The organism is Rufibacter sp. JT3400010 (assembly GCF_054956755.1).
Window position 1 is genome coordinate 1 of the sequence record NZ_JBUDXA010000029.1, and the last position, 57,671, is coordinate 57,671.

51 protein-coding genes (1 of these 51 running past the window's edge) are annotated in these 57,671 nt (G+C 47.4%); 38 read left to right on the forward strand and 13 right to left on the reverse strand.

The features are described 5' to 3' along the window. Positions 1–444 precede the first annotated feature (444 nt). Together ACY0JR_RS19390 and ACY0JR_RS19395 are read right to left on the reverse strand one after the other, a co-directional pair. Positions 445–2,418 carry a toprim domain-containing protein gene (locus ACY0JR_RS19390; protein WP_462635821.1) on the reverse strand — a complete coding sequence of 658 codons (1,974 nt, stop codon included), beginning with the start codon at positions 2,416–2,418 and terminating at the stop codon, positions 445–447. Between the two features lie 79 nt (positions 2,419–2,497). Beyond that, a complete protein-coding gene (locus ACY0JR_RS19395) occupies positions 2,498–2,881 on the reverse strand; it encodes a hypothetical protein (RefSeq protein WP_462635822.1) in 384 nt (127 codons plus the stop codon). Between the two features lie 293 nt (positions 2,882–3,174). On the opposite strand from ACY0JR_RS19395, the gene ACY0JR_RS19400 reads away from it, so the two are divergent. From ACY0JR_RS19400 to ACY0JR_RS19445, 10 genes are all read left to right on the forward strand, one after another. Beyond that, positions 3,175–3,849 carry a hypothetical protein gene (locus ACY0JR_RS19400; RefSeq protein WP_462635823.1) on the forward strand — a complete coding sequence of 225 codons (675 nt, stop codon included), beginning with the start codon at positions 3,175–3,177 and terminating at the stop codon, positions 3,847–3,849. 286 nt (positions 3,850–4,135) lie between these two features. Continuing rightward, positions 4,136–4,423, forward strand: a complete 288-nt coding sequence (locus tag ACY0JR_RS19405) for a hypothetical protein (protein ID WP_462635824.1) — start codon at positions 4,136–4,138, stop codon at positions 4,421–4,423. 11 nt (positions 4,424–4,434) lie between these two features. Then, entirely contained in the window at positions 4,435–4,764 is a 330-nt protein-coding gene (locus ACY0JR_RS19410; RefSeq protein WP_462635825.1) for a hypothetical protein, read from the forward strand. Further along, positions 4,736–7,330, forward strand: a complete 2,595-nt coding sequence (locus tag ACY0JR_RS19415) for a VirB4 family type IV secretion system protein (protein ID WP_462635826.1) — start codon at positions 4,736–4,738, stop codon at positions 7,328–7,330. Before ACY0JR_RS19410 ends, ACY0JR_RS19415 begins: the two co-directional genes overlap by 29 nt. Before the next feature lies 1 nt (position 7,331). After that, a complete protein-coding gene (locus ACY0JR_RS19420; protein WP_462635827.1) occupies positions 7,332–8,681 on the forward strand; it encodes a hypothetical protein in 1,350 nt (449 codons plus the stop codon). Between the two features lie 70 nt (positions 8,682–8,751). Further along, on the forward strand, positions 8,752–9,477 hold the full coding sequence (locus tag ACY0JR_RS19425) for a conjugal transfer protein TraK (RefSeq protein WP_462635828.1): 726 nt from the start codon (positions 8,752–8,754) through the stop codon (positions 9,475–9,477). A 21-nt stretch (positions 9,478–9,498) separates the two neighbouring features. Next, positions 9,499–10,362: a DUF4138 domain-containing protein gene (locus ACY0JR_RS19430; protein ID WP_462635829.1), complete on the forward strand. Its 864-nt coding sequence runs from the start codon at positions 9,499–9,501 to the stop codon at positions 10,360–10,362. A 13-nt stretch (positions 10,363–10,375) separates the two neighbouring features. Further along, positions 10,376–11,728, forward strand: coding sequence for a conjugative transposon protein TraM (gene traM, locus ACY0JR_RS19435; RefSeq protein ID WP_462635830.1), 1,353 nt, complete (start codon positions 10,376–10,378; stop codon positions 11,726–11,728). 30 nt (positions 11,729–11,758) lie between these two features. Further along, the gene (locus tag ACY0JR_RS19440; protein WP_462635831.1) at positions 11,759–12,643 is read left to right on the forward strand and encodes a hypothetical protein; all 885 of its coding nucleotides are present in this window, start codon (positions 11,759–11,761) and stop codon (positions 12,641–12,643) included. A 3-nt stretch (positions 12,644–12,646) separates the two neighbouring features. Next, a complete protein-coding gene (locus ACY0JR_RS19445) occupies positions 12,647–13,186 on the forward strand; it encodes a hypothetical protein (RefSeq protein WP_462635832.1) in 540 nt (179 codons plus the stop codon). A 66-nt stretch (positions 13,187–13,252) separates the two neighbouring features. On the opposite strand, the gene ACY0JR_RS19450 is transcribed toward ACY0JR_RS19445, so the two are convergent. From ACY0JR_RS19450 to ACY0JR_RS19460, 3 genes are read right to left on the reverse strand one after another with little or no spacing between them, the layout of a single operon-like run. Beyond that, on the reverse strand, positions 13,253–13,459 hold the full coding sequence (locus ACY0JR_RS19450; protein ID WP_462635833.1) for a GDCCVxC domain-containing (seleno)protein: 207 nt from the start codon (positions 13,457–13,459) through the stop codon (positions 13,253–13,255). Next, on the reverse strand, positions 13,459–14,073 hold the full coding sequence (gene merTP, locus ACY0JR_RS19455; RefSeq protein ID WP_462635834.1) for a mercuric transport protein MerTP: 615 nt from the start codon (positions 14,071–14,073) through the stop codon (positions 13,459–13,461). The genes ACY0JR_RS19450 and merTP overlap by 1 nt, the downstream gene beginning before the upstream one ends. Then, a complete protein-coding gene (locus tag ACY0JR_RS19460) occupies positions 14,070–14,444 on the reverse strand; it encodes an ArsR/SmtB family transcription factor (protein ID WP_462635835.1) in 375 nt (124 codons plus the stop codon). The genes merTP and ACY0JR_RS19460 overlap by 4 nt, the downstream gene beginning before the upstream one ends. Before the next feature lie 434 nt (positions 14,445–14,878). Here ACY0JR_RS19460 and ACY0JR_RS19465 point away from each other — a divergent pair, with 434 nt between their 5' ends. The 4 genes from ACY0JR_RS19465 to ACY0JR_RS19480 are packed head-to-tail and all read left to right on the forward strand — an operon-like array spanning position 14,879 to position 16,098. After that, positions 14,879–15,133, forward strand: a complete 255-nt coding sequence (locus tag ACY0JR_RS19465; RefSeq protein ID WP_462635836.1) for a hypothetical protein — start codon at positions 14,879–14,881, stop codon at positions 15,131–15,133. Positions 15,134–15,159: 26 nt separating this feature from the next. Further along, positions 15,160–15,519 (forward strand): EGFR-like transmembrane domain-containing protein, encoded by a 360-nt coding sequence (locus ACY0JR_RS19470; protein WP_462635837.1) that lies wholly within the window; start codon positions 15,160–15,162, stop codon positions 15,517–15,519. 14 nt (positions 15,520–15,533) lie between these two features. Further along, positions 15,534–15,845 (forward strand): hypothetical protein, encoded by a 312-nt coding sequence (locus ACY0JR_RS19475; protein WP_462635838.1) that lies wholly within the window; start codon positions 15,534–15,536, stop codon positions 15,843–15,845. Between the two features lie 4 nt (positions 15,846–15,849). Then, a complete protein-coding gene (locus ACY0JR_RS19480; RefSeq protein WP_462635839.1) occupies positions 15,850–16,098 on the forward strand; it encodes a hypothetical protein in 249 nt (82 codons plus the stop codon). A 58-nt stretch (positions 16,099–16,156) separates the two neighbouring features. On the opposite strand, the gene ACY0JR_RS19485 is transcribed toward ACY0JR_RS19480, so the two are convergent. Beyond that, the gene (locus ACY0JR_RS19485; protein ID WP_462635840.1) at positions 16,157–16,903 is read right to left on the reverse strand and encodes a helix-turn-helix domain-containing protein; all 747 of its coding nucleotides are present in this window, start codon (positions 16,901–16,903) and stop codon (positions 16,157–16,159) included. Positions 16,904–17,208: 305 nt separating this feature from the next. Between ACY0JR_RS19485 and ACY0JR_RS19490 the strand changes: the two genes are divergently transcribed. After that, positions 17,209–17,886 carry a recombinase family protein gene (locus ACY0JR_RS19490; protein ID WP_462635841.1) on the forward strand — a complete coding sequence of 226 codons (678 nt, stop codon included), beginning with the start codon at positions 17,209–17,211 and terminating at the stop codon, positions 17,884–17,886. A gap of 255 nt (positions 17,887–18,141) precedes the next feature. Here the strand turns inward: ACY0JR_RS19490 and ACY0JR_RS19495 are convergent, their stop codons facing one another. After that, positions 18,142–19,635 carry a HEPN domain-containing protein gene (locus tag ACY0JR_RS19495; RefSeq protein ID WP_462635842.1) on the reverse strand — a complete coding sequence of 498 codons (1,494 nt, stop codon included), beginning with the start codon at positions 19,633–19,635 and terminating at the stop codon, positions 18,142–18,144. Positions 19,636–20,065: 430 nt separating this feature from the next. On the opposite strand from ACY0JR_RS19495, the gene ACY0JR_RS19500 reads away from it, so the two are divergent. Beyond that, on the forward strand, positions 20,066–20,932 hold the full coding sequence (locus ACY0JR_RS19500) for a type IV toxin-antitoxin system AbiEi family antitoxin domain-containing protein (RefSeq protein WP_462635843.1): 867 nt from the start codon (positions 20,066–20,068) through the stop codon (positions 20,930–20,932). Here the strand turns inward: ACY0JR_RS19500 and ACY0JR_RS19505 are convergent. Further along, positions 20,919–21,800, reverse strand: coding sequence for a nucleotidyl transferase AbiEii/AbiGii toxin family protein (locus ACY0JR_RS19505; RefSeq protein ID WP_462635844.1), 882 nt, complete (start codon positions 21,798–21,800; stop codon positions 20,919–20,921). The genes ACY0JR_RS19500 and ACY0JR_RS19505 overlap by 14 nt on opposite strands. 393 nt (positions 21,801–22,193) lie before the next feature. On the opposite strand from ACY0JR_RS19505, the gene ACY0JR_RS19510 reads away from it, so the two are divergent. Both ACY0JR_RS19510 and ACY0JR_RS19515 read left to right on the forward strand, forming a co-directional pair. Further along, positions 22,194–24,563: a TonB-dependent siderophore receptor gene (locus ACY0JR_RS19510; protein ID WP_462635845.1), complete on the forward strand. Its 2,370-nt coding sequence runs from the start codon at positions 22,194–22,196 to the stop codon at positions 24,561–24,563. Positions 24,564–24,754: 191 nt separating this feature from the next. Continuing rightward, the gene (locus tag ACY0JR_RS19515) at positions 24,755–25,066 is read left to right on the forward strand and encodes a helix-turn-helix domain-containing protein (RefSeq protein ID WP_462635846.1); all 312 of its coding nucleotides are present in this window, start codon (positions 24,755–24,757) and stop codon (positions 25,064–25,066) included. A 674-nt stretch (positions 25,067–25,740) separates the two neighbouring features. Here ACY0JR_RS19515 and ACY0JR_RS19520 read toward each other — a convergent pair. After that, on the reverse strand, positions 25,741–26,574 hold the full coding sequence (locus ACY0JR_RS19520; RefSeq protein WP_462635847.1) for a phosphatase PAP2 family protein: 834 nt from the start codon (positions 26,572–26,574) through the stop codon (positions 25,741–25,743). Positions 26,575–26,902: 328 nt separating this feature from the next. Between ACY0JR_RS19520 and ACY0JR_RS19525 the strand changes: the two genes are divergently transcribed. Together ACY0JR_RS19525 and ACY0JR_RS19530 are read left to right on the forward strand one after the other, a co-directional pair. After that, a complete protein-coding gene (locus tag ACY0JR_RS19525; RefSeq protein ID WP_462635848.1) occupies positions 26,903–27,754 on the forward strand; it encodes a murein L,D-transpeptidase catalytic domain family protein in 852 nt (283 codons plus the stop codon). Positions 27,755–28,165: 411 nt separating this feature from the next. After that, positions 28,166–28,717, forward strand: coding sequence for a histidine phosphatase family protein (locus ACY0JR_RS19530; RefSeq protein WP_462635849.1), 552 nt, complete (start codon positions 28,166–28,168; stop codon positions 28,715–28,717). A gap of 259 nt (positions 28,718–28,976) precedes the next feature. On the opposite strand, the gene ACY0JR_RS19535 is transcribed toward ACY0JR_RS19530, so the two are convergent. After that, complete coding sequence (locus tag ACY0JR_RS19535; protein ID WP_462635850.1) at positions 28,977–29,579, reverse strand: hypothetical protein; 603 nt, start codon at positions 29,577–29,579, stop codon at positions 28,977–28,979. Between the two features lie 374 nt (positions 29,580–29,953). On the opposite strand from ACY0JR_RS19535, the gene ACY0JR_RS19540 reads away from it, so the two are divergent. The 10 genes from ACY0JR_RS19540 (at position 29,954) to lpcA (ending at position 43,159) form a co-directional block, all read left to right on the forward strand. After that, on the forward strand, positions 29,954–30,637 hold the full coding sequence (locus tag ACY0JR_RS19540; RefSeq protein WP_462635851.1) for a DUF1345 domain-containing protein: 684 nt from the start codon (positions 29,954–29,956) through the stop codon (positions 30,635–30,637). A gap of 650 nt (positions 30,638–31,287) precedes the next feature. Continuing rightward, positions 31,288–31,605 carry a DUF6660 family protein gene (locus ACY0JR_RS19545; RefSeq protein WP_462635852.1) on the forward strand — a complete coding sequence of 106 codons (318 nt, stop codon included), beginning with the start codon at positions 31,288–31,290 and terminating at the stop codon, positions 31,603–31,605. A gap of 119 nt (positions 31,606–31,724) precedes the next feature. Next, complete coding sequence (locus ACY0JR_RS19550; RefSeq protein ID WP_462635853.1) at positions 31,725–36,119, forward strand: CusA/CzcA family heavy metal efflux RND transporter; 4,395 nt, start codon at positions 31,725–31,727, stop codon at positions 36,117–36,119. 196 nt (positions 36,120–36,315) lie between these two features. Next, the gene (locus ACY0JR_RS19555; RefSeq protein WP_462635880.1) at positions 36,316–37,380 is read left to right on the forward strand and encodes an efflux RND transporter periplasmic adaptor subunit; all 1,065 of its coding nucleotides are present in this window, start codon (positions 36,316–36,318) and stop codon (positions 37,378–37,380) included. Positions 37,381–37,549: 169 nt separating this feature from the next. After that, the gene (locus ACY0JR_RS19560) at positions 37,550–38,170 is read left to right on the forward strand and encodes a hypothetical protein (protein ID WP_462635854.1); all 621 of its coding nucleotides are present in this window, start codon (positions 37,550–37,552) and stop codon (positions 38,168–38,170) included. A 20-nt stretch (positions 38,171–38,190) separates the two neighbouring features. Further along, entirely contained in the window at positions 38,191–40,227 is a 2,037-nt protein-coding gene (locus ACY0JR_RS19565; protein WP_462635855.1) for a heavy metal translocating P-type ATPase, read from the forward strand. A 51-nt stretch (positions 40,228–40,278) separates the two neighbouring features. After that, positions 40,279–41,673, forward strand: a complete 1,395-nt coding sequence (gene lpdA, locus ACY0JR_RS19570; protein ID WP_462635856.1) for a dihydrolipoyl dehydrogenase — start codon at positions 40,279–40,281, stop codon at positions 41,671–41,673. Positions 41,674–41,708: 35 nt separating this feature from the next. Beyond that, positions 41,709–42,161: an OsmC family protein gene (locus ACY0JR_RS19575; RefSeq protein ID WP_462635857.1), complete on the forward strand. Its 453-nt coding sequence runs from the start codon at positions 41,709–41,711 to the stop codon at positions 42,159–42,161. 33 nt (positions 42,162–42,194) lie between these two features. Next, a complete protein-coding gene (locus tag ACY0JR_RS19580) occupies positions 42,195–42,518 on the forward strand; it encodes a hypothetical protein (RefSeq protein WP_462635858.1) in 324 nt (107 codons plus the stop codon). Positions 42,519–42,562: 44 nt separating this feature from the next. Next, entirely contained in the window at positions 42,563–43,159 is a 597-nt protein-coding gene (gene lpcA / locus ACY0JR_RS19585) for a D-sedoheptulose 7-phosphate isomerase (RefSeq protein ID WP_462635859.1), read from the forward strand. 71 nt (positions 43,160–43,230) lie between these two features. On the opposite strand, the gene ACY0JR_RS19590 is transcribed toward lpcA, so the two are convergent. Together ACY0JR_RS19590 and ACY0JR_RS19595 are read right to left on the reverse strand one after the other, a co-directional pair. After that, entirely contained in the window at positions 43,231–44,121 is an 891-nt protein-coding gene (locus ACY0JR_RS19590; RefSeq protein WP_462635860.1) for a cation diffusion facilitator family transporter, read from the reverse strand. Positions 44,122–44,233: 112 nt separating this feature from the next. Beyond that, positions 44,234–44,572, reverse strand: a complete 339-nt coding sequence (locus tag ACY0JR_RS19595) for a four-helix bundle copper-binding protein (protein ID WP_462635861.1) — start codon at positions 44,570–44,572, stop codon at positions 44,234–44,236. A gap of 220 nt (positions 44,573–44,792) precedes the next feature. Here ACY0JR_RS19595 and ACY0JR_RS19600 point away from each other — a divergent pair, with 220 nt between their 5' ends. The 5 genes from ACY0JR_RS19600 (at position 44,793) to ACY0JR_RS19620 (ending at position 49,813) form a co-directional block, all read left to right on the forward strand. Next, positions 44,793–45,365 (forward strand): DinB/UmuC family translesion DNA polymerase, encoded by a 573-nt coding sequence (locus ACY0JR_RS19600; RefSeq protein ID WP_462635862.1) that lies wholly within the window; start codon positions 44,793–44,795, stop codon positions 45,363–45,365. Between the two features lie 167 nt (positions 45,366–45,532). Continuing rightward, positions 45,533–46,165: a hypothetical protein gene (locus tag ACY0JR_RS19605; RefSeq protein ID WP_462635863.1), complete on the forward strand. Its 633-nt coding sequence runs from the start codon at positions 45,533–45,535 to the stop codon at positions 46,163–46,165. Between the two features lie 5 nt (positions 46,166–46,170). After that, positions 46,171–47,262, forward strand: coding sequence for a helix-turn-helix domain-containing protein (locus ACY0JR_RS19610; protein WP_462635864.1), 1,092 nt, complete (start codon positions 46,171–46,173; stop codon positions 47,260–47,262). 249 nt (positions 47,263–47,511) lie between these two features. Then, positions 47,512–49,335, forward strand: coding sequence for a ThiF family adenylyltransferase (locus ACY0JR_RS19615; RefSeq protein WP_462635865.1), 1,824 nt, complete (start codon positions 47,512–47,514; stop codon positions 49,333–49,335). Between the two features lie 67 nt (positions 49,336–49,402). Further along, positions 49,403–49,813 (forward strand): Mov34/MPN/PAD-1 family protein, encoded by a 411-nt coding sequence (locus ACY0JR_RS19620; protein WP_462635866.1) that lies wholly within the window; start codon positions 49,403–49,405, stop codon positions 49,811–49,813. A gap of 259 nt (positions 49,814–50,072) precedes the next feature. Here the strand turns inward: ACY0JR_RS19620 and ACY0JR_RS19625 are convergent, their stop codons facing one another. Further along, positions 50,073–54,947 (reverse strand): DEAD/DEAH box helicase, encoded by a 4,875-nt coding sequence (locus ACY0JR_RS19625; protein WP_462635867.1) that lies wholly within the window; start codon positions 54,945–54,947, stop codon positions 50,073–50,075. A gap of 350 nt (positions 54,948–55,297) precedes the next feature. Here ACY0JR_RS19625 and ACY0JR_RS19630 point away from each other — a divergent pair, with 350 nt between their 5' ends. From ACY0JR_RS19630 to ACY0JR_RS19640, 3 genes are all read left to right on the forward strand, one after another. Then, a complete protein-coding gene (locus tag ACY0JR_RS19630; protein ID WP_462635868.1) occupies positions 55,298–56,893 on the forward strand; it encodes a hypothetical protein in 1,596 nt (531 codons plus the stop codon). A gap of 207 nt (positions 56,894–57,100) precedes the next feature. Continuing rightward, complete coding sequence (locus ACY0JR_RS19635) at positions 57,101–57,469, forward strand: hypothetical protein (protein ID WP_462635869.1); 369 nt, start codon at positions 57,101–57,103, stop codon at positions 57,467–57,469. 61 nt (positions 57,470–57,530) lie between these two features. Then, positions 57,531–57,671, forward strand: the beginning of a protein-coding gene (locus ACY0JR_RS19640) for a beta-barrel fold lipoprotein (RefSeq protein WP_462635870.1). 330 nt of this gene lie beyond the right edge of the window; only the first 141 of its 471 coding nucleotides appear in the window; the start codon lies at positions 57,531–57,533; its stop codon lies beyond the right edge, outside the window.

Sequence of the window (57,671 nt, forward strand, 5' to 3'; positions counted from 1 at the left end):
ATAGCCCGATTTCGGCCTAAGCCGGTCTACCACCCGTATTGCGGGTTCGCCATTTCCGCGAACTGGCAATACACCATTTTTATGGCTAAAGGGTTTAGGGTAGGGGAGTACGGTGTGAGTTATTGCTGCTGGTGAAGGGAAACGGAACCAGCAGCAATAACTCACACGGTGCAACCCGGTATTTCGGAAGAACCGCGTTAGGGATACCGGCCACTTGTTCGCATAAAACTGGGTTTTTCAGCCAGTTTTATAGGTGGCCGCCGTAGGGAAGTAGCCCGGCCGCAAGGCAACGCCCAAGAAATTAATAAATTTTAAAATTCTCCTGAAGTCAGAAATCATAATTTCTTAAGGGCGGTAGGGGAAAAAATAACAGTAGAACTTTATGTTTTACCTCGGTGAATCTAAACAAAAAGCCTTTCCGGAATAAAGACTAAACTACTTTTACTATCTTGTTATTTCCTGTTGAGAGGGCCTATGATTCTCAACTTTACCCGCTATCTCCCGTCTTTCGATGCGGTCTGAATGATGCTCAATCACATTATTCCCCTTTTGGCTACCTGCCGCGTCTAGGGTCTTGGATATCCTGCCTATTTCCGGGTCATCCGTACGATAGGAAACTTTCATTTCTGAGTGCCTAAGGCCATTCGTGGACGCACTCTGAATATCGCCCACCTTTGCCCCACTCCTTTCCACCGTATCTTTCACGGCCTCTGCCTGGCCTTTCACACCCGTCCCCTTATCTCTTTCCTCCACTTTAATAATTAACTCCTTTTCAGAACCAGGTCTATCCAGTTCCTCCGCAGCCGGTAGCCGCTGAGCAGCATCAGGTTTGGCCGAAACTGCACCCGATGTTGCCAGGCTCACTTTACCCTGATGGTCTTCCTGGTACTGTTGCCATCTCTCCTTTGTGTCGTTAGGTTGCTGCAATTGCACGAGGTTCTGGGCTTGCTCCAGGCGCTGGGCTTCCGCTCGAAGCTGTTCTTTTTGTAACCGCTGCGCTTCACGTTCATGCTCATCTTGCATAGCCTGTGTGTGGATTTGTGAAGCGCTTAATCCCTGGCTGGCTAATTCTAAATCACGGTTGAAATCTTTAGCAATTGGGTAGTCCACCCGGATGAAATTTACCGGGTGCCGTTCCTGCTCGGGGCGAAGCTGCTCGCGCTGCCGGTAGAGTTCCTGGCTAATCACCTCCAATTGGGCGGTATCGGCCTTGGCTACGCTGAGTTTTATTACCGTGTCTTTTTCGGTTGTGCGTTGCACTTTCATCTCAACACTCGGCTCTTCCTGTACTGAATTGATGCGTTCCACCTGACCAGTTAAAAATTTGACACGCTCTGCCCCTTCCCGGCTGTTCTCGTGATGATACTCCACCCGCAGGTTGGTATAGTACCTCCCGGCGGTTGCGTGCCATTGCACCGGGCGGCTGGCCTCGCCGTACGCCTCCTGGTTGGCCAATTCCTTGAATGGCCGGGCAGGCTGCAAATCATTCAGGTAGTTGATGTTGAACCTTCTTCCTCCCGCATCCCTATCATCGGCCAATATTACTTCCTTAGGATTTTGCTTATCTATGACCCGTTGGATTAATTCCGTCTGCCTTTCGGTTACAGTTCCGGCAGTGGCAATGTACATGGTGTTCTTACCGTCATTGTTCAGTTGGTGGTAACTCATAGAATCAATGGCGCTTTCATTCAAAACCAACCTTTCAATGGGAGTACCTTTGCCTTGGGTAGGGTGGGAAACCCAAATGCCGTCCTTGGGCAGCTCCAGTAAATTTTTATAGCCCGTGTTCTTCTGTTCCACACTGGCCAACCCCTGCTCATTGTAAAGGGGAAAGGCGGTATTGCGGAATCCGTGTTCATTTTGCTCGGTCGTAAATACACGTCCTTGAAAGGCTGGGCTGTCAATGGTTTCGTCTGTGAGGGAGCGACTGTATAGGTAACTCCGGTCTGACAATTCCCTTTTAACGCCCAATACTTCCGAAATCAGCCTGGTTCGTTTATCTTCTTCTGTTTCCGGGTCGGTGGTTGTATTACCTTGCCCGATAGGTTTTCCTACCGGTAAACTATTCATCCAGGTTGGGTCCGGGGCGATGGCATAGGTTCTTTGAGGCTCTGGATAATCATTCAGGTATTCGCGTAGGTGTTGGCGCACCTCTCCCAGGTTTTTATTTTCCCTGGTCTTTACGAAATCAATGATAGTGCCTTTATCACGGTCGTCTCCTGGATTGAAATACACCTGCTTTTCGTCCTTCCTGGTAACGATGATATGTTCCCCGGCATTTTCCAGGTGCTGCCAATCTTCGCGCCTTCCCTGCGCTTTTATCTGATAGCCTTGCCTTTGGGCATATTCCACCAGGTCTATCCGTTCCTTAAATCGCTCCAGTTCCTGCGGGTCATTCTCCACAAATTTGCGTTCCATGCTTGTATACGCTTTTGATAATACCTAAAATACAAATAGCGGGTTTACCCGCTATACTCTCCAATAAGGATACCCAGTCCTAGGGTCTAGTGGGTGGGTTCTTGGCCAAACTATCAATATAAGCGAGCTGCTCATTAAACTTTCCAAGTTGCTCATTGCCTGGAAAAAGAAAAAAATAGCGGTCCTCTTCACCGGTAGATAATGGATTCCGGGAAGCCGTTGTTTCAAATGACAGGGCGGCCAAAATCCGCTGTAAAAGAAGGTGTTCCTTTCTTTTTAAGGTACCGTTCTTAAGGTTTACTACAGTGGTATAGGGAAATGAATATTGCTTGCAAAAAGCCTTCACTTGGCCATGGCCTAGTAGTTTTAACCGGTACTGAATATAGCGGAGCACATCTGCATATAATACAAACAGGTTAGGGTCCGGAAACCCTAAAGGCTGAACGGAAACGGTTGTAGGCATTCTTAAGAACTTTTTTCAACTGTTAACCTACAAGCGCCGTTTGGCTGCTTCAAGTAGCAATTGTGTCTATAAATATTTGCCTACAATATATAATTATATTTTTTAATAACTAAATAATTGCCTAAAAATCACCACTTTATAGATTTAACTAACTATTGTATAATTATAGGACAATTAACGTATAACCTTACGATTAGTTATTACTAATGCCAATCTAAACTTTACAACTTTTTACTAATTTTTGAACTTCTTTTGTATAACTACTGAATTATTTTTCCGTTAAAGGGAGAAATATGCCGCAGGAAGCCTACATTATTGGTTTAGTGCTAATTCCAATTGTATTGTTGGCAACCTTGCTCTGGTGGCGATTTTATGGGTCTGGTAAAGATGCGCGGAAGGGAGTAGGTAAATCAAATTCCGGCAATTATAGGTCACTAAGAACTTATAAATATGAAGTCAGGGATTTTGTAACGGCGTTCGATGAAAGCCCGGAAGCTTGCCTAGAATCTACGGGCACTTTACTGGAAGATTTATTAAGCGAGGAAGAATACATAAATGATGTTAACATGGCGGAAACGCCTGATGATAACAAAGATAGCCGTGATACTATTGATGCTGATTCCGGAAATAGTCCGAACGCGGCAACGGCACATACTGACTCTGTTACGGCTGGTGATAATGCGGGAGCCTCTGTGCCTGGTGTTAGGAAGCCCATTACCCTAGACGTACTCCCGGATATTGAGCAAGTAGATAGTCCTGCACAATCTCTTTACTACAACCCTCTTACAGCACCGGCACCAACTGACAACGATAAGAAGAACAGGGAAGCGGAAATTGCCTTGAAAAGGCGGAGGAGGGCTGAATTGAAAAATAATACTTCTGCTGCCCAGTCCGGATTCAATGCACTGTTTTCACCGGATTCACCTGTTAAAAATTCACTTGCCGGAAAACCTTCTGACAGTGAATAATTCAAAATAAAATTCTTTTAGCGATGGCCTTAAAAATCACGCTTCCAATTACATATTCAGAAAGTCTCCCTTTCGCCCTCTTAGGTATTCAAAAGTTTATAAAACCGGCTTATCTAGGAATTATGAACCCTTTTCTATCTCAAATTAACTTAAACTAAATACTGAAACAATGTTTACTGAAACCTACAAAAGGAGTGCTGGCCTGGTGGCGCAAATCTCTAGTTCCATTCATTCGCTTGTCGTTGTTGGCCGTCAATATGAGCCCTCTCTATGGGAAAAAAGGTCTATGGCTACTGCCATGAGCCTGGCCCTGGCTCATGGGGCAATGGCTCAGGGCGGCACTGCAGCCGCTTTAGAAGGGGTTCAGGAAACCATCATCACTATTGTGCAGGTTATTTTCTCCATTATCCTGGTGATTGGACTCATCCGGGTTGTGATGAAATTCGTCAACGGGGCGCCAGACGCGCTTTCCTCTTTAGGTTGGTTGGTCGGCGGGGTGATTCTTTGGTTTGGCTTCCAGTTCTTCAAAGATGACTTAGTGGGGACAGTGGGCGGTGAAGGCGGCGTACGCTAACCACCTCCTGTATGCGGTCTTATAAAAGCATCGAAAAACCAGCCCAGGTTCTTGGGATGAACATCATGGATTTGGGCTTGGTGGTCGGTCTGTTCATCGGCTCGGTGCTGCTGTTGGGTTTTTTGAACATGATGTTACAAATCCCGCGCCTAGTCTATTTGGCGGTTTTCCTATTGGAGATAGGGTTGATTCTGGTGATGCGGTTTTTAACGAAAACCCATCCTCCCGGCTTCTTGATAGGATGGCTTTCTTTCCAATTCGTGCAGCCCCGGCGCATTGCCGTTGGCCTTGTCCCCCCAGTGAAGAAAAAAGATGAAAAAGCAGAAAACGGTTCCATTTAATAATGTAATGCCGGTGCATTCCTTTGAGGACAACAAAGTTATCTTCAAAGATGGGCGGGTTGCGGTCGGGTTCGTAGTCGAGCCGGCGGAGATGGAAGCCTGGACCCAACAGGATTTTATCTCATTTAACAATGCTTTGTTGGGGGTTTTACGGCCATTGCCAATCAATACGATAGTCCAGAAAACGGACATTTACTACGACCGTCCTTATCGGGAAGACAGGAAAGAACAGACCTATTTCGAAGGGAGGATGAATAAGCATTTCTTTGAGCGGCTGGTTCTTTTCCAAAAATCCTACCTGTTCCTGAGCTTTGCCCCGGCAGAGGTGAAGCCGATTAGAACCAACGCACTTAATGCCTTGGTTTCCCGCATGGGGGAATCTCTAATTAAAAACCCGTTTGAGAATCTGCTCCATACCTTGGAAATCGCCGAGGCCGTAGCCCAGGAGTTTTCCACTGCTTTATCGGGTACGGGAGAGGTGGAGATTATGCGAATGGGTTCGGAGGAAATCAGCGACCTCTACCATCAATATTTTAACCTCAATTTTGACTTTGTGCCCCGGCGGCAGGAGCGTGAAATTTTGAACGAGGTGGGGACGCTGGCCGTGGGAGAGAACAAAGTAAACGTCATCTCAATGGTAGGGCAGGGAAGAGAACAACACCCGGCCGTACGTAACAGCTACGGGGTAACTGCGCCGATGCTCTACCCGCTTACCAATGCTTTGCAGTTCCCGCATATCCTAACCCAGGCCTTTGTCGTGCAGGATACCAGGGCTGCACTTTCCACCTTGGACACAGACAGGAAACTGAACAATTCGCTGTCTAGGCTGGCCACACAGGACAACCAGCTGAGGGCGATGGAAATAGAGGAATTTACCGCCGAGGTAAGGGCAGAGAACAAGCAGATTATCGGCTTGCATCTGTCTGTAGTGCTGTGGGAAACAAATGACAGCATCCGGAAAGAGAACATCGAGAAAACGATGGCCGCTTTCCGGTACATATTCGGAACGGAGAGTGTGGTAGAATCGCATCTATGCTTGCCACTGTATTTCGGACTGTTACCTGGAAATGCCTATCAGATACCGGACAGATGGCTGACTACTACTTCTGACCGCGGTGTATGCTACATGCAGTGGACGGCTACCTATAAAAATGACAACGTAGGGGAGTATTTCTGTGACCGCAACCGAAACCTGCTGCAGGTAAATTTATTTAACACCGACTTGGACAATCAGAATGCCATTGTCATTGGGCCTTCCGGTTCAGGCAAAAGCTATACGTTCGGCTACATTGTCGTGCAGCGCCATGAGCGCAAAGCGCGGCAAATCCTTATTGATATCGGCGGTACTTACCGCAACGTGGTGCAGTCGTTGAATGGGGTGGATTTTGATAATACGTACTTTGAGTATGACCCGGAGAACCCGATAGAATTTAACCCGTTCCTGGTGCCCCGCTCCCCCGATGGAAGGAAGTGGGTATATAATGACGAGAAGATAAATTTCCATTTAGCGCTGCTGGCGGTTCTGTGGAAAGGTGGTGCGGATAGTGCGCCTTTGAACAAGTCCGAAAGGGCGATTTTAAGCCGCTTTCTGATTCAGTACTACAAGTACTTGAATGAGGAAGGAAATGCTGGGCAAACCGACGAGGAAATGCCTGGCATGGCAAGCTTTGTGCGCTTTGTGCGCAGATTTAATATGGACATGCAGGCTACCCCTGCCACAGCGGACGGCAGGGAGGAAATGCGCAGCCAGTACAAAAAGGATATGAATTACTTCGATATTCACCAATTCTTTTTAGTGTTGGCGCAATTCACCGAAGGAGGCCGCTATGAGAAAGTTCTGAATGCCCAGCAGGACGTGGAGCTGTCTGAGCACCGGCTCATTTGCTTCGACCTGGCAAAAGTGAAAGCAGACCCTGATTTATATCCGGTCGTAGCCATGCTCATTACCGAGCTCTCTCTGGACCTGTTCCGGAAATTCCCGGACGACATCAAATACATTGCCCTGGACGAGGCCTGGGCCATGCTTTCCGGAGGCGTGATGGAAGACTTCATTGTTTCCATGTACCGCACCATCCGGAAGACCAACGGCTCCATTACCATTATCACGCAGGGGATTCAGGAAATCGTTGAAAGCAAAATCGGCTATGTGCTGATAAATAACAGCTCCACCAAAATTATCCTGCGCCACTCGAATCCGGATTCTCTGGCTAAACTGCAAACGCCGCTAGGCTTCACCACCCACGAAATGGATTTAATTAAGTCCGTCCGTTCAACGGCTGATTTCCGAGAATTTTTTATCAAGCAAGGCTCCAAGGGAAAAGTTTATATCCTGGAAGCGGCCCCTGAATTAAGTGCCATCCTAAGTTCCAAACCCGTGGAGCGGAATCACCTGAACCGCTTGGTGAAACGGTACCAGCAACAGCACAAGCGGTTTGCAATTGATAAAAACGGCAAGGTGAGAATTGAAAATGGCTACCCGGTTTTTGAGACGTTTACTGAACAGCGACTGGATTATGCGGTGGAGCAATTCATGGAAGATAAAAGAGCGGGCTTATTAGGTAAATGATATGGAGGCGGAATTACTTTTTGTAGCCCATGGCATAGATGACAGTTTCCTAAGAGCCTGTGACCGTTCACTTGAAACTGTCCTGGATGTGTGCCGCTTCATCACGCCTACGTTTATGAGCATCGCCCTAATAATCTCTATTGGGCGTGGTTACCTGTCTGGGCATGGCTTGCAGATTGACTTTTCGCCCATTATAAAGGCATTGGCCTTGTTCCTTGTACTTTTCTTTTACCAGGACCTGATGAATGTGCTGGGAGCTGGCATCAAAGGCGTGACGCAGCTATTTGATGGTTCGGGCAATGTGGGCGAAGCCCTCCAGAAGCTTACGACCCCACCGGGCATCGCCGCCGCTGCGCAATCCGATAATGTGGCGCAGACAGACGTGGTAGAGCAGGGAGGAGCCTGGTATTCTAAAATCTACAACAGCATCGCCAACTTTTCCCTTATGAACCTGATTACCCAATTCTTTACCACGACTACGGTAATGCTGGTAAGGCAAATAGTGCTGTTTATCCGCCAATTCGTATTAGGGTTCCTGTATGTAATCGGCCCAATCGCCATTTGCCTTTCCGTTATCCCCGCTTTTTCCGGACTGGCCGGGAAATGGATGCAAAATTTTATCGCGGTACAGTTCTGGGCTCTGACTATGAATATACTCGATTTGATTTATTCCAATTTTGCCGACCAGAACAATGCTGTGGGAGGTGTCTTTGGCGGTTTGGTTTCGCCGGGGCAAAGTTTCAATGATGTGCAATTCCTGCTGATGTCGGTCGCTTTCATCATTCTTTACTGCATGGTGCCCACCCTTACCAGTTACTTTATCGGCTCTACAGCAGTCCAGGGTTTTATGAGCGCGGCGGTAGGCGTTGCTGCCGGGGCGGCCAGTACGGCAGCGGGAGTGATGGCACCCCCTGCTGCCGGTGGCGGGGTCTCCGGCGTGCTTGGCCGGGCAATGGGATTTAACGGTACTGGAGGCGGTGGCGACAGTTCTGGCAGTGGGAGCTTTGGCGGCGGGGCCGGGCCAGGTTCTGTTTTTTCTGGGGCTGCCCCGGCCATGGCCACAGGTGGCGGTTCCTCCACCCCCGTCCGCTATAACGGCGGCATGGCCGCTGCTGCTCCGGCCATGGCTTCCGGCGGGTACTCTGGCGGCGCTGATAACCGAGCCTCTTTATATGATTCCGGCTCTAGTATTGATAGTGCTGCGCCTTATGATGATAATGATGATGACGCTTCCTCTCTCCCTTCCTTGGGCTCCTCGGGATTTATGCGCAATTCTATAAGAAGAAGAAGGGAAAACCGTAAGCCTCCTGCTTGGGAAGAGGATGATTTAGATGAAATATTCAATGATTAAAATTTAGTTCAGGAAATTAAAGCTAGGCTATATGAGTAACATAAAGGATTTAAACACCTCTTTCAAAACCATGAGAACCATTTCTCTAGCCTGCATCATTGGGTTCGTGGTACTCGCGGTGAGTGCAGGATATGGGTTTTACAAGGTCACCCAGGATGCGGGGCGACGGGTGTACGTGGTGACCAATTCGGGCTCAGCTGCGGCTCTGGCCGTTCAGGAGGATACCCATACGCCGTTTGAGGCCCGAAACATGGTGAAAGGGTTTATGAAAACGATGTTCGGCCACGACCAATACACTTTCAAGCAGAACCTGGATGCCGCTTTGCCTTTGATTGAAGGTGCCGGTGGCCGCAGGATATTCGAGAACTTCAACCGGGGGCAGGTCCTGCAGAATTATCAAAGATACTCCGCGCGTTCGGTTCTAGACGTGGACAGCATCTACCTGGACATGAAAACCCGGCCTTATTCCGGCAGGGTCTACACCAAACAGCGCATTTTCATCGGAGACCAGCAACGGCAGAGCCTGCCGATGGCGGCCAAGTTCAACCTCGTGGAAACTGACCGCTCCGATGAGAACCCCTATGGGCTGCTGATTACAAACTTTGACTACATCGCCTATAACCCACAGGTCTCGCGGGAAGAAAAAGAATATCTACAGCAACAGGAGGCCGAGCGGCAAAGAAGACTTCGGGATGCAGCTGCAGGGGCAGGTGTAGCGCCCCCTCCCGCCTATTCTACACCGGCTCCGGCGGATGGTTCACCGGTTGCTCCTGGGACTGTACCGCCTGGCCAATAAACTTCAATAAAAGGTCGTCTTATGAAAAATATAATTTTCTTTGGTTTTGTTATTTCTCTTTTGGCCTTGGCGGCAGGTTCGGCCAGGGCGCAAAAAGTAGCTCCTCTTTCGGATATATCCGTATCGGATTCCTCTACCACCTATATGGTCTTCAATGGCCCGGTTTCCTTGGTGGATGTGGGAATGGCCGGGAATTACCTGGTAAAGATTGAGGCGAACGCTGTTTTTGTCCGAGCCAAGAAAAAGAACACAGCACCCACCCCTATCCTGATTCGCTACGGCTCTAAATACTGGATGGGGCGGTTGGTGTATGCCCCAGGCCCAGTGATGCAGTTGTATGATTTCAACGACGGCACGCCAACCTTGAATAATGGAACCGGTTCAGCCCATTCGGGGGGCTCACCGGAGAATGAACTGGCCCTGGATAAATCAGCCGAAAAGAAAGAAGTAATAGAAAGCAATCTGGTCAAGCTGCGCAAAGCCAAAGAAGAGAACCAATCAGTGGCGGTGGTGGAAAACGACCTGGTGCTTTCATTAGCCAACATTCGCAACGACAAAGACTTTACCTATCTGCGCTTTAAGGTTATCAATAAAACGAATATCGACTACAATGTTGATTTTACCGATTTCCAGCTGGTGGAGAATTCCAAAAATAAATTCCTGGGCAGAAAAAAAAATGAAGCCAGAAGGCCTCTGGCTCCGTCCGGTGGTGAATTAAACCAGAATATCACAGGGCGTTCCACTGGTTACCTTACCTATGCTATTCCGCTTTATGCGGCCACGGAAAACGGTTACCTGGAAGTAACGCTGCGGGAACTTAACGGAGCACGGGTACTGGTACTCCCTATCCCTTCCAAAGTAATAAACAGGGCTTCCACCATTTAAGGAAAATGCAAGAATGGAAAATTTAAACGAGTATGGCGCGGAAAATGACTTCAGGCAATCGCCGACCGCCAACAATTCCGCGCCGGTGAAAGAGAAACGTACGCCGGTGGAAATCTTGAAAGAGCACTGGTTCAAGTTCCTGCTGGGCTTGGTGATGCTGATTTTCGCTGGGCTGTTCCTCTGGCTTAAATCAGCGCAGAATGCTATTGAGCAAAATACAGTACCGGTTGCAGCGGCCTCGGAGAACATTGAGCAAGCTATCCCAGACGTAGTGACGGATAACCTGGAAAACAAAACGCCTTCCACTATTTTAGAGGAACAGCGCAAAGCCGAACAGGAGGCACAGTACGTACAAGCTAGCCCTACGGAAGAAGAGGTAGTCAATGCGTTTGTGGTAGACACGGCCGGGCAGGCGGCACGGAGGCGATATAATTTGCAATTGCAACAGCAGAAGGAAAAGCTGGCCGCGCAGGAGGTAGACACCGTGGAAACCACGGTACAGGACCAATCCACCGGCCAATACCGCACGCAACAAGTCATCGTACCGCGTAACGCCAACCGCCGAAACGCTGGCCGCCGAGGTTCTACCAATGCTGTGGCACCAGCTTACGATGCAGACGGCACACCCTTCGAGACGAATCCGGAAGTACTGCGGATGCTGGCAGCCTCCTCGCCGCAAACGCGCAGAATATATGAGCAGACGACCGGAAAGCGTTACCGGGAACTTGGTGCGGTCAATGACTCCAGACAGATGCAGGCGGCCCTGCCTGGAGCTGATGGCTTCAATACCTACAAAGTGTCTAACGCCCGGTTTAACCTAGGGGAATCGAATACCCAACAAGAAACCCTTACTCCCGACGTGTTTTATAAATGCGTGATTTCAGGGGAGCAAAAGGTAAGGACCGGCTCCGTGGTGATAATGCGCTTATTGGAGGATGCCGTGGTATCTGGGGTAACCTTTCCGAAGAACATGGTCTTTGCCGGTATCGCAAAAGTTGAATCCAACCGGGTGACGGTGCAAATTGAGCGCCTAGGCCCTACCAGGGTGAAAGCTGATATTTTTGATTTTAATTATATGCCGGGCATCATGATAGACCCGGAAAAGAAAATCGCCAAGGATACGAACCAAGGGATATATGATGCCCAGCGGCAAGCAAGCCAGGAACTGAGCACGGCCATCGACCGTTCGGCCTCGGCGGCAAATTCGGTGGTAGGGGTGGCAGGCCGTGTTGCGGCCAACGTCGTCTCGAAACCCAGGTCCCGCCAACGGCTGAGGGACGTACTGCTGCCAGACGGGTATCCCATATTGATTACTTCCGCAGCGGCGGGGCAAATGGCTCCTGCAGCCAGCACCGGGACAAATTGATTTATTAAGTTCAACCTAAAAAGGTGATGTATGAAAAGAATAGTTATTACGGTATTGGCGGCAGGGCTGCTGATATTCCGCCCCAGCAATACAGATGCTCAGATGGTGGTGAACGACCCTATCCACATGGGGGTACATATCAGTGATTTTGCCAAACGCCTGGCGCAATGGGCCGAAACGGTGCAGAATTACCAGGTGGTAAAAGATGCCAAAACCATAGCCGGGGTGACAAAGGATATTACCGGGGAAGTAAAGGATTTAACCTCCGAAGGCTTGGCCTTGCAACGGCAGATTCAGGAGGATTTACGGAAAGTAAACACTATCATGGATTTGCGCATTTCCAACCCGGCGGAACTTTTTGCCCGTGCCTTGGCCATGTCCGGGGGCAATTCAGGCACGCACTACATGCCGCACTTCTCGAAGGCGCAACGGCTGCGGGTAGCCTTGCAGAACAACAATCCGGAGGAAGACATTAAAACAATCTTTTCGGTGTTTTCCCGGACTTCGGGGGACTCTGACAACAATGACCGCATGAGTTCGGCGGAATATGTGGAGCGCCGGGAAGAATCGGCGGTATCAGCCTATGCCTATGAGGAAATGAACCAGAAAAAGAAAATTCAGACGGCCCTGAATTATTACAAGATTGCCGACGAGATGACCGAACAGAGCATTGAGATGAACGCCACACTGAAGAACCCTGGGCGTTATTCCATGACCGAAGGGGAACGAATGGCTATGATTAATTCCTCCAATGAGAACATGGTTCGGGCCATGCAACTGCGGCAGGAGGCTGATAGGCTGATTGCGGAGAGTTCGCAGAAAGGGCCCGCGCATGTTGCCGCTGAAATGGTTTACACAGACCTCATTGCGCAGAAGCAATTGATTGAACTGGAAAGAAGAACTAAAAACTATTAAGCAATGAAAAAGGCGTTGCTCTCCCTGTTGTTTTTTATCAGCATCAGCACATTGTCCCCTGTACTGGCACAACGGCATATCAGACACATTTCTGCCTGGGGAGCGCATTATGGCCGCACTGAAAAGGGAGATTTTTACGAGGGCAGCTATATGAACTACCTTACCGATAAACTGAGCGTGCGGGTCAGCGGCCTGCGGGAGTATGGCAACCTGGAGAAAGGTGGGGAATACTCCGCCTTCAGCGGGCGGGCATTTTTGGCACCGCAATTATTCCGGATTGGTGAATTTGCCTATTTCCATCTGCTCTTGGGAGGTACCGCTTCCTACGAAAGAACAGAAGAAGATTTCGCAGGGGAAAGAAATGATGCGGGCAGGCGGGAACGATTCACCTATGGGCCTCAGGTTGGTGCCGAGGTAGATTTCTTCTTTAGCAATCGGATTTCGTTTGTTGCGACAGGAATAAAGGGAAAGACGTTTAACAGGTCTCGCTTGGACGAATGGCCAGGTTTTGCCAGTCTTGGCCTAAGGTACCATTTCAGATAATTTCCTATATTAAAAAACATCTAAGAAATAGCCTGTCGCAACCTGGACGTTGGTTTCAGACTTAATTTAGCAGCAACTTCCATTCCTCTGAATAGGGGGACACGGTACGGTGCCATAACTGCAGAACACACAGCAGTCCCCCTGAAGCGGCTTCATCACTGTCTTGCAGTTCTCGCACTCATAGAAATACTGGCACGCGTCGGTGGGCATGTCCTCTTCTTTGGTGTGGCCGCACTCAGGGCACGTGATGGTGGAAGCGGTAAGGACTGCCATTAATTCTTAATCTTGGTTTCTGTGACTTTATATCCCGTTGCCTTTATGGCTTTCTGCACCTGTTCAACTGAAGTCTTTGATTTGTCAAACTCCACCACGGCATTGGAATTGGCGTAGGAAACGGTCAATCCCAGAATCCCTGGTACTTTGTTCACCTCACTGGCAACATGGCCCTCACACGCGGCACAGGTCATACCGGTGATGGTGAACTCTGCCACCGTCTTTGCTTTTGACTTCGTCTGGGCTTTTGAAGGGCTGTTCTGCTTCAAGGATTCTCTGGAAAATACGTTGGCGTAGTTAGGGAATGTGAGCATTAACAGCGCGAACGCGGTCACTAGGGTAAGGAAGGTTTTGGTTTGCATAAAATTTGGTTTTTCTTCTGGTTCACAATTACAATCGTTCTGTGGCTGTGGCCTTAGTTTCTGGTACCAAGCAAATGCTAGTACTGCAATCGTAAGGCCTATGAGCCAAGGCCGCAAAGGGCCAATCCAAGCAAATGACGTAGCTAGGCTTCCCGTTCCAGCGACAAGTGCCAGAATAGGGGTGATACAGCACATGGAAGCCGCAAGAGCGGTTAAAATGCCTGTTGCCGCAAGGTTTTTCTCCGCTTTCATACCGTTTCCAGTTCTCTGCTATCCGCGATTGTTTTGAAGAACGGCTTCAAGACCTCAGCATATTCCCGTGTGAGGGAATAGTAAATGGTTTGACCTTCTTTAGTGGACTGAATAAGGTTCCGGTCTTTCATCTTGCGCAGATGCTGTGAAACAGCGGAGACACTTATTCCCAAGATATCGCTAAAATCACACACGCAAACCCCACTTTCCTCAAATAGCAGGAAAAGGATTTTCAACCGAACGTGGTTCCCGGCCATCTCTAAGCCGTTGGCTACATGTACAAAGGAGTCATTAAGAGCATTTACTTTGTCTCTGCAGCGATTTATTTGGGTAGTATCTGCGAATGGCCGGATACAAAGTGCATTTTCCATGTCGCGAAGTTAATTATATTTTAGCAATTCCTAAAATACTAAAATATAATTTTTGCTCTGGCTTTTTCTATAAGGGATAACCCTACTACAAACAGGTAATGCAAATTCAAACTCCGCCTAAACTTACATGTATATTAAATTATACAATAATTGTATCGTTATATATACAATTATCGTATAATTTAATATTGAGTTACAATATTGAGTTACAATTAAAAAATATAGAGCATTCAATAAAAGGCTTTAGAACAGATATTGAGCAGTATCTGAAAACCTTGGACAGAAAGTACAAGTGAACCAAATCAGGTACTGAGTGATTCAGGCTGTACTTGTCATTCTTGCTAGGAAATTCACCTTGAGAAAATTACTAGCGGATGAATTGAGTGAAGCAGAATCGCCTCTTTCTTAAAAGATATTTTAGCTATTTACCACCTATGAAAATATCGGATGAGCCGGTTAAGCTGTTTTTAGAATTGCAAAAAAAACTCCCTGCGATTTTATCCTCTTTCGGGATAAAACAAGTTTACGTGTATAAGGGAATAGGAATGCCGCGCCCAACATGGGAAGTAAAGAAGAGAAACCAAACATTTACAATTGCAGAAATGCAAGACATCTGCGACTTGATTAATACAGGTAAAACTAAACCAAGGGAGCAAAATAAAAGTACAGACGTGGAAGTTAAGAACTGATTTTAGAATTTCAAAGATATACGGATATGGGTGATTTGTTCTTGCAGATAGACTCCCCAAGTATGCTGTTCCGGGATTTATTGGAGCCTATATCTGGTCCGCTGACAATAATTGTCGTAGGTGGGTTAATTGTCTATGCCTTTATAAGGAGAAGGAGCTATAACCGAAAACTTTACAACGCAATTACCCGGCCTACGGTGATATACCAGCAAGTTGCTGCTCCTGCTGTTCCTACTGACGGCTCACCTGCTTTATCCAATGAAGAATTCTTTAAGCTACCCTGGGAGGAAAGAGAGGCCTTATACAGAAACAGAATTATACAGTTAAAAGACACGAACCGAAGGCTGAGGGCTAGAATGAAAGAGGCAGGATTATCGACAGACTAATTTACAATTGCAAAATGAGACCTTTAGATATTGAGGAGCTGGCAAGGCAGTCTGATTTCGATTACAGTTTCAATGGGGATATACTTACCATATGTGATTTAGATAAGGGTAATAAATCTGTAACCAACAACATTGATAACATTTTAGCCTATATTAATCAAGTCATTCCAGTTTCTGATTACTTGGTTATGTACCTGGATTCCTCCGGAATTTGGGATGGTGTGGCCTTTCAGGAAACTTTGGGTGGTTTCTCCTGCCGCTTCTTTCCTTTGAATGAAAAGGATTATGATAAAGCAGTAGCTAAAATGCACTTTTTGCAATTGTAACGCTATGAATCTGTATCAATTTAATTCTTTAGACCAAAATGGCAAAGCCAATGCGGTTTGGGAATCGGGAAAGTTTATTAAAGCTATAACCCAAAACGGCGCTTGCAAAGCTCTTTATGGAATAGGTGATTTCTTCTCAGAAATACACTTCTCCCCGGAAGGCGACATTGAGGATGTCTTGGGGTTCAAGAGCAAAACCCGGTTGCTGCCTTACGGAAATATCGGCCTGCCCTTGCTTTTAGCTGTTAACTAAAAAAACATTCTTTTACCACTTCTCCTTTACCTGGATTCGCTTTTTTCGCCACTGCAACTCATTTGATGATTTCCGAGAATGGGTCGTAACCTTCATAGGTGATAGCCATGAATTCACCATCATAAGCTTCTGTTTTCTCAACAATATAATTCAAGGCATCCCATTCATCTGCCCCTTCCGGAAAATCTCTTTCTGCCATCTGAACAAATCTTTCTTCTCCGTCAGGCATGGTCAGCATAATCATATGCACGATAAAGTAATCTTTATCGTCAATCTCAAACTCAGGATTGGTATTTCCTTTGTAAGCCTTCCACTTCTTTAACCAGTATTCATCCTTTATCATCTTTTCCTCGAAAAGGACAGCCATTCCAAAGTTCTGTACCATCCGCTGAAAAGCTTCTTTAGGGCCGAATTCATAAATCCTCCCACCTAAAGGTGTAGCCTCATAAGCCTCTTTCCCGGAGAAACCTGTGGGCAGGAGGAATTCCAAGTGTTGTGCCTGAAGATTCTCATAAGGAATCATCTCGTATTTCGTCTCAGAAAGGGTATGCTCGGCCAGGTAGAGCATAAGCGAGAACTTGTCGAAAAGAGATTTGAAGAACAACTCCCCGTTCTCCTGAATGATTTCATAGACAGGGACATCCAGCACCTTAGAGATACTGATTAATTTCTCGTAGGGTAAGGCAGTGCTGCCTGATTCCAATTTACTGTAGGTTGACCTGGCCATACAGAGTTTGTCCGCCATACTCTTTTGGGTAATACCTTTTTTCTTGCGGAATTTTTTAAGCGTTGCGTTTATTTCCATGATTTAGGTTTTCTACAAATAAAGAAGGCCTTCGGCAGACGGCAATAATTGTTCTGTTAATTCACCTCCTCCCCTAGACCTTACTAGCACCACGTGTCTTTGATTTTCGACTTCCCCCGCAGGCTGCTCCTACAAAGAATCTCTCCTCCTTCCCTATTTTACAAATCAGCAACGTTCGTTGCTGATTTGTAAAATAGGGGGTACCTTAGCAAAAAAGTAAAGAAAAGGGGCGGTAGGGAACAAAAGTTAATCAGTTTTGCAATTGCAAAACAACACCCGAATTTCCAGCCGCCACTCTTATATATATGGAGTCTCAAAAGTACATCGCCTACTACCGGGTATCAACCGCCAAGCAGGGCAGGAGCGGTCTGGGCCTGGAGGCCCAGCGTGCCGCCGTTATTTCCTTCACCAAAAGCCCGGACGGCATCATTCAGGAATTTACCGAGCATGAGTCGGGCAAGAATGATGACCGTCCGCTCCTGGAGCAGGCAATACTGGCAGCGAAAAAACAAAGTGCCACTTTAATAATTGCAAAATTGGACCGCCTGAGCAGGGAAGTGGCCTTCCTGTTCCAACTGAAAAAACGGGTGGAGAAAAACAATATCAACTGGCTGTGCCTGGACATCCCGGAGATGAACACGCTCAACATCGGCATCTGGGGAACCATGGCCCAGCACGAACGGGAGCAAATAAGCAAACGTACTAAGGTGGCGCTGCAGGCTCTCAAAGCTCGTGGCAGGGAGTTAGGCAACCTGGAGAACCTGACCGATAATGGCCGGGAACTTGGCGTGGAGGCCATCAAAAGGAAAGCCGCCGCTAATGACAATAATAGGAGAGCAGCTGAGTTAATCCGCCTTTACCGGGAGCAAAGGCTGACTTGGTTGGCCATTGCCGGGAAACTAAACCAGTCCGGTTTCAAGGCAAGCAGAGGAGGTGAGTTCCAGGCAACTCAGGTACAACGAATCTTTAACCGCTATTGCTAAAGCATTTATCCTATTTATATAGGACACCGTTCTTGTTGCCCTACATGTAGAACCTTTGAACATCAAAACAGGAAATGACCACATCCCCCTCCCTTAGCCCAATTTAAACTAGGGCGTGTTGACAATTAAGCCTGAACGGTGAACTTAAGACGTTTTTAGCTTACTCTACATTACTTTAAGCGAAGGATGGCCTTGCATTGCCCTTCATAAATGCCTTCAGCAAGCCTAAATCGCACTCAAAATACCTTGTGAAATTTAATTGTCAACACGCCCTAATACGTCTTTTAACAATTGCATATTTTTTTCAAACTCCTCTTTAGCCAGTACCTGTAAGCGATGCACCCGGTTTAATAAAATGTCTATAATTGTATCTTCTATATGAAATTCACTTGTATATCGCGGATGCAGATAAGCTTCATCCAACAGATGCACTAATCTCTTTTCCTCATTATTATTTCGGGGGAATACCTTGGTAAGGCTAGGGGTGCAACGACGGGTATGTCGAATTTGCGCCTTCAAAGAGTGAGTCCGACTTTCTTTTCCAGTATGTGATTGTATTATGGCTCGATAGGTTAGTTCTACAGCTTGGTGAAGCATGAAAGGCACAAGAGATTTGCTTCCTATGCTGTAATAATGAGTAGCACCTACATAAAAATCCACAGCCTTAATGTAATTGGCCTGAAAATCTTTAGAAGAATTTTCAATAATTTTAGGGTAAAGTTCCACCGGCGTAGGAGCAAAGGCTGGACCTCCGTTGTCATAAATTAAGTTCTCTGGTTTACAATTAAGAGCATAGAATACATCCCCATTCAAGAGGGCTCTTTGCACATTGTCAGCCTTATGTAGAGAACAAGTGACTTCTCTACTGCATAATAATGCGAACTCCAACAGAGGCTCTAAATTCGCAAATGACTTTGGGTTATTTGTTGGCATAATAACCATTAGTTCAATAAACCCGAAGCTGCCCTCTTTCCCAAAGGCTGGATTATTAAGTAAATAAATTTTCTCTGGCTGCACAATCTCAGCTATAAATTGAGCAATTGAGCGTACACTACTTCCTTTATCAGATTCTTCTATGTTATAAGTGTTTTCTTTTACAGCCAACGTTATATCTACGTCCGATTTGCAACTCTTTTGCTGGCGAATCCAAATAAAATAAGAAACCTCTAGTAGCTTTTCCAGTTGCTCGAAATGTATTAGTAAGTCATTATTCTCAGTTTCTTCCAACATGCTTGCTCGCCGAAGAGCGTATTCTGTCCAATCTTCCAGCATGCTTTTCCACTCCATTAGGGATTGAGCTTGGAAAAAACCTTTCACAACATGATAAGGATTGTCCAGTTCTCTCTGTCGCAGAAGCCGTATGTTTCCATTATATGTTTTTAACAGTTTGTCGTACTCTATCCGCATTATTCGCTCATCACTAAGCCGCTCTACTGATTCATAAGTAAATTTTGTAGGCTGCACCTCTCCATCTAGCTCCTCTTTCTTTTGAAGCATTAACCAGAAGGCCTCAATTAGCTTTCCCAACTGTTCTTGCAGAAAAGTTGCATCCCAGGGCTGGTCCATCAATGTCCACGCCTGGCCTGAAGTAGCTGCTTTTAAGTAGTTCCAAAGGTCTCTTCTCAGAAAAGGCAGTGAACTTGCTTCAAAAAGCTTACTAACTGCTATATTAGGTTTTTCCCTTTCCTGTCTAGTTAAAAAAGTAAAGTTAATCTGATTCAATTCTGATAAATTGGCCTCCTCTTCCATGGCACTGAAATTCTAAATTTTTACTAAGTTGAAAAGCAATTCTTAACTATCTAATTCAAAGGCCTGGTATTATACACTTGGAAGACATGGGATTTATCACACTATATATTTTGCCCCTTGACTTTTAAATTACTTTTTCTAACTTTGCGTAAAGTATATATACTTTACGCATCTCAAAACTGCATTGTTCCTTAATACCCAACAGCCCTTCCTATCAACACAAATCTCTTTAGATTTCAATTGCTTTTTCAAAACAAAACGATTAACTTTGCGTATATAAAGTATATATACTTTATATACTCCTTGGTTGTATCAAGTTCTCTTCTTTTCCATCAACAATTACTGGTTACCTATTGCTTCTATTCCAAAAAAGGATTAACTTTACGGAAAGTATATATACTTTCCGTCTGGAAGAATATACAATACGATTATGCCAAGTAAATCCCGCTTTATTATTGCTGAAAGTAGTATTAAGTCTTTCTTCAAACGGAATCCTCGCAAAGCTTTCTCCCGCGAGCAGCTCAGTGGAATCTTTGAGGAAAGGAAAACGGCCTGGAACCTACCGGTGACCACCACTGACCTCAGGTTTATTGAGCAGTTGCAGAAAAGGGGAATCCTAACCAAGATTGAAATCCTGTTTGACGGCTACATCAACAAGAAGGAGCGGTATATCACCGAGGATGCCAATGAGCTGGAGATAGCGGCCTCTTTGATTAACAAGTCTTACCTTTCCCATTATACGGCGATGTTCCTGAATGGGCTGACCACGCAGGTGCCCAAAACCATTTATGTCACCTTTGAGCAAAGCAAAAAGCCGGATGGCAACCGCCAACTGAAGCAGGAGGCCATTGATGCGGCTTTCTCCAAGCCACAACGGAAAGCAGTCACCGAAGCCGTTTATGGTGATTACTCCTTCCTGATTCTTAATGGCATGTACACGGGCAGAATCGGGGTTCATTCCATTGAGAATGTACCGGTAACCAGCCTGGAGCGAACCCTGATTGATATTACCGTCCGCCCAAGCTACGCCGGTGGGGTGTATTCGGTATTAGAGGCCTACCAGAACGCCCTGCCCAAGATTTCCATTAATAAGCTGTTAGCTACGCTGGATAACCTCGACTTTATTTATCCTTACCACCAGGCCGTTGGGTTTTACCTGGAACGCGCAGGTTACTCGGGGAAAAAACTGGAGGAATTGCGCAGCCGGAAGAAAGAGTTCAGGTTTTACCTGACTTATGGAATGGAGGAAAAAGATTTCTCGGATAATTGGCAGCTGTATTACCCTAAGGGAATGTAATTCCTTGGAACGTATTGACTACGTAACCGAAGTAAAAATCGAAGCCCTGCAATTCCTCTGACCGGGCCACCGTGTCTTTCACGCTTTCCCAGTTGTCTTTATGAATGGCTTTGTGATTGGCAATTTCCTGAATAAAAGACAGGGGTACCCGCTTGGCCTCGAAAATATTCGCTATCAGTTCTTTGTTTTCCTCGGTCGTCGCATCAATCTGATGGGATTCCATAATCAGGTGTATATCATAAAAGTCGCGTGCCCTGGCACGGGCGGTACGTGACTTGATAATCTCGGAATATTGCGGTAGTTGCTGACAGATGGCCCGCAGCTTTTCAAAGACAATCATTTCCGGCGTATAGACATAAATCGTATAGCCGTCAACCTTCGTCTGGGCTTTTTTAGCCACGTACTCGAACTTGCTGAACTCCAATTCAAAAGTAGTGGAGCGGCCTGCATTCAACGGAACAGCAATCCGTCTTTGGTGTTCCAAATTTCCGTTATGGGCATCGTAGGTTTTCCGGTCCAGCACCTTAAATGTAACCTGATAGCCTCCCCAGAAATCAGCCACCGCTTCTTTCACGACTTTGGGCCTGGGGAGAAAAGTATAGTCAAAGATGACAAACCCATTTTCTGCAAAAGTCTGCACCAGGGTGTTTTCTATTCGCTTGCTGATAGTGGCCCCGTCCTCTGCAAAATCCCCATGGTCAATGGAAAAATCAAGGTCATAGGAAGTTCTGGAGATAGAATTGCTGTCATGGTAAACGATATCAATCGCGTTCCCTCCTTTCAGGACAATGCTCTCTATCAATTCATCGTCAGAAGCCAGAGCAATAATAGCCAGACGTTTGATTTTGTTGGTTAGCTCTAAATTCATCCACAAAGTATATTTAAACAAATATACTGTATAATCGCTAACTCTCTTTTTCCTATTATATCCCCTTTGGCAGGTTCTGGTATATCTTTGATTATGGAAATAACAAAATGGCCGTCTGCTCTTGTGTCATCACTTCTATCTTTTTGAAGCATTCCATTCAAGAATAGTTAGGGTAAACTAATGGGTATTTGCCATATAATAAACCCTTGAATGATACCTATCGCTTCTTAAAAAGTATGGATGGATAATTATTTGATTCTATTTAGATTTATTCTTAATAAAATTTGTGGTTAAAGATACTGCCCCTATATTTGCCTCTAATTAGAATCAATCTAAATAAAATAGATGACAAGACGCTACGCCCTCCCACTACTGCTGAACCTCCTCTTTGTGATGTCTACCCACCTTTCAATAGCCCAAACCATGGGTAGGATAAGCGGCCGGATAAAATCCAGTGATGGAAAAGCTGCTCAGTATGTGAACATTGGACTGACTGAAACCTCTAAAGGAGCAGTTACCGGAGAGGATGGATTTTATACAATCCTAGGGGTAGCCCCAGGAACTTATACCTTGAAATGCTCTTTTTTGGGTCTGCAAAGCCAGGAAAAAAATGTGACCGTTATTGCGGGCAAAACCACCACTATTGATTTTGAGATGGTAGAGAATGCAGCCCAGATCTCTGAGGTGGTAGTCACAGCAGGCAAGACTTTGAACACTAAACCTTTGAATATTGGCAAGATAGCCATTGCCCCACTGGATATGCCACAGAGCATGACTATCATCAATAGTGAGATAATAGCTGATCAGCAGGCCTCAAAACTGAGTGACGTCATCAAGAACGTAAATGGCATAGCCCTAGGAACAACCCGCGGTAGTACGGCAGAGACCTTCTTTGCCCGCGGGTATAACCTCGGGGCAAATAACATCTTCAAAAACGGTGCCCGCTCCAACTCGGCTGTCATCCCGGAAGCCAGCACCCTGGAGAGGGTGGAGGTGCTCAAGGGCAGCGCCGCCCTTTTGTATGGAAACGTATCGGGTGGGGCGATCATCAACATGGTCACAAAACAGCCCAAGTTTGAATACGGCGGAGAGGCCGCCCTTCGGGTAGGCAGTTACAATCTCTTCAAGCCAATTGCCGATGTGTATGGTCCGATCACGCAAAAGCTGGCTTTCCGGTTGATCGGAACCTATGAAACCGCTGATAGCTACCGAGCCGGCGTAGAGTCTCAGCGTATCTATGTGAACCCGTCTTTACTCTATAAGCTAGGTTCAAGGACTAATATCCTTGTACAGGGCGATTACTTGAACAATGACTTTACACCTGACTTTGGCATCGGATCGTTGGACAGCAAGATTCCTACCACCATTGGCCGCTCCAGCTTCTTCAACACACCCTGGGCATACAATAAAGTGGAGCAGAGAACTGCCTCAGCTACCATTGACCATCAACTGAATGAGGTTTGGAAACTGAATTTTATCGGTTCCCAACAGACTTTTGACCGGGATTATTTCTCCACAGAGCGTATCCAGGCGGATGCCGACGGAGACTGGGGCCGCAAATTGACCAGGTCTGACATCTCTGAAAATTATTACACAGGCCAGGTCAATTTAAATGGTGATATCAAAGTACTTGGCATGGGCCACACTATACTGGTTGGCGCAGACGCTGAAAGGTACCTGAACACCTCACACACCTTTAAAACCTCTTCGCTTTGGAAAGGTGATGTATATGACTCTATTAACATACTAAACCCAAATAAATTCATACCGCGTACGGACGAGCCTGCCGCCCAGGCCACCATCCGTACTGAGACGCCCACGTACCGTTTCGGGACATACTTCCAGGATTTGATCAGTGTCTCTGACAAGTTCAAAGTACTGGCGGGCCTAAGGTGGTCCTACCAGAAGGTGGCCGTCGCCAAGCTATATGACCTGGCCAATGGAGAGGTGAAGAACAGCACTACGGCAACCACCAGATATGACAGGGCATTCTCACCCAGGGTGGGAGTAGTGTACCAACCACTTCCCACCACCTCCCTCTTCGCCAGCTACTCCAATAACTTTACGCCTAACACGGGAAAGGATGTATACCAGCAGAACCTGAAGCCTTCCTTGGTTGACCAGTATGAGGTAGGCGTGAAGAATGACCTTATTAAAGACAAGCTTTCTGTAAATGTCACCCTTTACCGTATTATCAATAATGACCTGGCCTTACAGGCACAATACTTGGCTGACGGAATTACCCTGAACACAGACGCCACTATCAAAGAGTTCACTGGGCAAACTACTAGCGACGGGATTGAAGTGGACCTTACTGGTTCCATCGTGCAGGGGCTGACTTTCTTGGCAGGGTATAGCTACAATGACATGCGCTACACTGATACTCCCGACACAAAAGGCAGCTATATTGAGGGAGAACGTCTGGTGAGCAACCCAGCACACACCGCCAACGCAACAATATTTTACACAGTTAAGAACACGTCCTTGAAAGGCTTGAAAATCGGGGCCTCTGCCTTCTACACTGGTGAGCGGAATGCCGGATGGAACAACCAAGTCGGGCAGAGCCAAAAATTCAGCCGTTTAATACCGGTTAGTGGGTTCACCACCTTTGACCTGTCATTGGGCTATTCATTTAAAAAGCTTTCGATCCTTGGTAAACTTTCCAACATCACCGATGAGTTGAATTATCTGGTGCATGAAAACTATAGCGTGAACCCAATTCCCCCTCGTCAGTTTGTGACTACTGTGTCATACAAATTCTAAGAGGCTTTCCCAGGTTTGTAGGTGCCGACAATCCTGATCTGCTCTCATGCGGACCGGGGTTATTGGTTTTTCGTTTACTCTAATCTGGGTTATTTAACACTTTGAAATCACTTACTTGATTCACCGGCAAAAAGGACTTTCCTTCTGATTAGAAATGCCATACTTTGGCATTTCTAATCAGAAGGAAAGGTATGGAAACTTTCGGCAGGCTTATCCGACGTCTACGAAAATCTCACAAATGGACCCAGACCCAGTTGGCGAAGGAAATAGGTATGGGGATAAATCAGATCAGCAGACTGGAGGCAGACGCCGCTTTGCCTAGGGAAATCGATCTGGCCAGGGTGGCCCAAGCCCTTAACACAGACTTGGATGAATTGAAGGAACAGTACTTTAGTGAAAAAATTGCCCGTGAACTCCACCGAAGCAACTGCTCCCCTCTTACGCTTGATTTAGCAAGGGAGAAGACACTGTATTTACAGAAACTTTACCCAAATGTTTCCTGATGGCATAAAGATTACCGGGCACTAAGACCTGACGGTCTAGTTCTGGAACTTCCTAGCCTACCCATTGTTTCCACAGTTTGAGCAACCCTCAAGCGGAACAGGATAGGTCAGATAACAGGTGAAGCATCATCCATTGAAAAGTGATATGATATGAGCAAATTCGATTCGATAGCTAATCGATAGAATAAAGTAGAAGCAGTAAACAACAGGGTTGAGAAGTATGGGAAGGCTGCTTTATAACCATAGCACCAAGTCTGCTGACGTGATGATACTGCGATAAATTTCAGGTTTCTACGACAAATAAAAACAGTATTGGAAACCCTTAGGGGCTATGAGGACATCATGTACGATGAATTGGTAACAATAGATATGTAGAAGCACCTAGAGGGACGCTTCCTGATCCTTTAGAAGGAGTCTGATTGGTTTTAAATGAAGTACGAAGTCTTAGGTGGGATTTCCTTTCACAATTTTCACTGACAGGTTAGCGATATAAAATCCATTGGACAACTCTTTGATCCAAGTCAAGGGGCCTTTTGATCTTTCGTATCGCAATTGCTGTTGCTGTGCTACCCGCATACGAGCTATGCTTAACCTCAAATAACCTTTAGAAGAGGTTGGATGTCATAGAAAAGCTGAAGGGGGTTACATCAAGCAGGAGCTGTGGTTACCGGATTCTACTTGCGGTTCCTGTAATCATCCAGGTTCATGGCCAGGGCAAAACCCGGCACGCCGTAAATGTACGTGGGCGACATCACGATGGCCGGTTTGCGGCCCCAGCGGTTACGGTGCGACAGGTAAGCCAAGTGCGAAGACAGCATACCAATCCCCGCGCCCACAAACACATCAGACTGCCAGTGCTTGTTGTTGAGCATCCGGAAAGCGCCCACGCTGGTGGCGATGGTGTAGGCGCCAATGCCGTACCACGGGCTCTTGTGCTTCAATTCTGAGTTGAGGATAGACGCCGCCAGAAATGCCTGCGCCGCGTGCCCCGAGGGCATAGATTCCCAGTTTTCGCCGTTGGGCCGCTCCTGGTTAGAGACACTTTTTATCCCGAATACCGTGACCGCAAAAATGGCCTCGGCTTTTAGTATCAAGATAGACGTGTTCAGAAAGTCATTGTTTGACTTTATGTTGAAGAGGTTGGCCGCGGCCAGTTCAACATAGGGCACAATGAGAAGCGGGTTGTCAATCTTGGTCTTGAAGTTGGGGAAATGCTTCTGCAAGTCTCTTTTGGCGTCATAGCTGCTGTAGATTCCATTGTCTTTGATGGTGCTCAGACCATAGGCAATCAAGATGGTAGGGATGATGGTAGCTCTGAATGCTTTTGATTTGAAAAAGGGAGCTTTAGAGGCGGGGGCATTCACCGAGTCCTGGTATTTCTTCAAAGTATCCGTTACCACAGGGTCTTGGTGCTTTTTCAGGGTGTCTGCCTCCTGGGCTAACAGTTCCTGGCTAGACAAGCCAAAGCAAAAGGTGATAGCAAGCCAAATACGTATAATACTTTTCATAAGCCGACAAGTGAAAGGTGGTAAACTAACATCTGCTTAATCGTTATAAAAAGCAAAGGGTTGCAGGTAGAGGCTATTTTTTACCTGCCCTTTGCAATAACTGCTACAAATTTCAAGGTACTAGAGCTAACTGACTTAATGAGACTGTGCCACTCTATAGCAAATAGTGAAGAGACCGAAGAAAGCTAACTTACCCCAGCAGATTCTGTCGTAATACCAACACCGTATGAAAGCCAGCCTAATCCTGAGCAAAACAATAAACTCCGCTCCTATAAACCGGTGGAACGAATGGCCCGTGCTAAAGTGTTTTCTATTCAAATAGAAAGTAATGGTAAGAAGATATTTCACCAGAGCGGCTGGATTGATCCTGATTGCCGCATCCATCTCATTTAATATGAGCTTTGTCCATAAGGGAAGTAGGTCTTCTGTTAAGGATGAGCCTGCTCTGGCGGGTTCAGCTATTCCCTCAAGCACTACTACAGAAGGCAAGGCGCGTTTGGCTGACCTTTCCTATAAGGCTTCCTTTGAACAGCACATCAGGGAAAGTTACCTCAAAGCTGGTTTAGACAGCTCCGGACTTTCCCTAGAGACCTATCGGGAAGCGGTAACCGGATACCATAACCTTATGTCAAAGAATCCAGCGGTATTGGGCTCTCCTTTGATCACCATAGTAGATTTAAACCAGTCCAGCAAAAACCGCCGCCTATGGGTGATTGACCTGTCTGAGAACAGAGTAGTGTTCAATACATGGGTTGCCCATGGCCAGGGCAGTGGCGGAGAGTATGCCACTTCCTTTTCAGATACCCCCAATTCAAACCAAAGCAGCTTGGGCTTCTATCTAACCCAAGGGACATACATGGGTAGTAATGGAAACTCCTTGAAACTGGAGGGATTGGATGCAGGGTTCAACTCCAATGCCTTTGACAGATATGTCGTTGTACATGGCGCAGCCTATGCAAGTGAAGACTTCATTAAAGCCAATGGTCGTTTGGGCCGTAGCCAAGGATGCCCAGCCCTTCCATTAGATTTGGCCCAGCCTATTATCAACAAGATCAAGGAGCAGACGGTATTATATATTGATGGCCCGTCTGGCAGCTATACCTCACAGTATCTGGATGCTAACCAGGCGGCCTTATGCTTTGGCACTGATCAGGTTAAAGGCAATCATGTGCGGGTTTGATGTTCCTGAAGCATCCACCCATGAAGGGAGGCTTTTGAAGGCGTTTGCCGTGGGCAGTTGGCAAGCCTGAATTTCCTTTCGGCCCGCGGTGGAACCCATCTCCCCTACCAACTGTTTTCTAGATGACATTACCTGATGGATTATAAAATGAAGAGACACCTATACTTATGCTTTGCAGTTGTCCTGTTTGCTCACCTTTCAGCAAACGCGAAGGGCAGACACACAGACCATCAAACACTTGAAAGAATAGAGGGAAAGTATAGGGAAATAGGCGGCAGTGCTGCATACGTAACTTCCAAAGGGATCTCAGTAGCACAGGAAACCCGATTTCTGCAGGAAGAAGATGCCCTGGGTTTGCCTGCAGGAAGCGAAATTCGACAGATTGCCCTTATCCGTCACGGAGAGCCTGATTTGAGGAAATCAGGGAAATTCTCCTATAGTGAGGCCCGTCAGTTCGTCCAGGATTATGATAGTGTGGGGATCATTGTACCGGACAAACCGTTTTTCAATATTCCCAACCCCAATGGGGTTGCTTTCTTCTCCAGTTCCATCAACCGGGCTAAGGCTACTGCTCAGTATCTATTTGGTTCAGACACCCAGATGGTTGTCTCTCCTGACTTCAGGGAGTTTGAAACCGCCATTGGCAACCATGGCCCGAATGTGCGAATGCCCATCAAATTCTGGACAACTGCTGCCCGCATCAAATGGGCGCTCGGCATAGACCGGCAAGAAGCTGAAAGTTTCGCCCAGGCGCGGACACGGGCAAAGAACGACGCACAGGTATTGGCCGCCGCAAGTGAAGAAAAAGCTACCGTGGTATTGGTGGCCCATGGATTATTGAACCGTTACATCCAGGAGAACCTGGAGGAGATGGGATGGCATGTAGTGCGGGAGGGAGGCAATGGCTATTTGGGCACAACCATTCTCGCGAGGGTTGAAAAGAAGTCATCGGAGAGTTTCTGAGGATTCACCCCTTTGCTTAAAGGAGGGTATCTTGAACCTTTGATAAATCGCTGAAAATCACCTCCGGAATTGCTCATTTTTCAGACGGAGTGCTTTGGGAACCCAACCCTATGAAAGAAGGAGCTAACCTTTCCATTTGAAGCCTCGGAACAACCTTTCCCGTGCACGTACCGCTACCTTCTTCAAATCCCACTTCTTGTCTCCATTCGTGGCCTTAGCCCTCCGCTGGAGACAAGTGATGATTCTTGCCCTACTCCGGCTACTCTCTTGCCTCAATTTCTGGGTATCCCCTTTCCTCTGGGTGAACCTTTTTACCAGGGTTCACCCAGAAACGCATCCCGACCGATAAACTTATCAGGCTGGGATATCCAGGGATCAAGGTGGTGGAGATCTCACGCTTAGGGCCTAAAGCATAGTTATACTCCAGTTCCCCAGCGTAGGGGATAAATTTATACTGCCACTTGCCCTCCGGATTACCCTCGAAAAAACCTGAATCCCGATAACCGGGTAAGCCATACCAGGAACGCCTGAACACCAGGGTGGGGCCTATTCCCCCATTCAAGGAATGTCTCCCCTTCTTGAAAATGACCCACCGTACACCCAGATGGGAGAATCCCCCAAACCTCAAGGCACAATCAGAGTAAAAGGCCTGGATAGCTTTGAGGGAGAATTTATCGGCCTTGACAAACCGTTCATAGCCCAATGTCCCTCCGATATTCAGGACGAAGTATCCCTTATTGTCTGGGTTCAGGGGCATGAGCGGGGCATTTACATCCCCCCTCGGGTGCAAACTCAGACCGAACAATTTGACATTCACATTGCTTTGCGCCTGCCCTGAGGCAATATTTCCGGCAAAAAGCATAAAGAGTAAGTATTTCCACATCAGGGGAGAATCAGTTCCTTGGGAAAGGGAAACCAAGATCGGGAGGACTAACGGGGTACATCATCATTCCTTCTAAGTTGTCCATATTTTTCGACGGTGTCAAAGGGATATTTTTTTGAGATTCCATAGAATTCTATACCCGCCATCCGAAGAAAGGTTTTTCCTGGGAAGAAGAGGAGGTATAGGGGATAATCCCCACCTTACCTCCATTCAAGGAATCTTTCCGCTTTCATGTGGTGATTACCTCAAGGTAAACCTTGATGCATCCTGAATCCTCCTAGGTTTAAACCCCCCATCTTTCCGGTTCGGGGAGCTCCCTCCGACGGAAATAGACAGTACTTTTACTTCGTAGTATGCCAAAGACATTATTAGTGAATAGATTGAATGGCCTTAGTGCAGAACAACGTTTATTGATAGCCATAGGTATGGCGATAGCTTTTTACCTGGCCCTGTTACCGGTGACAATGGAAGGGAGGACCCGAATCGTTGCCGTATGGGATCTTTTCGCCCTCGTTGTTTTATCGTTGGACTGGATAACCTTCTTCACAACAGACCATGAGCAGATCCGGCTGAAGGCTGAGAAGCAGGATGCTAGTCGTCCTTTGATCTTTGTTGTGGTTGTCTTGCTGGCCGGTTCATGCCTGGTCGCTGTGATTATCCTGCTCGGAACCAAAAGCGTAGAAACAGGTCTTACCAAGGATTGGCATACGCCTATTTCCTTGTTGGCGGTTGGCTGCTCATGGTTTCTCATGCATACGGTTTTTGCGATAAGGTATGCACACCTCTACTATGGTGATGAAAGGGTTAAGCCCACCTTACGCAGTGGTGGCATTGACTTCCCGGGCGAGGGAAAGCCGGATTACCTTGATTTCGCCTATTTTTCGTTCGTGGTGGGCATGACGGCCCAGGTGTCGGATGTCCCGGTCATTTCCCCTAGGATCCGAAGGTTAGTCCTGTTGCACAGTCTGATCGCCTTCTTTTTCAATACCATTGTGCTGGCCCTGAGTATAGCTGCCGTCGCAAGGCTGTTTAATTGACTACGAGTGATACCCGCCAGTTGGCGTAGGGATTGAAGGGTGGAAAATGTCTATAAGAATCCCCTAGTCATCTATCAAAGCATTCCTAAGCAGTGTACCTCCCTCATGTAAGGAACAGATGGTTTCCTTTTGTTTGGAGAGTTCATAGTATGGACCCTTCCCAAGGAAACAAATATATTAAGCAAAATCCACCCCAAAGGTTAAAAACACGATGCCTAAAAAATCGAAAAAGAGTAAAAAGAAGGTGCCGACGACCAAGGTCCTCAAGATCATTTTCTTTGCTATACTAGTTGCTTTGTTGCTTTTTGCGGCCTCTTTACGGCTTTGGCATTTTTATTCCTCCCATGCCAAATAAAGCAAATGATAAAACAACCCACGGAATTAGTTGGGCATGGGAGATCCTCTCGTGTAGAAAACCTGCCTTCAGGGAAGCATACTTCCCCTTCTTTCATGAGGGAACGCACTAAAAGCCCCATTCGGGCGTTTCCCTCAATAACAGGACTGAATCCAACTCCCCAAGGAAGAAGTGCTCCTGACACTTTGTAGCCAAGGAACTGTTTGTGAAAATTGTAACCTTCGCCCTTGAAAAGAGTTTAAAGCAAAAGTCGGCTCAGAATTGAGTCTTCCAATAAAAATGTTATTTTTGCAAGATGAAATGGGTTACCCTTATTCTGGCGTTGTATATCACTGGGCTGGCCTCCATGGCCTGCAGTGATAGCCGCACCTATATGGGACCTGTTCAGCTGGCTCTTACCAGTCAGGATCCCGATTCCCACCGGGATCTCGCCCAAGATTTCTGCTCCCCTCTTTGCATATGCAGTTGCTGCTACGGGGCCTCCTTGGGCAATGGGTCAGGGCCCATCCAGTTTAACTTACCGCTTTCCCTTCCGAAGCAGCAACCCGTTGCTTTCTATTCCGAGAAGTCTCTATCGGTTCTTTTGAGTTTCTGGCAACCGCCGCGGGTTTAATTCAAGTCTTGTTTACAAGAAAACTCAGGAAGAAGGCCCCCTTTCTCCTGATGTTTGATGATGTATGTTTTCCTATGGCAGGGCATACACTAATTTCCTTTGATTAAACTTATTTTTTCATGATCGATAACCTTATCGCTTTTTCCATCCGGAACAAGCTCATCATAGGGATATTCACGCTTGCACTGGTCATCTGGGGGCTTTTCTCCCTGAGTCGCCTCCCCATTGATGCGGTGCCGGATATCACCAACAACCAAGTACAAATCATCACCACCTCTCCTACCCTGGCGGCCCAGGAAGTGGAACAGTTCATCACCTACCCCATTGAGATCGAGATGGCGAACGTGCCTGACCTGGTCGAGATCAGGTCCATCTCCCGCTTTGGGCTTTCGGTGGTAACCGTCGTCTTCGAAGACAATGTGGACACTTACCTGGCCCGCCAGATAGTGGGTGAGAAACTGAGAAGTGCCGAGGAGCAGATCCCCAATGGATTGGGTTCCCCCGAGATGGGCCCAGTCTCCACGGGTCTGGGGGAGATCTACCAGTATGTGCTGCACACCACCCCAGACTCACCCAAGAAATACTCGCCCACGGAGTTGCGGACCATGCAGGACTGGATCGTCAAACGTCAGCTGAGCGGTACGCCGGGTGTGGCGGAGGTCAGCAGTTTCGGCGGGCTATTGAAGCAGTACCAGGTATCAGTGGACCCCAATAGGCTGCGGAGCTTTGATGTCTCCATCACGGACATCTTCAACGCGCTGGAGCAGAACAACCAGAATACCGGGGGGGCTTCTATTGAAAAAGGCCCCAACGCCTACTTTATCCGAGGCATCGGCCTGCTAAGCACCTTTGAGGATATTGAGCAGATCGTGGTCAAGAACACAAATGGTTTGCCGTTGTTGATCCGCGATGTGGCAACGGTTGAGGAGGGAAGTGCCGTCCGATTCGGAGCCCTGACCCGCAACGGCGAGGGCGAAGTGGTGGGCGGCATCGTGATGATGCTGAAAGGACAGAACTCCGCCCAGGTGATCGAAAACGTGAAGGCAAAGGTTGAGGGTATCCAGAAAACCCTGCCTCCCGGCGTGGTGCTGGAGCCGTTTTTGGACCGTACCCGGTTAGTGGATAGGGCGATCGGCACCGTGAGCAAAAACCTCATTGAGGGTGGGCTGATCGTAGTTTTCGTGCTGGTGCTGCTGCTGGGGAACCTGCGGGCCGGCCTGGTGGTAGCCTCCGTCATCCCACTGGCCATGCTTTTCGCCATCTCCATGATGCAACTGTTCGGGGTATCGGGCAACCTGATGAGCCTTGGTGCCATTGACTTCGGGTTGATCGTGGACGGCGCCGTTATCATCGTGGAAAGCATTGTGCACCGGATCGGGGTGAATAAACAGTTTGCGGGCATTGACCGGTTGAACCAACGGCAGATGGATGATGTGGTCCTGGATGCCACGGTTAAGATCCGGCAGTCGGCCGCTTTCGGGGAAATCATCATCCTGATTGTGTACCTGCCTATTTTGGCTTTGGTCGGCATCGAGGGCAAGATGTTCCGTCCGATGGCCCAGACAGTGGGCTTTGCCATTTTAGGAGCCCTGATTCTATCCCTGACCTACGTTCCCATGGCCTCTGCTTTGTTCCTGAGCAAGAAAACGAAGCATAAGGCAAACTTTGCCGATAAGGTGATTGGGAGACTGGAGGTACTTTACGGTGGCCTGTTGCAAAAGGCCCTGAAACTACGGGTCTTGCTGCTTAGTTTGACCGTAGGCCTGTTCCTACTCACGCTGTTCCTTTTCAGCCGCATGGGAGGCGAGTTTATCCCGACCCTGGACGAAGGTGATTTTGCCATAGAGTCTTCCATCAGCTCCGGCTCCTCTCTGACCCAGAGCGTCAAGACCTTTTCCCAGGCGGAGAGAATCCTGCTTAAGCAATTCCCGGAGGTGAAGGAGGTGATCAGCAAGATAGGCGCCTCTGAAATCCCAACGGACCCGATGCCGGTGGAGGCCGCCGATATGACCGTCATCCTGAAGGACAGGGAGGAATGGACCTCCGCCGGCACCCGCGAAGAGCTCATGGAGAAGATGGAGGAGGCCTTGTCCGTCATTCCCGGCCTGAATGCCGAGTTCTCCCAACCGATCCAATTGCGCAGCAATGAACTGATCACGGGCGTCAAACAGGATATAGCCGTTAAGATCTACGGGGACGACCTGGGAGTGCTGGCCCAGAAAGCGAATGAGGCGGCCAACCTGATCCGGCCGATCGCGGGCGTAGGGGATCTGAAAGTAGAGCAGACCACCGGACTTCCCCAGGTCCTGGTCAGGTATAACCGGTCCCAGATGGCCCAGATGGGACTGAGCGTGGAAGCTTTGAACCGGATTTTGCGCACCGGTTTCGCCGGTGGGGAGGCGGGCGTCATCTACGAGGGCGAAAAGCGGTTTGACCTGGTGGTCCGTTTGGCCCAGACCAACCGCCAGAGCCTTGCCAACGTGGAGAATCTGCTGGTCTCCCTGCCCAACGGTTCGCAGATCCCTTTGCGGCAGGTAGCCCAAGTGACGTTGGAGGAAGGCCCCAGCCAGATATCCAGGGATGACACCAAACGGCGCATCACGATCGGGATCAACGCCCGGGAACGGGACGTGGAGAACCTGGTGAACGAAATACAGGCAACCTTGGACGCCAGGTTCAAGTTACCGGTGGGGTATTACATCACCTACGGGGGGCAGTTTGAGAACCTGCAGGCGGCCAAGGACCGGCTTTCCGTGGCGGTTCCCCTCTCCCTTGCCATCATCCTGATCCTTCTGTTTCTGACCTTCGGCTCGTTCAAGCAAAGCCTGCTCATCTTCACCGCCATCCCGCTGGCCGCCATCGGTGGGGTATGGGCCCTAATCTTGCGGGGAATGCCTTTCAGCATTTCCGCCGGCATCGGTTTTATCGCCCTGTTCGGGGTCGCCGTGTTGAATGGGATCGTGCTGATCGGTTACTTCAACCAACTGAAAAAGGAAGGGCTGGAAGACACATACTCCCGCATCATGGAAGGCACGAAGGTCCGGTTGCGCCCGGTGATTATGACGGCGGCGGTTGCCTCCCTGGGATTCCTGCCCATGGCCCTTTCCGGCTCCGCCGGTGCCGAGGTGCAGAAACCCCTGGCGACCGTTGTGATCGGGGGACTGGTGACCTCGACGCTCCTGACCCTGTTTTTACTGCCGATTCTGTACAGTTACGTGGAGAAAATGAAGAAGAACGATGCTTCCCTGGGTTCCGGGGGCTATGCGGCGCTGACGGTTTTCTTTCTAACCGTCTGTGGCCTGATGTCCCCGGCCATGGCCCAAACGAACCAGAATCCTGCCGGGAGAACAATCTCGGTGGGCCAGGCAGTTGACCTGGCGCTGCAAAATAGCCCGGCCGTCCGGGCGGGCACCTTAAGGGTGGAGCAGCGGCAAGCACTGCGCCGAACCAGCTTTGATTTACCCCAAACAGTGGTGTCGGGTGGCTATGGGCAGATGAACAGCGCCGCCAGGGATAACTCCCTGACGGTGGCCCAGAACTTTTCCCTACCCGGGGTATACCGGGCCCAGGCCCGCCTGGCAGCCCAGCAGGTCGGCTCGGCGGAGCTCGAATTGCAGCAGACCCGCCGGGCAGTGGTCCGGGACGTGAAAATGGCATATAACGAATGGGCGGTGCTGACCAGAAAGGTAGAGAACCTGTCCGCCCAGGATAGCCTGGCCCGGCAGTTCGAGCGTGCCGCCGGCCTGCGGTTCAAAACCGGCGAGGCCAATTACCTGGAGAAAATCGCCGCCGAGGCCCAGGCAATGGAGGCCCGTACGGCATTGGAGACTACGAGGGCGGAAGCGGCCATCGTGCGGCAAAGGCTGGTCCGTTCCCTCTTCCTTACGGACACCGTCAGCTTCGAGCCGGAATTGAGGCCAACGGTGCTGAGCCTACCGGTGGATACCGCCTGGCTCAGCACCCATCCGGAGGTGGCCCTCTACAAAAACGAGGTAGCCGTCAGCCAGGCGCAAACGCAAGTGGCAAGGGCGCAGCTGCTGCCTGATCTCTCGATTGGCGTAACGAGCCAGACCATCCAGGGATTTCAGAATGTAAGCGGGACGGAGCAGTACTATGGTTCGGGCAAACGCTTCCAATCGGTGGAGGTTGGGGTAGGCATCCCGGTAGTGTCACGGGCACAACGGGCCCGCATCCAGGCTGCCAACTTGCAGACCCAGGCAGCGGCCGCCCAGTACCAGAACCAACGCTTGCTCCTGCAAACGGAACTGCAGCGCCTGAGCCAGGAATATGCGCGGCTAGGGCAAACCCTGCGGTACTATGAGGAAAAAGGGCTGCCGCAGGCACGCCTCATCATCGAATACGCCAGCAAAGGGTTCCGACTCGGGGAAACCGACTATACGGAATACATCCAGAATATCGCCCAGGCGCAACGGATCCGATTGCAGTACCTGGACGTTTTGTCGCAGTTCAACCAAACGGCGATCCAATTAGAGTATCACCTAAAAAACAACTAACATGTTCAAGCATATAAGAGTATTGGTGTCAACCCTTCTAATGGTAGGCCTTTTGGGGGCCAGTTCCTGCCAAAAGGAAGCCGAGCCGGCAACGGAAGAGGCCGAGGAGGGCCATGCGGAAGGGGAAGCTGGCCCTGAGGGAACGGTAGGTCTGACCAATGCCCAAATGGAGGCGGTCGGCATCCAGCTGGGGGGGATGGAGAACCGGCCCCTGAAAAGCGGCATTCAGGCGAATGGGATCCTGGACCTGCCCCCGCAGAACAAGGCCGCCATCTCAAGTCTGACCGAGGGGATCGTGCGGCAGATCTTCGTTACCCAGGGGCAGTTCGTGAAGAAGGGGCAGAAACTGGTGAGCATTGAGCACCCCAGCATCATCCAGATGCAGGAGGAGTACTTAAAGGCCCGCAGCGCCCTGAATTATGCCAAAATCGATTACGAGCGGCAGCGGGAGCTGTTGGATGAGAATGTCATCGCGGCCAAGAAATTCCAGGCAGCGGAGGCTGAATACCGGGCCCGGCAGGCGGAGGTCGCTTCCCTGGCCAGCCGTCTAAGCCAGATGGGGATTTCCCCCGGCGGGGTGCGGGTGGGTTCCCTTATACGGTCCATAGCGGTGGTATCCCCGATGCACGGATACGTGCATCAGATCCAGGTGAATACCGGCACTTTGGTGGAACCGGCCCGGGAGCTGTTCCAGGTGGTAGACAACCATCACATCTACATCAATCTGCAGGTGTTCGAAAAGGACGTCAATAAGATAGCAGCAGGGCAAAAAGTACTTTTCGCCCTGAATTCTAGGCCTGCGGAGGAATATGAGGCAACCGTTTTTGCCGTGGGGAAGGCCTTCGCCAACGAGACGAACTCGGTAGCGGTCCATGCGGAGATCAAGAAGAACCAGGTAGCCAGCCTGCTTCCCGGCATGTTCGTCACCGGGCGTATCCTCACCTCGGAGGACGCCGTTGCGGCATTACCGGACGAGGCCATCGTGACGGAAGGGAACTTGAAGTTTGTCTTTGCCGCCCAGAAAGCAGCCCCGCAAGCTGAGGAAGAAGGCCAGCCGGGAGCCCAGGAAGAGGAGCATGAGGCGGGCTTGGCCCCAGACTGGACCTTCCGGAAAATCGGGGTGCAAACGGGAGTCTCCGACGCGGGCTATACGGAGGTGAAATTGCTGGAGCCCCTCCCCGCCGGGGCGCAGCTGGTGACGAGGGGAGCCTACTATGTAGCTGCCCAAGCCAACAAAGGCGAGGGTGGGCATGAGGACTAACCACCGAAGGGAAGGCCGGGGGGTTAACCCGGCATCCCCCACTTCCGAGACCTGGAAGGAATCGGCCCCGTACGTCTGATCCCTTGGCGCCCCGGAGGCGTAGGTCTTTGGAATGAATGGGATACCGGAAAAGGAGGGAACCCATTGTAACCTGTAACCGATAAATGGCATGCTCCACGTTCTGTTGGATAGTTTCCTAATCAGTCTGATCCACGCCCTTATCCCCAGCCATTGGCTGGCCCTGGTGGCTATTGGCCGATCCGAGGGGTGGAGTTTGGGCACCACGCTGCGGGCGACCCTGTGGGCGGGGTTGGCGCATATCGGCAGTACTATCTTACTGGGCGCCCTGGTCGGCTACCTGGGCCTCCGGTTGTCCGAGGAATTCACCGCCTTTGCGCAGAAAATCACCCCGTTTGTTTTAGTCATGGGAGGGGTTTTCTTCCTGGGTACCGCGTACTCCCATTCCCATGCCAGTCCCGTGGAGGGGCCTCTTCCCAAGAAACCGCGTTCGGTCCGCGGCTGGTTCACCACCATGGCCGTGGCGCTGTTTTTTTCCCCTTGCCTGGAGATAGCCTCCTACTTCCTGACGGCGGGCGTCCATGGGTGGAAGGGGATTTCCCTGGTGGCGCTGGTTTTCCTGGGCGTGACGCTCCCGGGGATGCTGGGCTTGGTCACCTTGGGGTATACAGGAATGCTCCGCTTCAAAAGCACGCTGTTGGATCGGCATGGGCATGCGATAACGGCCGTTGTTCTGATCGCCCTGGGATTGGCCTCCTTTTTATATGAATAGTTACCACTAAACTTACTGACATGGCACAAGACTGCTGCGGCGAGGAAGACCGCCAACCAACCACCAACATTGCCGCCCCGGCGGTACTTTCCCAGAAAACGATCATAGAAGGGCAAAAGGGATCTCCAACGGCCGCTCCCGCCGATCGGGAGGAAGATCATGACCACGATGGGCATGACCACGGAGGGGAGGAAGCCGCCGGATGGAGAAGCCATTGGCCGCTTTTGCTGTCCCTGGCCATATTGGCCGTGATGCTCACCCTGGAATATGGGTTTGGCTACCTCCCTCCCTTTCCGGTGAACCTGATCATCTACGCAGCCGCCTACCTGCTGGCGGGATACAAGGTATTGAACCTGGCCTTCCGCAAAGCCCTGCGCCTGGATTTCTTCAACGAGTTCTTCCTGATGAGTGTGGCCACCATCGGCGCGTTTGCCATCGGCTCCTACAGCGAGGGGGTGGCGGTGATGGTGTTCTATTCCATCGGGGAATGGTTCCAGGACGCGGCCGTGAACCGGGCGAAACGGAGCATCAAAGCCCTGCTTGACATTCGTCCGGACGAAGTCACCGTTCTAAGGAATGGTAGCCCTACGGTAGTAGACCCCAAGGAGGTTCAACTGGAGGAAACCATCCAGATCAAACCGGGCGAAAAGGTGGCGTTGGATGGTGAGCTGATTTCTGAGAAGGCGTCCTTTAACACCGCTGCCCTGACGGGGGAAAGCAAGCCTGACACCAAAGGGCAGGGTGAGAAAGTGTACGCGGGGATGATCAACCTGAATACGGTGGCGGAGGTGAAAGTAACCTCGTTGTTCCGGGACAGCAAACTCAGTAGGATTCTGGAGATGGTGCAGGACGCGACCGCCCGCAAGTCGCAGACTCAGCTTTTCATCTCCCGCTTCGCCAAAGTCTATACCCCCATCGTTTTTTTCCTCGCGCTGGCGGTGTGCGTTGCCCCGGCATTGATCGTGGACGATTATGACTTCAATGTCTGGTTCTACCGGTCTTTGGTGTTCCTGGTGATCAGTTGCCCCTGCGCCCTGGTGGTCTCCATTCCGCTGGGGTATTTCGGGGGGATCGGCTTGGCCTCCCGCAACGGTATCCTGTTCAAGGGCTCTAACTTTCTGGATGTCATGACCCAGGTGAACGCGGTGGTGATGGATAAGACCGGGACGCTGACCCACGGCGTATTCAAGGTGCAGCAAGTCGTCGCGGCCGGCAACCGGGATGAGCGGGAGTTCGTGAACCTGGCTGCGGCCATCGAGGCCCAATCAACCCACCCCATTGCCAAAGCCATTACGGATTATGCCGGCAAACAGGCCCGGGAGAAAGCCAAGATCGGGCAGGTAGAGGAAATCTCCGGCCACGGGTTGAAGGGTCTTATCGATGGGCAGGAGGTACTGGCGGGGAATGCCAAGCTGCTGAGGAAATTCAATATCCCCTACCCGGCCGAGATCGATGCCATTGTCTACACCATCGTGGTCGTGGCCGTCAACAACCAGTATGCCGGTTACATCACGATTGCCGATGAAATCAAAGCGGATGCCGGCCAGGCGATAAAGGAGATGCATGCCTTGAACATCCAAACCGTCATGCTTTCCGGGGACAAGCAGACCGTGGTGACCGAGGTGGCCAAACAACTGGGCATTGATAATGCCTATGGCAACCTGCTGCCGGAAGACAAAGTGGCGAAAGTGCAGGAATTGAAGGATGCCGGGAAACGGATCGCCTTCGTGGGCGACGGTGTGAACGATGCACCGGTGGTGGCTTTGGCCGATGCGGGTATCGCGATGGGCGGTCTGGGCAGTGATGCCACGGTTGAGACCGCCGATATCGTCATTCAGAACGACCAGCCTTCTAAGATCGTGTCGGCTATCAAAATCGGGAAGATCACCCGCAGTGTGGTGTGGCAGAATATCACCTTGGCCATGGTGGTGAAAATAATCGTCCTGGTGCTGGGGGCCGGCGGGGTGGCCACTCTATGGGAGGCTGTTATCGCCGATGTGGGGGTGGCGTTGTTGGCGATCCTGAACGCCGTCCGGATACAGCGCATGAGAGTATAGCAGGGTTGCCAATCTACGTTAATAAAAAGTAAACATTTTATAACCCAGTCTATGTACGATGTAACGATCATTGGTTCAGGTCCTGGCGGCTATGTGTCGGCTATCCGCTGTGCCCAATTAGGTTTCAAGACCGCAATCATCGAGAAATATAACACCTTGGGGGGTACTTGTCTGAACGTGGGTTGCATTCCCTCCAAGGCCGTACTAGATAGTACGGAGCATTTTTACAATGCGCGCCATAAATTTCAGAGCCATGGTATCCGAATGGACAACCTGCAACTTGATTTCCCGCAGATGCTGGCCCATAAGGCTGACGTGGTGGGGAAAACAGTGGCCGGGGTGGATTACCTGATGAGGAAAAACAAGATAGATGTGCTCCGCGGGAAAGCCACCTTGCTGACATCCCAAACCCTGAGTCTACAAGCTGGGGAAGGACCACCCTCTACGATCCAGACCAAAAACATTATCCTGGCTACCGGCTCCAAGCCAAGCTCCCTGCAGGGGGTTGAAATTGACAAAAAAAGGATAATCTCCTCCACCGAGGCCCTGACCCTACCGGAGATCCCGAAGCATCTACTGATTATCGGCGGCGGGGTGATCGGCATGGAAATTGGCTCGATGTATGCCCGTATCGGGTCAAAAGTCAGCGTATTGGAGTACACGGACACCATCATTCCCAGCATGGACCGGACAATGGGCAAGGAGCTGCAGAAATCATTGCAAAAGCTGGGTATGGAGTTTTACCTGAAGCACAAAGTGACGGGTGCCGTAAGCTCTGAATCGGGGGTGATGCTCACTGCGGAAGACAAATCGGGAAAGACGCTGACCCTGGAGGGCGATTACTGCCTGATGGCTGTCGGGCGGAAGCCTTATACACTTGGTTTAGGCCTGGAGACGGTAGGCATCAGAACGGACAAAGGTGGTCGAATTGAGGTAAATGAGTACCTGGAAACGAACGTGCCCGGCATCTTTGCCATTGGGGATGTGGTGAAAGGCGCGATGCTGGCCCACAAGGCATCGGAGGAGGGAGTATTTGTAGCCGAGCACCTGGCCGGGCAAAAGCCGCATTTGAATTACCTGCTTATCCCCAGCATCGTGTATACCTGGCCGGAGGTGGCCAGTGTCGGCTATACCGAAGAGCAGTTGGTAGCCAGTGGACAACCCTACAAAATCGGCACCTTCGCCTTCCGAGCCAATGCGCGGGCCCGTATGAATGAGGACTTGGACGGGCAAATAAAAGTGATCGCCCATGATAAAACCGATGAAATTCTCGGTATTCACATGATTGGCCCCCGGGTCAGTGATATCATTGGCGAGGCGGTGGCAGCAATGAGCTTCCGGGCAGCGGCGGAGGATATTGCCCGCATGTCCCACGGGCATCCCACTTTTTACGAGTCGCTGAAAGAGGCCTGCCTGGCAGTAGCGAACCGGGCTATTCACATCTAATTAAAGAACAACCTATACCGCTTTCCTATCCTATTATGAGTGAACACAAAGTAACCTTGCGGTGGGCAGCCGATGCGGCGCCCTTCACCTATAAAACTTATTCCCGTACCCACACCTGGACCTTTGGCGGTGGCATGTCCTTGGAGGCCTCGGCTGCCCCGGAATACTTAGGAAAAGCCGAGCTGGTAAATCCGGAAGAGGCATTTGTGGCTTCTTTGGCCAGCTGCCACCTGCTTACCTTTTTAGCCGTGGCTGCTTTTCAAAAGTTTCAGGTGCAAAGTTACGAAGACCAGGCCATAGCCACCTTAGGTAAAAACGTTCAAGGGAGAATGGCTGTTATTAAGGTCGTGTTAAAACCCAAAGTAATTTTTACCGGTGAAACCCAACCTACGGCCGAACAACTCCAGCAATTGCATCATAAAGCTCATACCGATTGCTTTATCTCCAATTCGGTTTTTACCGAAGTTTTGGTAGAACCTTCCTTTTAATATACCATAATGTATTTTTCCTAAGTAAAAATGATGAGTACCGTTCAGTTGAATAACTTGAATAGCAGTTTTCAGGTTGCAAACAAACATAACCATACCGTTCTGGTTTTAAGTAAGCTGGTTTTTAGCTTGCAGCCAGGAGAGCGGGTGCATCCCTCCCTGAGCTTGCAGGTAATAGACGAAAATGAGTTGCCCCTTCTTAACGAACTACTAGCCCCATTAGCAAAAAAAGAATATGGTGAAACGGTTGCTTATTTAAACCAGGAGTTCATGATTTGGGAGCATTTGCACGTAAAATTAATGACCCATGAACCAGACACTGCCTTTGCAGTTGAACTTTACTTTACTTTTAAGTAGGATTTAAGAAAGTCCGTCAATCATTAGCCTTTGAACCTACCCGCATGCCTCATCATTTCAGTACTCTAATTACGCGGGAGTTTCAGGAATCCCAAGCTATTTTAACTGCCTTCCTAAGGGATGAAAATAATATTGAGGCCATGGAGCAGGCTTCAATATTAATCAGTACCGCCTTGCAGCATGGTGATAAAGTAATCTCCTGCGGCAATGGCGGCTCTCACTGCGATGCCATGCATTTTGCCGAAGAACTAACCGGCCGGTTTCGGGTAAACCGACCGGCGTTGGCGGCTATTGCTATTTCAGATATAACCCATATTACCTGTACCGGAAATGATTATGGCTTTGATTCTATTTTCTCCCGCTTTGTAGAAGGATTAGGCAGGCCGGGCGATGTGTTATTGGCCATTAGCACCAGTGGAAATTCGGAAAATGTTTTACAAGCGGCGCACGCGGCAAAGGGGCGAAAAATGCATGTGGTGGCGCTGACCGGCAACGGTGGGGGAAAACTGGCAGGTTTAGCAGATGTGGAGATACGGGTTCCGCACGTTGGCTATGCTGACCGCATACAGGAAATCCATATTAAAATTATTCATATTCTGGTAATGTTAATCGAGCAAATGGTGCTAGACCCAGAGCTTTGATAAAAAAGCTGACTCTTAAATAACTTTTATTCTTAGTTAATATGCTGAAATGATTTATTTGGAATTAATGGTTACAAATGAACCTCCTGCTCTTCATAGCCCTCCTTCTCCAATTGAATAGTGGTGTGGCTGATTTTAAAATTGGCTTTTATTTGGCCGTTAATCCTTTCTAACAACTCATTAGGGACAGTTGGTGCCTGCATCACCACATGCACACTCAGGGCATTGACCCCGGAAGTAAGTGACCAAACATGCAAATCATGAACGGCTACTACGCCCGGCAATTTGGATATGATTTCGCGTAAGCTGGCAATATTTATATCGGCAGGGGTTCCTTCCAGCAATATCCCCACGGCTTCTTTGAGCAGCACCCAGGTGCGGGGCAGAATGAACAGGCCAATCCCCGCTGAGAGGATAGGATCAGCATAGTACCAACCAGTGGCCCACATGATGGTACCCGCAACAATCACCCCGATAGACGTTAGCATATCAGATAAAACCTCGAAGTACGCACCCTTCATATTTAGGCTTTCCGTAGCTCCTTTGCGGAGGACATACATACCTGCCAGATTTACCATCAACCCAATCCCGGCAATCACCAGCATGGATTTGCTCTCCACTTCCGGGGGATCCATCAAACGGAGATAAGCTTCATAAAGGATGTAAAGGGATATTCCAATCAATACTACGGCGTTGGCTAAAGCAGCTAATATTTCGGCCCGATAGTATCCGAAAGTCCTTTCAGGCGTGGCTTTCTTTTCCGCCAGGTTAATGGCGATCAAAGCAAAGATTAAGCCTCCCACATCGGTTAGCATATGCCCGGCATCCGCTAACAAGGCTAGGCTATTGGTTAAGACGCCGCCAATTACCTCTGCCAGCAGGTAAACTAAGGTAAGGCCAAGAACCCATTTGAGACGGGCTTTATTCTGACTTCGAGGTGAAATGTCCAGGTCTTGTGGCATGAGCTTCTACTTCAATCATAAACGGCAGATAAACCGATAGTGAACCGGAAACACAAGTCCCTTCCCCGACAAGGAAGGGACTTGTGTTTCCGGTTAAGGATGGTACAGGGTACTATCGCTGTGTGATTTGCTGATGGTGGGCATGGCAGGCATCGGCACACTCCTGGCAGGCTTGGGCACAGCGTTGACAATGCTCATCCTGGTGTTTACCGCATTCTTCTGCACATCTGCGGCAAACCTCTTCACAGAGAACTAAATACTGGTGGCCTATGGCCGATTGGCTTTGGAGTAATGCAATGGCATGACGGCATGAATCGGCGCAGTCACGGTCGAGCCTTGCGCAATCAGCCATCATTCCGCCCTCTGAAAGGCAGTGCAGAAAGCAAAGTTCACAGGTGTTAGCACAGTCTAGTAGCTTTCCAATTAGCTGCTGATGATTATGATTTTCCATAGTATATATATTAAAATATTAAATAAAATATACGCCTTCCTCACCTTTAAGTTCCCCTGAAAATTGTACCGTGGCTTGCATCGGCAACAGTCGTATTCAGCCCTTTAGATATGGATGGACAGCAGAATGTGAAATTTTCGTTGCAGCAAATTTAGCACCTCATAGGCAATCTTAGAGATCAATAATCAGAGGGTTGAGAATTGTAAAATAATTACGCGGGGTGCCATGCGCTGACTTGGAGGTAAAGCCACCGGCCAAGAAAGGCATCTGTACCTCCCGTTCCTTTGGCCAACCCATAACCAACCTAGGAGAACTGAAAGAGCCAGTTACCGCCTATACTACGCTCTGTGCCTTTAAGCTTAGGAAGCAGAAAAGCAGTTGCCTACAGATTACAGTTTTCATTCATGCAAACCGTTATAAGGAAAATGAGGAACAGCTTTACAATTGCAAAACTCTCCAGCTACCTGTCCCTACGAATTCCACGCTGGAGTTGGCACACTATGCGATGTTAGGTGTAGATGCCATTTACCGTCCAGGGTATAAATTCAAGAAGGCGGGCGTTATCATAGATGATATCCGACCGGCTCAGGCTGTTCAGGGGAATATCTTTGATAGAGTAGACCGGGGCAAGCACTTAGATTTGATGAACACCATTGATTTACTTTCCAGTAAAATGGGCTCCGGGATAGTAAAAGTGGCTTCCGAGGGAATAAACCAAACCTGGAAGATGAAGCAGGATTACGGTACGCCTTGCTATACCACGCGCATAGAAGATATTCTGGTAGTTCGATAGGGCAATTGGGAAACAAAGCCTAGAATAAACTACTTAAATTTTATCATTTTATACCCTACCGCCTATTAGTAGTAAGGAATATTTTTAATGTATAATTTAATTTGAAGGAATATTTTTGTTTTGTTTTACAAAAAATGCTTATATATTTGTCTTAAAGATGTAAGACTATGAAAAAACTATTACCTCAGGAAGAAGCAACGGAATACCTGCTCCCCTATTTTGAGAAACTTGTTTCCATCATTGAAATGGCCATGGCTGATGTGAAGAGACTGGAGGCAACTCACTCAGAGATAAGGGAAAAATATACAAGCTGGTCCCCGTTAGCGAAGTCTGTGATGGTTAATAATTTCATGTGCATCTATGCCGAGGAAGCCTTTTCATCTGACCCGGAGATAATCATCAACCCTTTACGCAATGACCCTTTTGGCATCTTGTTAAAGGGGAAATTATTTATTCGGTTCAACAAGCTTAACGCTGACTTGTCCCCTAGTACCAATAATGCGACAAAACGCACGGAAGACCTGAACTACCAGAATAGCTTTGAAGGATTTGAGAATATACCCTGTATTTATGCGGGATACACCTCAAACCGAGAAGCCATTGACAACATTGGTAGTATCAATCTAGTATATCGGCCCTTTAATACAGTTATCTGGAAAATAGATTTAAGAACCCGTATGGGTCAAGAGCAACCGGAAATTCCATTCTATATCGAAACCGGTGCAACAGTTGTCCCTATTGCTGAAAGAAGGGTAACGGTAAAGAATAAACCACAAGCAGACAAGACTATAGAAGGATAGGTTAAATGATGGAAACAAATATGCTTTTCCTAGGTAAGGTGAACCCCAACATGGTCATTTTAGCTCGTGAATCGCGTGGGGTTACCCAGAAAGAGCTGGCCGAAAAACTGTGCATCAAACAGGGAACGCTCTCAAAAATTGAAAATGGCCTGCAAAGTGTATCAGAGGAAGTGCTCAGTGCATTAAGTACTGAGTTAACTTATCCTGTTAGCTTCTTTTATCAGCAAAACCAATTGTACAACCCAAACCTGGTGCATTACAGAAAGAGAACCGTGTTCACCAAGAAAGATTTAGCCAAGGCAGATGCTGCCATGAATATTGGCAAAATCAATTTGGAGAAATTACTGAACTCCGTTGATATACCTGATTTACAGTTACCGAGCTGGGATTTAAATATCCACGGCTCTCCGGAGAAATGTGCTGCTTATTTACGGGAATACTGGCGTTTACCGAAAGGAAGAATAGAGAATATAACCAAGCTGGTAGAGGATAAAGGTATATTGGTGGTTCCCATTGATTTTGATTCACCTAAGATGGATGGCTTGAACATCTTTACCGACACGAACCACCCTATCATATTTTACAATCGCAATATGCCTACTGACCGACAAAGGTTGACCATTGCGCATGAACTAGGGCATATTTTACTACACTTAGGGCAACCCATTGCGGAAAACCGGGATGTGGAAGGAGAAGCGTATGCGTTTGCGGCAGAATTTCTGATGCCAGCCGCTGAAATTAAAACGCATTTGGGAAAGGTGGATATTGCCCGGTTGGCGGATTTAAAACGGTATTGGAAAGTATCCATGGCCGCCCTGATTATCCGCGCCAAAACATTGCACCTGATTTCCGATAATCAGTACCGGTATCTGTGGCAGCAAATGAGTAGCCTCGGGTATCGAACCAAGGAGCCCAAAGAACTGGATGCCAGTCCTGAGCCACCTATTTTATTGAAAGAACTGGTAGATGCCCATTTAAACGAATTAGGTTATTCAGAAGAAGAATTGGCTCAACTGCTATCATTACAAGTTGATGATTTTAATTCTCGGTACCAGGTAACAGAAGTAGCAAGGCCGAAACTCAAAATAACTCGTTAGTATTTGTCATATAATAGCTTTTAAAACCTTTACTTTTTTCTTTTTACTTAACTTAAAAATTTATGGCACAGCAAGACAATCCTGGCAAAGGGCCAGGAACACCCGGCAATCCAAATCCTCCTGGGAATCCTACCCCTCCAGGCAATCCCACAGGACCTGGGACACCTCCGGGTAAACCTGACCCAGGTCCAAAGAATCCACCTAAACCTCCTGGAGACAGACCTGTAGGATAATACTTTACTTCTTAGAATGAACTATTTACCTTGGTATAAAGCCAATCCATATTTTCTCCAAAGAGAAATAGATACCTTGACTGCTGCAGAAGTTGAGTTTGAAATAGATGCAACTACAGGCAGTCAAGGCATTATGAAGGTTAACTTGATTATTGAAAACGCCAATCCAAATTTTGATTTGGCAGGTATGCCTGAGCCTATCAGTTTAGAGGCTATTTTCCCCGATAATTATCCCTATTTCCGCCCTGAAGTTCATGCCATTAATCTAAGTCTGCCCCGGCACTTTAATCCGTTTGGCAAAAACCTGTGTCTATTACCGCGACCTACAGAAAACTGGAACCCCGAATGGACTTTAGTTTCATTTTTACAATCGCAACTCCCAAAAGTACTGGCAAAAGGGGCAATTACAGACCCGAAGCTAATTCTAGCAGACCCAAATGAGCAAGCCGAACCGGTAAGCGAATATTACAGCGTGTTAAATAATCCCATCATATTTGATGGAACAGCATTTGATACAGTAACTACTGCGGGGGCGGAAATTACCCAGATTGGGAGAATACGTGTCGGGCTTCCTGAAAAAGCATCTTTGCCAACCAGAATGGCCGTCTTAGAATCCTTTACCATGGATGGGGAATCAATAAGCCAGCTTCCGGATTCATTTAATAAGCTATTCCCAACCAGGTTTGACGGGGTCTTAGTACGCTTATCAGAGCGACCACCACATGGCAACGGACCGGAAGACTTAAAATGGCTGAATAGTTTAATGGCAAAACAAACGAACATTCTTTCTTTGACCCGTAAGCCCGTGCCCCTAAAGGGTGGTAATAAGGTAACTGGAATTATAGGACTTAATTTTCCGGAAGAGGTAGGGCCCGGTGTTATGGGTCTGGGGTGGTTATTTTTAGTTACTGGAACAGTTGATGAACAAATTACAATTGGAAAAAAGAAGTCGCAGACTTTCACTAAAAAATTTGCTTATTACGCCAAGGCCATACGGGTTGGGGAGGCAGATTTACAAATAAGGGTACCAAAGCTAGTGGGGCTAAAGCAACACAAAATTGCTGTAGTTGGTCTTGGGGCATTAGGGGGTCCTGCGGCTATAGAATTTGCCCGTAACCAAGTAGGGGAACTTAGGGTTATGGATTATGATATAGTGGAGCCCGCTCCTACTGTGCGGTGGCCATTAGGACTAGCTGCAGCTGGACTATTGAAAACACAGGCAATAGAAAACTTCATAGCTGAAAATTATCCTCAGACTAAAGTAAAAACCTTTAATCATAGGGTTGGCGGTGTCCGTCCATTTGCACCTAATATTCTGGAAGGAATACCAACAGAACAGCAGGAAATGGAAGAGCTATTAGAAGGGGTTTCACTCTTGTTTGATGCCTCCGCCGAATCTGGGGTTAGCCATTTCCTTTCAGAAGAAGCAAAAAAGAGAAAAATACCTTACATCTGTATTCACGCAACCCCAGGAGCTTGGGGCGGCTTGGTTGTGCGGGTAGTGCCTGGCAAAACCGAAGGCTGCTGGATGTGTTTAAAACATGCCCAAGATACCGACCTCATACCGGTTCCTGTAAAAGATGATTCAGGTGAGATACAAGCTGCGGGCTGCGGCAACCAAACATTTACTGGAGCCAGCTTTGATTTGCAGAATGTGACTTTGGCTGGTGTCAGGCTGGCCATATCAACTGTACTTTCTGAAACTCCAGGAGGCTACCCAGATTTCACTTGGGATGTGGGTGTAGTTAAATTGATGGATGACCAAAACCCTATTGCCCCTACTTGGGAAACATTCTCTTTGAAAAAACATCCTAATTGCCCTTATTGCTCTGGTGAATAGCCCTTTACATACCGTTTGGCTCAAAGAATCAGCGTATAATATTATTCTGATAGAAACAATTAAAAAAATGCCCTTAGAAACTGGGGGTATCTTAATGGGCTATTGGGGAAAAAATAATGAGGCTGTAATTACTGCTGTTATTGGCCCTGGCCCAAAAGCTATTCATTTGAAGCGGTCATTTATTCCGGACAATGAATATCACCTTAATGAAATTAGTACCCATTATGCTACAACCGGACGAATTGAAACCTATTTGGGGGACTGGCATACCCATCCGAAAGCAAGCGCATATCTAAGCGACCGAGACGAGGAAACACTAATTGCAATTGCAAATTATAAGGAAGCCCGGCTCCTGAAACCACTGATGATGATTTTAGGAACTAAGCCATTTGGCATGAAAGTATGGATGCATTCTTATGAGAAGCAATTATTTTACACTAAAAGGGTAATTTCAGAGTGTAAAATAAGAATGTATTAATGAACCTGCATTAGAGTGTTTGAAAAGCGTTTTTGCCAAAGCAAAAAACTATCTCTGTTTTCGCCCTAATTCCTGAAAAACAGGCCGAAAACAGAAAACACATTATACTGTTCATCTTCAAGCACAATAGGACTTCACTAGCCAACGGGCAATAAAAACTGTTGACTAACCTACAATTTTGCCTTTAGGTGATAGCAATAGTTGTTTTTGGCTTGTTTTCCTAAAAACAGGCCAAAAACAACTATACCAAATTACTCTTTTAGAACTCCAGCTTTGGCAAATCTTCCACTATGTCTACCGTTTGCACACTTACATTGATAACACTCAATAGTAAGTCTAAAATATACCGTGGGTTGCCAACTTCTGCTGACCAGTCATTAGGGTCGTTTTTAATGCCACTGTCTTTATGGGTGGTTACCTGGTAGCGTTCCATTACCCATTCAATGGCACTTTTGCCGTTGACCGTGTACTCATAGGCTTTGGCAGGAATGTTCTCAACGCAAACTTTGCTGTTGTAGAGAATGCAATCTTTCTGGCCTTTTTTAGGGAAGCGCATCTTTTCTACTTTATAGAAACCACTCTCTGCCCCGGTTACGGTAATACCTTCATAGGCAGGTACGCTTTCATAATTGATATGCAGGTCTGCTAGGGCTTTCCCGGCTTTGCTGAACTTCCAGAAATCGCGCACATCTTCTACCAAGGGCAGACGGGGCAGCATTTTCTTTAGGTCGTTGGCAAATAGGGTGCGGTAAGTAGGGCTATGCAGGAAACCATAAACGTAGTAGAAAATATCTTCTTTGCTGACGTTTTTGCCGTATTGCTTCTTTGCCCGTTCCAAAATAAAATCACTAAGGCCATCCCGGCGGATGTACTCACTTTCTCCGGAAGCATCAAATAAACCGGGGCTTTGCTTTTCGCGTTCTTCGTAATAATACAGAGGGAAAGTTTGCCCACCTCCATTACCTGTTTTCGTATAACACAAATCAGGCATTGAATCTGCTATCAATACAGAAAAACCTAAGTTTCCTTCACCAGTCAATGAAATAACTAAGTTTTTATGTTGAGGTGAAGGGAAAAACCTTAAACTTAGCCCAGGGCTTTCAATAAAGGCTTTGTCAAAATATAGACGTTGTTTAAAATACGGCCGATAAAGCCCTATTTTAATTTTGTCATCTTTGTATTTATGTTCTATTCCCTTATTGACATCATTTCGCAAAGAACGCGTCCAACTAATACTTTCAGGATTTGAACTTATAAAGGATTCTACTTTTAAATCTTTATTATATCTTTTTGCGATTGCAAATTCGTTTTGTTGTTCATCATAAAATTCAATCATTCTTTTCATGTTATTCTCCAGCTGCCGCTGACATGAATTATAAACCCATGCATCTCTATTAGTAGAGACACCTATGGCATAAGCATTAAAAAATGTTTGTGTTTTTAAATCAAACTTCCTTTCAGGCTCCAAGGGAATAAAGGAGCTAAAAGTATCATTCCGCTGATTAAGCCAATCCCCGTGCTCATTAGAAGATAGTGTCTTCCACGGTATGGCTACGTTTCCCATAGATTGAAAGTCTTTAACTAATGAAAGCTTTTCTTCACGACTTAAATAATCACCAATATCGTGATAGTAAATAGTAGCCTTTTTGTCAGATTTCACTGATTTCTTTACTAGTAATGTTATAGAAATCGGGGTTCTGGAGCCAGAACCGAATATTTTACCGCCTTCTTTTCGGGATAACTCGCCGCTGGTGCGCTGATTACCTCTTAAATTAAAAACGTAAATAGAAGAAAACTCATCTTCTAAAGACTTCCGAAATCCATCAGTACTATTCCCATCAAGCCAAGCACCATTTGAAACAAAGCAGATGATTCCACCATTGTCATCTAACCTATCACTACTCCACCTAAAAGCTTTTATATAAGCATCATATAAAGATTTATTAAGACCAGCAACGGACTTCCTTGCATAAGTTGCCGCTATTTTAGCATCCAGCCTAGGATAGTCTTGATTTTGAGCATTATCATTAGCCGACTTTTGTCCAATTGAATAAGGAGGATTACCCATTATTACCCGCAAAGGCGCATTCTTCTGCGACATGATACGCTCAAAGTTCCTGGAAAAAGTAGTTTCAGTACCGTACTGAGTGGTCTTTAATTCGTCCAGCTGAAAAGTATCAGTAAGAACAATGCCTTCAAAAGATTGGTATTGCTTGTTCTCCTCTAACTGGTCATGGAAAGCGTTCTCAATGTTTACAGCCGCTATGTAATACGCCAGTAATACAATTTCATTGGCGTGCAGCTCCTGTTTAAACTTGCGCTCCAAATCCTTTTTATTAATTAAGCCACTCTGCAACAAGCGGGTAATAAAGGTGCCCGTGCCCGTAAAAGGGTCAAGCACATGCACGTTTTCATCGGAAATGCTGCGGCCAAATTCTTTCTTCAGCACATCATTTACCGAATGGATAATGAAATCCACTACCTCCACGGGCGTATAGACAATGCCCAGCCTTTCCACCATTTTTGGGAAGGCTGTTTTAAAGAACTTGTCATAAAGCTCAATAATAATGCGCTGCTTTCCTTCGGCGTTGTCAATATTACTGGCCCGCATCTTCACAGACTCGTAGAATTTATGGAGCGTTTCAGTATCCTTCTCCAATGCCCCTCCTTCCAGTAAATCCAGCATGGTTTGCATACTTACCGAAATAGGGTTGTTGTTCACAAATGAATACCCCTCAAACAGAGCTTCAAAAACCGGCTTGGTAATTATGTGCTGGCTCAACATTTCTACCGCCTCATGCTGGGTAATGCTGGGGTTGATGTTTTTCTTCAACCCATTTAAAAAACCGGCAAAAGCTTCTTTGTGTGTTATGTCTTCATTTATCAGCTTGTGTATGCGTTCCGCCTGGCGTTCGGCAATTTCAGCTACGTTTTTCGCCCATTGCTCCCAATAGCGGCGGTCGCCTACTTTTTGCACCATACGGGCAAACACCACATTTTGCAATTGCTCAAATTGCAGCGCTAATTGGTTAGCCAAATTTTGATTGGTAGTATAACTTGCCTGGTCATCGGCTGCCATAGGCGAGCCGTCCGGGTTAAAGGCATATTCCGGACGCCCTACAATGATTTGCTCCGGACGGTGTTTATTCAGCTCTATTTTATTAACGGTCGCATTAAAGCGGTCATCATGGGCACGCAACGCGTTTAATACTGTCCAAACCACTTTGTAGCGGTCATTATCATCTAAGGCTTTGTCTGCTTCCACATTGCTGGGTACTACCACCGGTATAATAATATACCCGTATTTCTTTCCTGCTGCTTTCCGCATTACCCGCCCTACAGATTGCACCACATCTACCTGTGAGTTCCTGGCAGACAAGAACATCACGGCATCCAGAGAAGGCACGTCTACCCCTTCGCTTAAACAGCGCACGTTGGTAAGTACCCGGCATTCATTGTTTTCAGTTTCTGCTTTCAACCAGCCTAACAATTCATCCCGCTGGGGAGCTGTCATGGTACCGTCTATGTGTTGTGATGCCACCGACACCATTTGCTCTTTTTTCTCGTCGGGCAAGGAGTTGATATAAGAATTGGTAGCGGTCATAAAATTGGCCGTTATCTTTTTAGATTCTTCTATGTTGCGGCAAAAGGCCAAAGCCCGGCGCATCGGCTCCGGGTCACTCTCTTTCATAATGCCAGCATCACCCAGCATCTTTTTTGAGAGCGCGTTTACGCAACCTATCAGTTTAGAAGCATCATCGGTAGTAATTTCACTTTCCTGGCCAGCAATCATTTTTTGTACTGCTGGTGGCACATCCTGGTCGCTTAATGTAAGAATCAGGACTTTATAATCGGTGAGCAAATCCCTAGATACTGCTTCCCCAAAACCAATTCTGTATATTTCCTCGCCGTACAGCTTCGGGTCGTCCATGGAGCACAACACGGCATCGGCCTGGGCAGCTTTGCTTTTAGTGTCATCGCTGTAGAGCCGGGGGGTAGCTGTCATGTACAACCGCTTTTTCGCTTGCAGGAAAATTGGGTCGTGTACCTTGGTAAAAGCCGATTCATCCTCTCCGGCCAATGCTACTCCCGTGGTTCGGTGGGCTTCGTCGCAAATAATCAAATCAAAAACGCCAATACCAATATCAGATTGGAGTAGTTGCTTTTGCGCCCGTGCAATTACCTCAATAGATTGGTAAGTGGAGAAAACCACCGTCATGCCTGGTTTTCTGTTTTCTTTTATGTGCCTGAACTGCTGTAGAATATCATTTACGTTGGTAGATGCGGGCAAGGCTAAATCAACCACGCTGAAACTATCGGTGTCCTCGTTTTTTGTTTTCTTACGGGTTATTTCAGGGTCTGAGCAAATACAAATAGGGTTAATAGGCTCCAGAGCATCTGCAGACCACTCCCGCAGCGTTTGCCCCAACAAAGAGATAGAGGGTACCAAAAACAGAATTAATCCCTTACCATCTGTTTCATTTTCAGCAATACGCAGCGAGTTAAAAGTTTTACCGGTGCCGCAAGCCATGATTAACTTACCGCGCTCCGACGCTTTAAAATGCTCATGAGTTTTGCTTAAAGCGTCTTTCTGGTGCGCACGCAAGTCTTTCTTAGGAGTTCTGGCTGCTTCGCCGTGAATCCCCTGCTCCAGCTTTTCCCATTCTACCGGTGCTTCTCTTAAATCATGAAGGTTTAACCTGGTTACCGGCGGGTTTTGATTTCTAATGGCCTCCTCGGCATTGCTTCCCCATTTCTTACCAATGGTATCAATCCATAGGCGATGCGCAAAACGAATAGATTTAAAGTCTTCAGATTTGAACTCCCGGCTAGATGTGGAAAGGAAGGAATCTACCGCCGGTTTATCTATCATGGCATTCTCCTGATAGCATTTACATTGGATGGCCCAATAATCGCCATCTACTGTTAACCCAACTAAATCTATACCAGTGTCACCTCCTCCTAAATCATTGCGCCCCGGAAACTCATTCCAAAGCCATACCTTCTTAAACAGGTATGCATATTTTGGGTCCGTTTTAAGATAGGCTTGCATCAAACGCTCAAAGCGTTCACCTTTATCACGTTCTGAAAAGGATATTTCCCGGTATTTATCTAGTATTTTCTGAAAGCTCATTCTGGGCTATAATTAATTTCTATCCACCTATAACACACTTATCCACTGAAACATACTGCTTTACCAATAGAAAGCAGGTTTTCTAAAAACCACGGTTAGGCTTTAGAACCCCTTCCTTATGCAGCATTGAATATTTGGGCAATGATTTTTGCACTCAAGTAGGAGTAGGCAATGTGTAAAAAGGCAAGGGATAAATTCTTTGCAATTGGTAAATATAATGCTTTATGGCAAACAGGTTAAGTGAAATTAGTAGCCGCATCTCTACTAAAAGTTACATTCCACTTAAATCCTTATAAAAATAATTTAATTTTGAACATTTCAGCTAAGCTGGAAAAGTATTATCTTTTAGCATGGAAGTGGAAAAAGACGCGGGAAATGTATATGCCTACAATGTAGAGGAAAAAATTATCCATATTTCCGAAGCACGCAGTGGTAAACAAGGATACTTTTGCCTGGGCTGCAGGCGGGAAATGCAAGCCGTCAAATTTAAGATTGAGAATTATCAATCGTACTTCAGGCATGACCCTAAAGGAGTAGAGCCAAACAGAAAGTGTACCTACTCAGATGAAACCCACCGGCATAGATTAGCCAAAGATATTCTCCAGCAAATCAAGAGGATTAAAGTTCCACCGGTCTACAAGTACCCTCCAAAAGGTCATGATGGGTTAGCCAATCTACTACTAGAGGACAGATTCATAGAAGCATGCACGGTAGAAAATGAAACTTGCTTCTATGATAATGAAAACGGGGAAATTAAGTGGGGAAAGAAAAAAGACGTAGACGAGCGCTTCCTACTTATCCAACCGGATGTTACTTTTTTTGATAAAGACTACCGCCCTATCCTTTTTATTGAACTTGTGGCCACCCACAGTCTAACACTAGAGAAACGGGTTAAAATAAGGCGGTTAGGAATTGATACTATTTTGGTCCGCATACCGAAAGATTCTCCGGAGGAAATAGAGAACACCTTTTACAAATCAGAACAAACAAAGTGGGTATATAACAATGAGCAAGAACGCGCTGAATACATACCAGTTCCCAACCCAGATGCAGTGGGAGTACCATCAGTTGATGAACTCCAAAGAAAGCTTTTTGAAGAATCTTTCGAGTGCCGAGCAGCGCAAATTAGAAGCTTTGTACGTGGAATTAACAAATGCCTGGCATCGCAACCATACCGAGATATTGAATCAGGATTTAGAGACGAAATATCAAGAGTTGAGGGAAATACAGCAGATAATCAAGAGCGACTGCGTGGGCTTCAAGAAAAGCATCGAGCAGAGCTTGTCGGCAGATATTCAGAAGAAGAAGCAAAAGTTGATTACGCAAAAGAGCAGCTTAGAAGAGAAGAGGAAAGATTTCGAGCAAACGCAGCAACATTGGAATCTACATATAGAGTCAATGTCGCAGGAATTAATGCAGAAGCGGAGATTCTTGAACGAACAATCGCAGAAGAGGAAGAAAGCTTTGGAGCAGCTGGACTTACTCTTAGAGAAAGAGAAAGAGACCTTAATGCAGCTGCAGACTCTGCTAGAAGAGAACTTGAGGCAGCAGGAGTTAGAATCAACCAGATTGCGGGAGAGGCGAGAAGTCTATCAAGCGAATTTGAACAGCTCAAAGAACACACTAGAAGACAGTTTGCAGACCTTGAAAATTATGAAAGCAGAGAGATTGAAAGAATTCAGGAGTCAGGCAGAGACCTTCCGGCTAAATTTGAACGAGAGAGAGAATTTCTTGAAGCAAGATATAGAGAATTACGAAATTCAACTGCTAGAACAGTTGAAAGCCGAGATGTTAAAGGCGGAACAGAATTGTCCCGAAGAATTAAAAGAGCTCTACAATCAGGGTCAATCCTCGCAGATTTCCAGCAGAACCTCGAACATTTCAAACGAAACAAAAAAGCTTGGGAATGCTTTAAGTCGGGGGCTTACAAGGATTGGCTTAGATAAGAAGGGGGTTGATGCTCCAAAGTTTATAGAATTGATGGAGAAACATTTGCTTTCAAATTCTACTCAGTAAGTTTATTTTACAATTGCGAAAATATACTGTGTAGCTTTCCTGTCTCAACTGATTCATTTTTAATCATCCAGCAAAGGAAAACAACTTTTAAAGTTAATTTAAAAATAATCTATACTGATTTGGATTCATCTTACAAAATGATACACATTAAACACCCAGAGGATAAATGTAATACTTCACAGGAAAGTTTTATTTCTGCTGCTCCCATAGAAGAACGGCGCTTTCATGAGTTACTTTTTACAATTGGAAACGCAACTATAATTTATCACAATAGGGCAAGAGACTTTGAGCCTTCCGAAGCGGATTATTTGGAATGGCTGGAAGGATTACCAGCCAATGTCCGTGCTGGGATGGAGAAAAGGGGCTTTAAAGAATGCCGAGACATCTTATCCTTTACCCGCTACGTGATGGAGAAAAACGATATTGGACAAGAAGAATTTATCCGGAACCTGGTTGGCGAGGCCATCTATGAAGAATATTTACAAACCTGTGTGAAACAAGCTTAAAATAACTTCCTGTTTTTCTGAGCCTAGTTAAATATTAAGACGTATAAGTTTTTTATAACTTTTGTCTAATTTTTTAAAGCTCGATGAAATGAGGAAATATTATCAGCTCCTGGTTCTTATCCTTTTGTTTTCTTGCAGTGAGGATAAAGACATAAATCCGGATGGTAGCACCTACAAAGTAATAATTGAACAGTCCGGGGAT

What these genes read in the sequence shown, in the direction of transcription:
- ACY0JR_RS19445 (WP_462635832.1), top strand. Translation starts at nt 12,647, where the DNA reads ATGAAAAAGGCGTTGCTCTCCCTGTTGTTTTTTATCAGCATCAGCACA.
- ACY0JR_RS19515 (WP_462635846.1), top strand. Translation starts at nt 24,755, where the DNA reads ATGGAAACTTTCGGCAGGCTTATCCGACGTCTACGAAAATCTCACAAA.
- traM (WP_462635830.1), top strand. Translation starts at nt 10,376, where the DNA reads ATGGAAAATTTAAACGAGTATGGCGCGGAAAATGACTTCAGGCAATCG.
- ACY0JR_RS19545 (WP_462635852.1), top strand. Translation starts at nt 31,288, where the DNA reads ATGAAATGGGTTACCCTTATTCTGGCGTTGTATATCACTGGGCTGGCC.
- ACY0JR_RS19405 (WP_462635824.1), top strand. Translation starts at nt 4,136, where the DNA reads ATGGCTACTGCCATGAGCCTGGCCCTGGCTCATGGGGCAATGGCTCAG.
- ACY0JR_RS19635 (WP_462635869.1), top strand. Translation starts at nt 57,101, where the DNA reads ATGATACACATTAAACACCCAGAGGATAAATGTAATACTTCACAGGAA.
- ACY0JR_RS19395 (WP_462635822.1), bottom strand. Translation starts at nt 2,881, where the DNA reads ATGCCTACAACCGTTTCCGTTCAGCCTTTAGGGTTTCCGGACCCTAAC.
- ACY0JR_RS19620 (WP_462635866.1), top strand. Translation starts at nt 49,403, where the DNA reads ATGCCCTTAGAAACTGGGGGTATCTTAATGGGCTATTGGGGAAAAAAT.
- merTP (WP_462635834.1), bottom strand. Translation starts at nt 14,073, where the DNA reads ATGAAAGCGGAGAAAAACCTTGCGGCAACAGGCATTTTAACCGCTCTT.
- ACY0JR_RS19540 (WP_462635851.1), top strand. Translation starts at nt 29,954, where the DNA reads ATGCCAAAGACATTATTAGTGAATAGATTGAATGGCCTTAGTGCAGAA.
- ACY0JR_RS19525 (WP_462635848.1), top strand. Translation starts at nt 26,903, where the DNA reads ATGGTAAGAAGATATTTCACCAGAGCGGCTGGATTGATCCTGATTGCC.
- ACY0JR_RS19615 (WP_462635865.1), top strand. Translation starts at nt 47,512, where the DNA reads ATGAACTATTTACCTTGGTATAAAGCCAATCCATATTTTCTCCAAAGA.
- ACY0JR_RS19415 (WP_462635826.1), top strand. Translation starts at nt 4,736, where the DNA reads ATGAAAAAGCAGAAAACGGTTCCATTTAATAATGTAATGCCGGTGCAT.
- ACY0JR_RS19565 (WP_462635855.1), top strand. Translation starts at nt 38,191, where the DNA reads ATGGCACAAGACTGCTGCGGCGAGGAAGACCGCCAACCAACCACCAAC.
- ACY0JR_RS19425 (WP_462635828.1), top strand. Translation starts at nt 8,752, where the DNA reads ATGAGAACCATTTCTCTAGCCTGCATCATTGGGTTCGTGGTACTCGCG.
- ACY0JR_RS19465 (WP_462635836.1), top strand. Translation starts at nt 14,879, where the DNA reads ATGAAAATATCGGATGAGCCGGTTAAGCTGTTTTTAGAATTGCAAAAA.
- ACY0JR_RS19470 (WP_462635837.1), top strand. Translation starts at nt 15,160, where the DNA reads ATGGGTGATTTGTTCTTGCAGATAGACTCCCCAAGTATGCTGTTCCGG.
- ACY0JR_RS19560 (WP_462635854.1), top strand. Translation starts at nt 37,550, where the DNA reads ATGCTCCACGTTCTGTTGGATAGTTTCCTAATCAGTCTGATCCACGCC.
- ACY0JR_RS19630 (WP_462635868.1), top strand. Translation starts at nt 55,298, where the DNA reads ATGGAAGTGGAAAAAGACGCGGGAAATGTATATGCCTACAATGTAGAG.
- ACY0JR_RS19410 (WP_462635825.1), top strand. Translation starts at nt 4,435, where the DNA reads ATGCGGTCTTATAAAAGCATCGAAAAACCAGCCCAGGTTCTTGGGATG.
- ACY0JR_RS19505 (WP_462635844.1), bottom strand. Translation starts at nt 21,800, where the DNA reads ATGAATTTAGAGCTAACCAACAAAATCAAACGTCTGGCTATTATTGCT.
- ACY0JR_RS19610 (WP_462635864.1), top strand. Translation starts at nt 46,171, where the DNA reads ATGATGGAAACAAATATGCTTTTCCTAGGTAAGGTGAACCCCAACATG.
- ACY0JR_RS19460 (WP_462635835.1), bottom strand. Translation starts at nt 14,444, where the DNA reads ATGGAAAATGCACTTTGTATCCGGCCATTCGCAGATACTACCCAAATA.
- ACY0JR_RS19510 (WP_462635845.1), top strand. Translation starts at nt 22,194, where the DNA reads ATGTCTACCCACCTTTCAATAGCCCAAACCATGGGTAGGATAAGCGGC.
- ACY0JR_RS19430 (WP_462635829.1), top strand. Translation starts at nt 9,499, where the DNA reads ATGAAAAATATAATTTTCTTTGGTTTTGTTATTTCTCTTTTGGCCTTG.
- ACY0JR_RS19605 (WP_462635863.1), top strand. Translation starts at nt 45,533, where the DNA reads ATGAAAAAACTATTACCTCAGGAAGAAGCAACGGAATACCTGCTCCCC.
- ACY0JR_RS19495 (WP_462635842.1), bottom strand. Translation starts at nt 19,635, where the DNA reads ATGGAAGAGGAGGCCAATTTATCAGAATTGAATCAGATTAACTTTACT.
- lpdA (WP_462635856.1), top strand. Translation starts at nt 40,279, where the DNA reads ATGTACGATGTAACGATCATTGGTTCAGGTCCTGGCGGCTATGTGTCG.
- ACY0JR_RS19520 (WP_462635847.1), bottom strand. Translation starts at nt 26,574, where the DNA reads ATGAAAAGTATTATACGTATTTGGCTTGCTATCACCTTTTGCTTTGGC.
- ACY0JR_RS19480 (WP_462635839.1), top strand. Translation starts at nt 15,850, where the DNA reads ATGAATCTGTATCAATTTAATTCTTTAGACCAAAATGGCAAAGCCAAT.
- ACY0JR_RS19390 (WP_462635821.1), bottom strand. Translation starts at nt 2,418, where the DNA reads ATGGAACGCAAATTTGTGGAGAATGACCCGCAGGAACTGGAGCGATTT.
- ACY0JR_RS19625 (WP_462635867.1), bottom strand. Translation starts at nt 54,947, where the DNA reads ATGAGCTTTCAGAAAATACTAGATAAATACCGGGAAATATCCTTTTCA.
- ACY0JR_RS19580 (WP_462635858.1), top strand. Translation starts at nt 42,195, where the DNA reads ATGAGTACCGTTCAGTTGAATAACTTGAATAGCAGTTTTCAGGTTGCA.
- ACY0JR_RS19400 (WP_462635823.1), top strand. Translation starts at nt 3,175, where the DNA reads ATGCCGCAGGAAGCCTACATTATTGGTTTAGTGCTAATTCCAATTGTA.
- ACY0JR_RS19490 (WP_462635841.1), top strand. Translation starts at nt 17,209, where the DNA reads ATGGAGTCTCAAAAGTACATCGCCTACTACCGGGTATCAACCGCCAAG.
- ACY0JR_RS19420 (WP_462635827.1), top strand. Translation starts at nt 7,332, where the DNA reads ATGGAGGCGGAATTACTTTTTGTAGCCCATGGCATAGATGACAGTTTC.
- ACY0JR_RS19535 (WP_462635850.1), bottom strand. Translation starts at nt 29,579, where the DNA reads ATGCTTTTTGCCGGAAATATTGCCTCAGGGCAGGCGCAAAGCAATGTG.
- ACY0JR_RS19450 (WP_462635833.1), bottom strand. Translation starts at nt 13,459, where the DNA reads ATGGCAGTCCTTACCGCTTCCACCATCACGTGCCCTGAGTGCGGCCAC.
- ACY0JR_RS19475 (WP_462635838.1), top strand. Translation starts at nt 15,534, where the DNA reads ATGAGACCTTTAGATATTGAGGAGCTGGCAAGGCAGTCTGATTTCGAT.
- ACY0JR_RS19550 (WP_462635853.1), top strand. Translation starts at nt 31,725, where the DNA reads ATGATCGATAACCTTATCGCTTTTTCCATCCGGAACAAGCTCATCATA.
- ACY0JR_RS19595 (WP_462635861.1), bottom strand. Translation starts at nt 44,572, where the DNA reads ATGGAAAATCATAATCATCAGCAGCTAATTGGAAAGCTACTAGACTGT.
- ACY0JR_RS19575 (WP_462635857.1), top strand. Translation starts at nt 41,709, where the DNA reads ATGAGTGAACACAAAGTAACCTTGCGGTGGGCAGCCGATGCGGCGCCC.
- lpcA (WP_462635859.1), top strand. Translation starts at nt 42,563, where the DNA reads ATGCCTCATCATTTCAGTACTCTAATTACGCGGGAGTTTCAGGAATCC.
- ACY0JR_RS19440 (WP_462635831.1), top strand. Translation starts at nt 11,759, where the DNA reads ATGAAAAGAATAGTTATTACGGTATTGGCGGCAGGGCTGCTGATATTC.
- ACY0JR_RS19485 (WP_462635840.1), bottom strand. Translation starts at nt 16,903, where the DNA reads ATGGAAATAAACGCAACGCTTAAAAAATTCCGCAAGAAAAAAGGTATT.
- ACY0JR_RS19555 (WP_462635880.1), top strand. Translation starts at nt 36,316, where the DNA reads ATGGAGAACCGGCCCCTGAAAAGCGGCATTCAGGCGAATGGGATCCTG.
- ACY0JR_RS19500 (WP_462635843.1), top strand. Translation starts at nt 20,066, where the DNA reads ATGCCAAGTAAATCCCGCTTTATTATTGCTGAAAGTAGTATTAAGTCT.
- ACY0JR_RS19590 (WP_462635860.1), bottom strand. Translation starts at nt 44,121, where the DNA reads ATGCCACAAGACCTGGACATTTCACCTCGAAGTCAGAATAAAGCCCGT.